The following is a 56,035-nucleotide window of genomic DNA, read 5'->3' as shown; positions in this document are numbered from 1 at the left end:
GCGTTCGTCATCCACAAAGATAAAGCGTGCATTGATTTCCAGAGGCTTTGCGCGACCTTCGTTCAGTCTTACGGTCGCCTCTTCAACAGCATTGAGGAGAACAAGCGGGCTCCCGGCTCGTGTGTCGTTTCCATCGGAATATGCGCCGCCTCCACTGAATCCATCCACGAGAGTAATATTCAAACGATCTTGTGCTGGGTTGCGAACCACTGTGTCGAAATAGACATCAAGATAGTTCTTGAGGACATCGAGCTTACGCTTGGTATGTTCCTCAATTCGCGGGAGATTGCCATCAGGTCCCCAGATGAAGTTCGTCGCCATCGCGTTCCTAACTCGTCAGCTCTGCCATTATTTCTTTGGGAACAATCTGCCATGGAAAGCCGTTCCACTCAGCTCCCTCTAGAAGCCGTCCGCCAGACTTTGGACGGGCTCCCCCCCACTGCTTGAAAAAGAATGCAACGTCGTATTTTTCACATGCAAGGCGTAATTCTGTTGCCCATGACGGTTCCATCGGCCTCGCCTTTGGTCCACTTTCCCCCCCGACGATTGCCCAGGCTATGCCACTCAGATCCACGTTCCCGATCCTGCCAAGCAATGGCTCAAACGAAATAAATCGCGCTTCTGAGTTGATTTGGCGCAGGTGTTCGATTCGGCTCTTGTGTGCGCTGTCCTCGACGGACACGCCGAGCCAAATGTGCGAAGGGACTTTTTCTCCAGAGTACCTCTTCTTCACGTAGTTTCGCATCAGCGAAGAGCGTTTGGTGAGAACCTGATACACATGCCAATTGGCCCTCTCCATCGCGTCAAAAACGGCGTCGATGTGACTGATCGGAATATCCTTGTGAAATAGATCGCTCATTGAATTGACAAAAATCATACGCGGCTTCTTCCAACGAGCCGGTTGGTCAAGTCGTGACGGCCAGAGACGCAGATCAAATCCTTGTTCGTAAGGATGCCCTTCTATACCACGCCACCGTTCCGCAAATCGTTCCGCATAGCAGTTGTCGCAGCCCGGACCGATTTTTGTACAGCCGGTAACGGGATTCCACGTCGCGTCTGTCCACTCGATTTCAGATTTTTGTGCCATCCTGCTCAATCCTTTTTGACGGCCACTCTACGCTGGTTGGCACAAAGAGGGAACATCCAATCTGGGCACTGCGCGTCATGCCGTATGTGGCAATAGTTAACATCTCGGGCTTTCTACCAACCATTCACGCTCTCCCATCTAGGTTCAGCCAGTACCTCGTATGGCGTCGATCTCCAGTTCGGCTGAGCGCACCTTTCTCGACCAGATCCTGCAGATCGCGGGTTGCGGTTGCGCGTGAAGTTCCTGTGATCTTGAGATAGTTGTCGGCGCTGAGGCCGCCTTTGAAACCGCCAGGGCCTTCCCGAAACATTCGAGCGATGGCCTTGGCCTGGCGTTCGTTCAAGTGGTCTCTGTGACGATCGTAGAAGTGTGCCTTGCTGATGAAGAAGCCGACGCGGTCGAGTGTGACCTGTTGGGCTTTCAAGACAACTTCCGCGAACCAGACGAGCCAATCGGTCACGTCGAGCGTTTTTTGATGCTGCTCGAGCTGGTCGTAGTATGCCTTGCGCTCCTTCTCGATGGTGAAGGCGAGCGAGATGAGGGTCGGCTGGCCAATGTTCTGCGCCAGCGACTTTTCAGCGAGGGCGCGACCCAGGCGGCCGTTGCCGTCTTCGAATGGGTGGATGCTCTCGAAATAGAGGTGGCTTAGCCCTGCGCGCGTCAGCGCTGGAAGCGGCTCTGCTCCCCCCGGCCCGGTCTTGTTGAACCAATCCGCGTATCGCTCCATCTCAGGCATGACCCGCTCCGAGGGCGGCGCTTCGAAATGGATCGTCGGCCGGTCAAGGCGGCCGGAAACGATTTGCATCGCCTCGGCATGTTGTCGGTAGGCCCCGATGATTTCCAACCGACGGTCATGGGACAGTAGCATCCGATGCCAGCGGTACAGTGTCTCATGGGTCAGCGGCTCTGCAAAATTGGAATAGACGTCGACCATCATTTCCGCGACGCCCTGTTCGCGCGGTTTGGCAGGGTAGCTGTCCGGATCGAGGCCCAGATGGCGGCGCAGCGAAGACTGGACACTGAGCCGGTCGAGGATTTCACCCTCGATGGCGCTCGTCTGCATCGCTTCCTCGCTGAGAAGTTCGATGCGGAGTTGCTCGCGCTCCGGCTGGCTGACATGATGGACCGCGCCGAGGATTTCTCCGGACGACAGCAGAAACTTCTGCTCGAACGCCTCCAGAGCGGAGGCGTCATACCGGAAATCCGGCCAATCGGGCAGCGTCCAGTTCCAAGCCATGAGTTATAGACATCCTTTCTATAACTCATATCTAGATCACCTCTGAGGCATAGAAGTCAACTCTATCGCTCAAAGGACCTGCGGGATGGTATGACCCACAAACCGACGCGAGGCCTTGAGCTAGGCCTTTTCAAGGTGCGTCAGATCTTGCTGACGCGGTCTGGGGGTCTTCGGATCGACAGGGTTTTGTTCCGGCGCTTGAATGAATGGTTCATAGAGAACGTCCGCCATGGCGCCGTCGAACCAGGCAGGCTGCACGTCACCATTGTTCCATTGGTAAAGGTAGCCAACCAGATTTTCAGATGTCTTGCAGAGGATGCGCATGATCGGTTCGCCAGTCAGGCGGGGCTTCGTATTCATAATGCGTTCCTCCTAAATGGACCTCGTAACTCGTCACCACTGAGGTCTGAAATTCCTGTTAGCTGGTGTTAGGACTAGGTTTCTGCAACTGCAAGATGAACTGTTCTATGTGGGCAGAAATCCACCGGTGAAATGCAAGTTGTCTTTTCAGATAGGTATCTTACGGCGCGTTCGGTTCATGCGGCGATGCAGCACGAATGGCAATTTCTTCAAGGATCGCATCGATCTCGCCCCATATGCGTGGTTCCACCTGGCCGCGGATCAGAGCCCATTTACTCAAGACGTCGAGGGGGTCGTGGTCCCGTAGGAGGACACCCAGGCTGGCCGCATCTACTGCCAGAGATGTACGGGCCTGCCACTGCGTGTTTCGAGTGCGTCGCTCCTCCGCGACTGGGGCGAAGACCGGCGACAGTTGCCAGCCTTTGACTGCACGGCGCAGGGCGGCACGCACCACATGTGCTGGCTCAACACCACAAGTCTCCAGCGCTGCTTCCTGTCGTTCGAGTGCGTTGACCCTGATGTCGATCTTCCGGGTCGGGTTCAAAGCTCGCGCCGATACGGGAGCTCTCAGGCTGGTATGCAGGGCAGAGCTTTCCGCGGTGACTTGGTGCGGCGCCATGGCACCTTCCGGCGTACGCTCTGACTCGTGCCGATCAGCGTCAACGTCAGCGGCTGGGGTGCCTGTATTTGTTGCTGTGACCTGTGCCTCATCTTCCTTCCCGGGAATCTCGCGGTCACCCTGTCGCAGGGTGGCGGCATAGGCTGGGTCGGGCCTAGTGATGGTCGGGATCTTCTTGCGCAATCGACTGTCCTCACGCAGCAAGAATGTTGTTGAGGATGTCCGTCGCCTCCTCGAGCGCCTCGACGACATGACGTACATGTGGACGCATCAGAGGGTTTGGATCAGATTGCTTTTCCAGCGCCAAGGCGTGGAGAAGCCCCTTCTGGTCCATCTCCTTGTAAGTGTTTCGTCGCATCATGACGGTCTCAATCACCGGAAAACGGGTGAGCGCTTCTTCAATCAGGGCGGCGTCAGCACGGGTTGTTTTCGGGTCGACCATGTTGAGGACGACGTGGTGGCGCGGAAGGCTGGAGGGGTCGTCAACACGGGATTTCAGCTTCTCAAACCAATCAGCCGTCTGCGCGCCGACATCGAAATCAGACGTCGACAGCATGACGGGCGTCACAATGTGGTCCGCAAGCACCGCAATGCCGTCTGACCATTCGGCACCGACCCCTGCGGTATCGATGAAGATGAAGTCTGCTGTGCCTGCCATGTAGACCTGATCGATCTGATCCTCGACACCCGCCACGCTTTCGACGGTGGCCGAGCAGAGAAGCGGCGAACTCAACCCACCGGCTTGCGCCCGAGCATGCCAGGCCCCGAGTACTCTCGTGCTGTCCGTGTCGATCAACATCACTCTGCGTCCGGCGGCGATCGCGGCGCTGATCAAGGCGCGCGAAAGCGTCGTTTTTCCACTGCCCCCTTTCCGGGCCATCGCTGCGATCACCACAAGATTTTCGTTCGGCATTCTGATCCTCCGCAAAAATAGTGAATCGCAACAATAATGCTAAAGTGGCGCTAAACGCATGAGGCGGAGGGGTCAAGCAGAAGTCGGGATGCGACCCGCGTTTGGCATGCAGCGGGCGGCGTTGTGCGATGACCCTGCGACGTCTGCCGTGGCGCCTTCAGCATTCGTCGCGAGGCACCACACACCCTCCAAATGTCGGGATGCACTTGGCGATGTGCTGCGGACGGAATGCAGTTGACGGATAGCGCGCTCCAGACGACGGGAGGCAGTCTCGCGTATGGCGTTCTGCGGGTGACGCGAGACGGTTAGCACGTGGCAAAACCCGTCTTGCAGGGTGCAAGAGACGGGGCGCAAAAGACGCGATGCGCAATGCAGAGACCGCATCGCGTGGTGCAATGAGCGCAAAGCGCGATCCATTTGACAAAGGACGGAAAATCGCCCCTGTAGGGCGATTTTCTACATTGAGTACAAGCCCTTATGGCCGACTCCACTTGCGTTGGGAGTCGGCGGGCTTGTACGAAGTTGGCAAGAAATAGGAACGTTAACTTCAAAATGCCCCGCCGTCGCAGACTGTCAGAGATCGAGCGCTCGACCATCGCCCAGGACCGCCGGAACGGCGTCTCCGCGGCGTCGTTGGCCGCGCGCTACGATGTCAGCCTGAAGACGATCTACAATGTGGTGAACCACTGGGGTGAGCGTCAGACAGCGAACGGCAGCCGATCGCGGGTTGTGGGGATCCGGGTCTCGGACGACGACCTGCGCCGGTTCGACGCGGCGCTGTCGCGGCGCGGGATTGCGCACCGCTCGGATGCCATGCGCCGCCTGATGCTGGCGGCCGAAGGTGTCTTCATGCCCGACGACGAGTTGTGCGACGAGCTGCGCAGCCTCGGCGCCGCGCTCAACCGGGTTGGCAACAACGTGAACCAGATCGCGCGACGTCTGAACGAGGCCAAGGTGCGGGGCGAGAGACTGTCCTACCCGGCCTCAAGTCACCGTGACGTCCGCGCCCTTGCGGGTCTGGTCTTCGATCTGGCCGACCAGGTCCAGGAAATGTCGCGTGCGCGTCGCAGCGTGCTGGACCTTGAGATCAGCTCAGCCCTGGCGGGCCTCGCCGGGAGGGATGAGAATGGCGCGGAGTGACCCGGTCCGTGGCATCGACTCGGCGCTCTTTGACCGCGGCTGGAGCCGAGTTTCGGGATCCTGGCAGGGGCTTTCCAAGGGCGCGCAGATGGTGCGGGCCGCGCGCGGTTATTCGCCAGCGATCTTCAAGGCCATCTCGAAAGGGGGCTGCCACACCGGGGCGCAGCTAAGGGCGCAGCTCACATATCTCACGACAAAGTCGACCCATATCCTCGACAGCCGCGGCACCCATGACGGGAAGAAGCAGCTCTCGGAAGCCGAGATCAACCGAGTGGCGCGGCGGTTCGAGAACCAGTGGAACGAGCGCTACAGCCCCAAGCTTGGCCATACGTCGCATCTGCTGATGGCATTCCCGGTTGGGACCAGGGGTGAAGAGGTGCGCGATATCACCCAGGCGGTCTGCGAGAAGTTCTTTCAAGGTGAGGGGTCGCAATTCGACTATATTGCTGCAATACACCAAGATCGCGCGCATCCACATGCGCATATCGTTCTGAACCGCCGCAGCAAGGATGGCGAAATGTTCTTTCTCGGGAAGGATCATCACTTCAACTACGACGCCTTTCGCGAGGCGATGGTCGAGGCGGCCCAAGTTCATGGGATCCGCCTTGAAGCGACGCGTCGTCTGGATCGTGGCGTCACGACCTACCGCGCCGAGATCGATGAAATCTATAAGGCCCGCGACGAGGGCCGTCCCCCTATCGAGCGCCAGAGAACCGGCGCTGACCTGGCGGCCGCTCTGGAAACCGTCAGGCACAATGCGTTGATCTACCGCGGGCTGGCGGCGGAGGCGTCACGTTCGAATTTCGAAGACGTGGCCGAGGCGCTCGAGAGGGCCAGCACCATCCTTGCCAGTGGCGGTCAGATTCAATCTGACGGAGCCATCTACATGTCCCAAGACCAAGCAGCGTTCGACACGTTGATCACCGAGTTTTCTCAGAACATTCGCCAGATCGAGGCGGCGATCGACAGAGCGCCGGCGGCCGAGAGGCCGGTGATCGAGCGCAAGCTGACCGACGTTCTGGCCTCGGTCGCGCATTTGAACCCGCTCGGGGATCGCTCCGCCGCCCTGATCGATGCCCCGTCCCGGGACGGCATCTATGCAAGGCCGAACTTAAGTGAAGATCACCTCGCGCGTCTTGACGATGGAGAGGTGGCACCAAAGCTGGCCGAGGCGTTGCAAGGCACAGGCATCGATGCCGAGGCTGTGGCCGCGCGCCTGCGGGAAGGGGCAGGCAATGCCGCATTGGAACGCCAGTGGCTGGCACAGGACCTACAAGCGATTGCCAAAGCAAGCGACCTCGATCTGGAGAAATCTGCGGACCGGGGAGACGCGCTCGACCGGCTGGAAGCCGTGCATGTTCGGTTGGGCGATGTTCTGACCGATGTACGCGTCCTGCGCGCGCCAACCGAGGTCGACGAGGTGGATGACGCTGAGGCAGCGCTTGGTGAGCGGTTGACGACACCTGGGAGTGATCTCGCGCAAGACGGGTCCGACATTTTTGCCCCATCGGAGCGGCAGGCGTTCAGGGCGCTGGTGGCGCAGTTCCGCCGGACGGATTTCGATCATCCGTTCTCCGACGACCCGTCGGTGCGGCGGGTAGGCGCCGTGGAGGTGGAAGAGGCCCGCGCCGCGTTCGATGCCTACGCGCAGAAATCGCCGCAACATGCCGAACTGGCGTCGATGGCCTGGGACCAGATGACTGACAGCCAAAAGCCGCCGCAATACGCGGTATCGGAACAGGACCGCACGCTTCATGCTGGCGACATGGACCTCGCGTTGCGGGATCCTTCGGATCATCTCGGTCCGATCACCGAAGAGCTCCGCACCCTCGCCCGCTATCGCACGGAGATGCCGGATGATGAATTCGGGCAGGCCGTCCAGGACGAAATCAACCACCTTCGTTCGCTCGGCGCGTCGCGTGCCTATATCAGCGAGCGCAGTTTCGAGATCGAGGACAAGGCGCGAGAAGACTACGCCGAGCGCCGCTATCTGGAAGAGACCGCGCCAACAGTCATGGCCTTTGTGCGAAACAACGACATCGAGGGCCCGCTCTCCGAGTCAGTGCAGCAGGACATCGTCCGGCAGGTCAACGAACGTCTAAGCCCCGACGCAATCGACGCGCTGCGGGCTGGCAACGCAGAAGTCCTCGACCAGTTCACCGAGGATCCGCTGCGCCAGCTGGAGCTCGGCAGGACCTATCTCCAGAGCAGCGAGGTCACTGCGCACGGCCCGGCGATGGAGCGCGTTCTCGATGCATTGGCCGAAGAGCAGATCGAGGCGCAGCGCGCGCGCCACGCCGCGGCCCATGGCGAGAAGGGGATCACCCATGGATAAAGGCAAGATCGCCCTTGGTGTGCTGAGCCTCGTGCTGGTCGGCCTCGCCATGGGCTATGTCGTGGCGACCGGGTTCGTCATGTTCCGCTATGGGCTTTCGCCCACGCGCTTCGACGTCACCCTACTTGCCCGCGAATATCGGGGTCTGTCTCAGTCTGCGCCGAAGGACTTCCTCTGGGTGAACCTCATCCTTGGCGGCTTCGGCCTGACATCGCTGATGCTGAGCGTCACGCTTCTGGGGGATGCATTGACTCGCTTCGGGACGACGCATTGGCAGACCCGTAGCGAGATCAAGAGGAACGGTTTCTTTGCCAAGCCCGGCGGCGGCTTCCTTCTGGGCAAGCTTGGCTCCCCGAAATCCAGGCGCCCGTTCCTTGTCTCAAAAACCTTCCCCCACGCGCTGATCGTGGCGCCTACAGGCCGCGGCAAGGGCGTGGGCTTCGTGATCCCGAACCTTCTGACCTACAAGGGCTCGGCTGTGGTGCTCGACGTGAAAGGTGAGAACTTCCGCGAGACCTCGCGCTTCCGCGCCAGCATGGGGGACAAGGTTTTCCGCTTCGCGCCGACCGACTGGGACCGACCGACACATCGCTATAATCCGCTGGCGCGCATTGCTGCCATGACCAACCCCGACCGGCAGCAGATGGAGCTGAAACTCACCGCGAAGCTCTTCCTGCAAACCGACAACGAAAAGCTGAGCGGGCTTTTGGCCGGGGGTATCGACCTCTTCGTGGCGGCCGGCCTTCTGGCCTTCGAGCGGGGCGTGCCGACCATCGGCGAGATCTATCGCATCACAGCCTCTGGGGGCGACAAGCAGAAGGAATACCTGAAGCGTTCACAGGAGGTGAAGAACAAGTCGGCCAAACTGATCTTCGAGCGTATGGCGTCGACCAACAACGACACGCTCACTTCCTACCTCTCCCTCCTAATGACATCGGGTCTCGACACTTGGGACAACCGCGCGATCGACGCGGCCACCGCGACCTCTGACTTCTCCTTCCGGGATATCCGCCGCCGCCCACATGCGATCTATCTTGTGGTCGAATCCGAGATGATCCGACCGCTTGCCCCGCTGATCCGCCTCTTCTTTTCGGACCTGATTGCCTCGTTGCAAGCACAGGAACCCGCTGATGACGAGCCCTGGCCGGTGATGATCATGCTCGACGAGTTTGACCGGCTCGGAAAAATGCCAATCGTCGCCGAAAGCATAAAGACGCTGCGCTCCTTCGGCGGCAACCTCGCCATCGTGACCCAGACGATCCCGGCGCTGGACGAGATCTATGGTGAAAACACCCGCAGGTCGCTGCAGGGCGGCGCCGGCGTGAAGCTCTACCTCACCCCGTCCGAGCAGAAGACCATCGAGGAATTGAGTCAGGCTGTCGGCAAGACCACCAAGCGTGTGGTGACCCGCTCCCGTGCTGTTGGACGCAATCCATTCGAAGGGCGCAGCGTCTCGGAGAGGACAGAAGATACCCCGCTCCTGACCGAGGATGAGGCCCGACGCATGGACCTCGACGAGGTCATCCTCGTGATCGACGCGCAGATGCCGATCCGGGCAAGAAGGGTGAAGTATTTCGAGGACCCGGTGTTGAAGGTTCTGCACGCCGGTCAATCGGGAAGCTTCCCATATCCGGACGAGGAAGGCCTTCGGCGGGACCGACAGATGTCCGAGACTCGCGAGACGGTCGAGAAGCTGAAGCAAGAACTAATGGATGTGCGGGCGGCTGCAGGCGCAAATGGTTCTGGGGTAGCGACCTCACCGGCAACGGCGGAGATGCCCGTATCGAATACGCAGAGTTCCACGCCTTCGTGGCCAAATCGTGCGCGGGGTCGAGCAGCTCGCGCGGGAGCTAGTGGAGGTGGGCCAGTGCCGTTGTCATTTGATCCAGCGGGGCTGGGGCTTAAGGAGCCAGACAGGGCTGTGCTGACTGGGGCTGTTCAAACGACGAGGGCGATACTCGCGGAGTACAAATGATCGAACGTCCCTCTGCGGACATTCTGGGTCGTTTCATGCTGGATGGCAGCAATTCCCTAAGCCGCCGTTCAGGCGGTGCTGCAGCAAAGCACCTGCAACTCGATCACAGACGATGTCAGGCCTAGTGCTCTTCGCCCTCGTCGAGCTATAACCTGCGATCCGAAACGCCGCATGAAGTCTGGCTCCTTCTTTATTTGGGGACGGCGGGTGATGATCACCGAGCAATGAAAGTCTTGGGCTCATTTGTCACCGGCTAGGCTTTGTTGAACGGCACCTTCCCTTGTAGACCTCGCAAAAGTTGTGCCTGATGGCAGTGTACTCGATAATGGGAGGTGCGAGCTTGTTCATCCAACGTGCGGTTATCAGAAACTACCGCTGCCTTAAGCAGGCAAATGTCACCTTCAATAACGAACTGAACGTCATTGTTGGAAACAACGAGAGTGGAAAATCCACCCTCCTTGAAGCGATTCACCTAGCGCTTACTGGTCAACTCAATGGCCGACCCCTACAGATCGAGCTTCATCCCTATCTGTTCAATCTCGATCACGTTCTTGAGTACATCGAAGCGCTAAATAACGGTCAAACTCCAGAACCGCCATCGATCCTCATCGAGGTGTACCTCGCCGACGATCCAGCTCTTACAAAGCTCAAAGGCAAAAACAATACTCTTGGAATCGATCTTCCTGGCGTATCACTCCTAATCGAACTCAATCCTGCGCATGCAGAGGACTTTGCTCTGTACGTCTCCGATCCGTCCGAAATTCGAACGATCCCAATGGAGTATTACTGGATAAAGTGGAGGGATTTCGCCGAGAACGACATTCTAAACTCGCGCTCCATTCCACTTCACGCGAGCCTGATCGATGCCAGCACGATTAAGAACAATGCGGGAGCCAGCCGCTACGTCATCAACATCGTGAAGGAGAGCCTTACCTCGAAGGAGAAGGTGGACCTTGCTCTGAGTTATCGGCTCATGAAGGACCGTTTTCTTGAAGAGCCTAAGGTCAAAACGATTAACGACACGCTCGCGTCGAAGAAGGGAAATATCAGCGACAAGGTTATCTCTGTTTCGCTCGACACGTCAGCTCGGGCGAACTGGGAGGCAGGAATCATGCCTCACCTGGACGACATACCCTTGCCACTCGTCGGGAAAGGCGAGCAGAATTCGGTCAAGATCAAGCTTGCGATGGAGACGTCGGCAAAATCCCACATCATCTTGATTGAAGAAGCTGAAAATCACCTCTCCTACGCCAGTCTCAATGAGCTAATTGGCCACATCGCGACGAATGCCGGCTCGCGGCAGATATTCATCACGACGCATAGCAGCTTCGTTCTTAACAAGCTTGGTGTGGAGTCCGTCCTCCTGTTCCTCCGTGGCGAGGGTGCGCACCTGACCGACCTGAAGGATAAGACTACGCAGGACTATTTTATGAAGCTGCCGGGGCACGACACGCTACGGCTCATCCTCGCAAAGCGGTCAATTCTCGTGGAGGGGCCTTCAGACGAGTTGATTGTCCAACGAGCCTACCAGATCAAGCACGGCAAGATGCCATTAGAGGATGGGGTTGATGTGATTGCCGTAAATTCGCTTGCCTTCAAGCGCTTCCTCGAAATCGCGGTCCTCCTTAAAAAGACTGTCGATGTCGTGACCGATAACGATGCTGATGTCGCGGCACTCGAAAAAAAATATGCCGACTACCTGAACTCCGATATCGTCAAGATCCAATACGATAAAGACGAGCAGGCCCATACGCTTGAGCCACAGCTCTTGAAGAAGAACGGCCTGGCAAAGATCAATGACGTCCTCGGCAAGGCCTTCGTAGATGAAGCATCTGCTATCGAGCACATGGTCAAAAACAAGGCTGAGACCGGCCTGAAATTCTTCGAAACGAAAGTAGAGTGGTCGCCTCCGGACTATATCGCCCGTGCCCTCCGCTAATCGCATCGTAATATCCGCCGCCGGAGGCGGAAAGACCACGCGAGTCGTCGATCAGGCGTTGGCGTGGGAGCAAGGGCGGGGAGCAACGGCCCTGATCACCTATACTCGCAACAATGTCCGAGAAATTCACCTCAAGGCATACTCACGCGTACGCATCATTCCGTCCCATGTAGAGGTCATCTCTTGGTACACATTTCTGCTTCGGGAGCTTGCCCGCCCCTATCGTTCAGCCATGCATTCGAGTAGGATTGACGGCATTCATTGGGTTGAAGGGAGGTCTGTTCCTTACATTCCCGAAGCGCGGACCCGCAGTCATTACTTCCTCGATGGCTCCCAGATTTATTCGGACAAGATCGCAAAGTTCGTTTGTCAATGTGACCGGAAAACGGGTGGCGCGATCATGCGACGACTTAAGCAACGCTTCAGCCATATCATCATCGATGAAATACAAGACATGGCGGGGTACGACCTCGACCTCTTGGAGTTGATGCTAAACGCGGGCGTCTCGGTCACCTTTGTTGGTGACCATAGGCAGGCCACCTTTTCCACGAACAACGCTTCGAAAAATAAAGCGTTTGCGGGTCCGGCCATCATCAATAAGTTCGAGCTATGGAAGAAACAGGGGCTCGTTGAGATCGAGTACGAAACCCACACATACCGCTGCAACCAAGCCATTGCGGACCTGGGCGACGGCTTTTTCCCGAACGAGCCGAAGACGGTTTCGCGCAATGATACGGTGACGGGACACGATGGAGTGTTTCTCGTAGGTAGCGCAGATGTTGGTGAATACGTGAACTGTTTCGCGCCACAGGTGCTCCGATATTCAGCTGCGACCAAGTGTGATCCACACGAAGCTATGAATTTCGGCGAGTCAAAGGGCCTGACCTTTGAGCGCGTCCTAATCTACCCGCACGGGTCGGCTCGCAAATGGCTCGCGTCGGGCGACATCAGTCATGTCGCGAAATCCGCGGCGAAAATGTACGTGGCCGCCACACGAGCGCGATACAGCGTGGCTTTCGTCTACGACGGAAAAATCTGCAATGTCGCTGCAACTAAATGGATGTCCGAATGAACCAAGCTTCTAGCAGGTAAGAATGATCGAAAAGTCTGCGACCAGTTTTGTTCTCAATCACGATCGCCTTGCATCGGCGAGCGACGATTACGAAGCGGGACCGACCTTTAATGCATGTCTGAATGCGCATGGTATGTATGAAACCATGCGGTTTGTGCTGCGCCTAAGTCCTCGAAATCATGAACTTATGGAGACGATAGAGTCGAACGAATTTGAAACATGCGCCGTCCCAGCTGATGTAGTTCAGGCTTACTCGACCTACATCCACGAGACCATTCACTGGTGGCAACATGTCGGATCGACATCGGGTCTGCTGTTCAGCCTCAGCTACCTGGCTCAATGCCACTCAAGCATGGGTGAGCTCAAGGAGGTGCTCGCCACAATCGGTGCCAAAAAGCCCCTGAAAGGCTATACTGATCAGATCCTTCTGAATGAGGGGAACTCCGCGCAGGCGAAGCTCGCGCAGGCCAATACGGCCGTGAACAACGCTCTCGACGTCGAGTACTACAAGTTCTACGCCTATGAGCCCCGCAAACACGTCCACTGGATGATCAAGGAAAACCACTTTGAGTCAGTTGGGCACTGCTATTTTATCGTCTACGGTCAGCTCGTGGGGATGATTGCTGATGCGATCGACCCGGAGCTCAAAATCCTGCCCAATACCTCAGAATGGGATGCCGCGGAGCAGCGTCTGAATGCTGCTCAGCATGAAGGGTTTTACTGGGGCTCGCCGGTGCGGCTGCCTGCAACAGGCTTGCGCGCGATCTATGAGGGGCAAGCAAGATTCATCCAGCTCCAATTCCTGCACAACGCGCAGCAGGAACCGCTCTCATGCACCGAGCTGCGCGACATGGGATATTTCTCGGGGATCTACGTCGAAGCATTCGAGCGCTTCCTCGAACTTGCAGAAGCGGAATGGCCGGAGCATATGGATGACCCGTTGATAGGGCTGTTCCTGCTTGTGTGCGACCTGTCGATAAATCCTACGCGTGGGTTGCCCTTGGAGGTGACGAGTTTCGAGGATCTGATTCTCGACGTAGATGTTGGCGTCCGCTTCACGAGGCTTTGCGTTAGCGTGAAGGAGCTGCCACACCTCAAGCGGTCCATCACAAAATACTCCAAGGAGGAGTACATCACCGTATCCGAGGAGCTGACAAAATATGTGGGCTACGATCACCCCATGGAGGGGCTGAGTGCAGTCATTAATTGGCTTGTGAAGGCTCCGGGCCTACACAAGCTTATGGAGGAGTATCGCACGTTCGAGTTTGAACCTATGAATCTTCCGATCAGAGTTTTCCTCTCACACTTCGTTGCACTATGCCAAGATAAGATCGAGCGCCCCGAGTTCTTCTGCTGGCCTGGCGCCTATATGGCGGGGGACAAGAACAAGAAGGACGTGCGAGAAGTATGGCTGCGCCATCTGTCGCTATTCAGCGATCGGGGGGACAAGGAAGGTGTCTATCCGAGGAAATGGCCGTACCGTACGGATAAGGCAGTCATGGATACCTTTCAGCGCTTCTACGGCACGATGGCTCTCTATGATCTGACTAGGCAATGGCTCCTCAAAGACGGTCCGTTTCTCTGCGATTTCCGTTGGTTGTACGAGAACTACGATCAGACGCAAGCGGAGGCGTGGGGTAATGAAACATTTAAGAAGGTCTATGGGGTTACTCTAGACGACTTTGAAATCGTCCGATGATCAGTGCTGAACCTAGTCGTTTCTGGAGGAGTTTCAGATGACCACGTCACCAGTTGTTCTGTGAGTGCCACGCTGCACTGCCTCCAGTCGGCTTCCCGCTCTTCTCGACGCCGATGTCCACACGACTTGCAAAAAACACTTGCCTCTTCACTGCCCTAGCCGCTTTGCCCTTTCTGCCATTCGGACCACTTGCGCGCTGGCCGTGACCGCAGCACTCCGCACGACTGCGGGGCTCTGCGATACGCCTCGTCCAATAGCCTCGCCAGTTGTCAACGCACCGATCCGCGACCTCCCTTTGACGCCGGCCGTGTTTAAGAGCCCGCGCATAATTCCTGTCGATCCAGCGACAACGGCGGGCGCGGCCGCCACCATCAGGTTCCCGGAGATCCCCCGCACAATCAGGGGCGTTGCCGCGACGAAGCCCTTGGCCAAGAAAACCATGACGAAGAACGGCACGAGCGATCCGATGTTGGTTGCCGAATTCGGATCACCGAGCTGCGCGAGAAGCGAATTCGCCATGCCGACCACGGTCGAGAACATGGCTGCGATGACGATGGGGTAGAAGGCATAGCTGACCGTCGTCGATACCCACCTATGGAAGAAATCCTTCGTCGCGTCGAAGAGCGACAGTGCGATCATGATCGGAGCAAGGCCGAGCATGAGGGTCAGCATCATCTTGGCGAATATGAGGACGATGCCGGTCATGAAGCCAAGGAGGCTCAAAAGAATAAGCCCGATGCCGCCTAGGATCGCGCCTGTCATCCAGTTCAGGTTGCTGCCGATGGCATTCAGGTACTGGCTGAATTTTTCGATCAGGATGTCGAATTCGCCGGCAAAGTGTGTGGCTCCGGCTCCTCCGCCGCCAACCGAAGACACCAGTGCGCCAGCGACGTAGTCCAAGCCTCCAATGACGGCGTTTGCTACTGCATTGAAGTTTGCCCAGTTGAAGGCGAACAGACCGATAAGGGTCAGCTTGATCAGGTACCAGAAGAAGCTGGCCCCATCCATGCTGCGGAACTGGAATGCCATGTTGATGCAGACGCCGATTAGCGAAAGCGTGACCATCAGTAGGACGATCGTGCCGGTATTGCTTGCCACGGCCCCGAACTGGGACTCAGCCGCATCGACAAGGAACGCGTCTGCCGTTCCGACCATCCAGCTGACGACGCCCATTACCAGTTGCCTTGAGCTTCGCAGATTGTACGCACTCTCGGCTCGAGTTGCTTCCTTATTTCAATCCAGGTGCGGCGAAACGCCGAATGCTCGGCTTGGCTAAGGACTGCATACCTTTCATGATATTCGCCATCGGAGCTATCCCAAGCAGGAAAGCGGGTTTCACAGCCGCAATCGCCAGATTCTGCAATCTCCTCCCAGGCCCGAATTTCGTACAACTCCATCAAAGCTGCTGCCTTATAGGCTTCACGCGGATTTATTTCGTCCATCCAAGTCGGGCGCGACGGACGATCGTTGCAGATCCGGTACTGTTGAGGCGACATATCGACTGTGAGATCGTTTGAGACCTGAGGCGAAGTCTGCGCCACAAGGGGGCCCGCCAAGGCGGCAAGCATGACTGCAAGAATTGGTCTTCGCATCTGGGGGGTTCCTTTTTTACTCAGCGGCAACGGAGGGGCTCTTGTTGCCTCTGCCGTCGACCGTGTCGAGGTTCAAATCTGTGGTTTGCCCCGGCAGGAAGAACTCGGTGATTCCGCGCGCGCCTTCATGGCGGCCGGCCTGAATGATCACGTCGATCGAGCCCTCGATATAATCGATCATGTCGGCATAGGTCATCGGCACATCGGTTTTCAGGGCGGCGATGGCGAGGCGGCGAACAGCAAGTTGTGGGGTCTCGGCATGCAGTGTGGTCAGCGATCCACCGTGGCCGGTGTTGATTGCCTCGAGAAACGTCATCGCTTCGCGCCCGCGGACTTCGCCTAGGACGATCCGGTCGGGTCGCATGCGAAGCGTTGAGGCCAAGAGCACATCGGCACTGCGGGCATCCGTGTCCCGGTCAGCGATCAACGTCACTACATTGGGCTGCTCGGGGCGCAGCTCGGCCGCCTCCTCGATGGTGATGATCCGCTCTTCGGGCGGGATCAGCGAAAGGATCTTGCGCGCCGCGACCGTCTTGCCGGTCGATGTGCCGCCCGAGACGATCATGTTGAGCTTGTTCTCGACGCAGAAGTGCAGGGCGGCGTTGATGTCGCCGGATGTCACCACATCGCGCAGCGCGGCGTTACGTTCGCGGCGCAGGCCTTCGAGGCTGCGCTCCTTGCCATAGAGAAACCCGAGCTTGATCGCCTCGAGCGGCAGGGAGGAGAAGAATCGCAGCGATATGGAGAACCCGCCTTCTACTGCCGGCGGCTGGATCACCTGCGCGCGGATTGGCCGGTCGCGATAGAGGATCGAGACCGAGACGATGGGCTTCTTGGTGCTGAGTGTGGTCGAGGCGGCGGAGGCGATTTGATTGCCGAGGTCCTTGATCTCGGTCCGGGTCAGCGGGCTGCCCAGTGCACGCATGAAGTGATCGCCCTGAAACTCTCCCCAGACTTGTCCGTCAGGATTGATGCAGATTTCGATCGTGTCGTCGCGCAGGACTTTGGGGCCGAAACGGTCGAGCGACGCTTCCAGATAACTTGCAGCCATGTCAGAAAATCTCGAGGTCACGATCAACCATGACCGTGATCCGTGTACCCTGATCGACATGTATCACTGGCCGGATCGCCAGATAGTCCTGCATCACGCTTTGCGTACTATCGCGCAGGTCGGTGCCGACATCACTCGCAACATCGGCCGCCGCCTCGCTGTCGATTTGACCCGCTGCAGCCGCAGGCAGGGCGCCGATCAAGGAGATCAGCGCGGCGGAACCGAAGCGTTGCGCGAAACGGGTGTCGACAAACCCGGTGGTGCCAGTACGGCCGAGTTCGTCTCCACCGAAGGCGCTGATCTGCACGGTCTGATTATCGGGCAGGATGATCCGGTCCCATGCCACCATGACGCGCGATTGGGCGAGTGCGACATCGGAGCGGTAGCGCCCGATCAGCCGCGCGCCGCGCGGGATCAGGATACGCGTTCCATCGAAAGAATGGACGTCTTCCGAGACGATGGCGCGGATCGCGCCGGGCAGTGTGCTGTCGAGGGCCGTCTCTGTCACAGCCTGAATCATGGTGCCCTGAACAACCGTGTTCGATGGGTTCGCGATCACTTCGGCACGTGTCACCTGTGCAGGTTGCGCGCCCGAACGAACAAAGGCTTCATCTGCATTCAGTCGCGCGGCTTCCAGCGTATTCTCCCTATCCGCACCCGCGCCCATCCCGGAGAAGGCGATCATAGGAGACGCGATACGCTCTGCGCGGGCCTCGGCTTCGGCTGCGCGCCGCCTTTCTAGTTCGGCCAACCGCAATTCTTCTTCACTTGGTCCCAATGAGGTCGGCTCTGGTGGTGCAAGCCGTGCAAGTTCCAAGTCCATGCGGAGCTGATCCAATTCGCGATCCCGCTCGGTCAGTTGCCGCTCGAGGGCCCGCTGAGCCTCGGCGGATGCTTCCTGTAAGGTGGCAATTTGCGCCGTCAGGTCCGCAATAGCCTGCTCCGCCCCGCTATCCGCGGCCTCGGCCGGTCTTGCGCGCAGTTCCTCGAGTTCCGCTCTCAATGTCGCAAGACTTTCTATCAGCGCTAGTTCTGACTCGCTCGGACCTGTGTCCGCAGGCGGGGCTTGGCTGGGCTCCGGGGCAGAAATCGGCGCCAGATCTCCGAATCCGGGGCCGGTGCTCTGGAACTCTTCCGGCGCGGCGGTCGCCATTGGTGCTTCTGCCGACGGCTGTAGGGCAGCCCACGCCAGACCACCTGCTGCCGCGATGCCGACGACTCCAAGGATCGCCGCAAGCGGCGCAGGCCGCTTGTTTGCCTTCGCTTTGCCTGTCGAACCTTCGAGAGCCGCGAGGCGCGCGGCGAGGTCTTCCGTACCTTCGGTCATGATGTGGCCTGCCCTGCGTCCTGGACGCAAACCACATCTTCGCCAAGGCGAAGGACCCATTGTCGGTTGACGCCAGATACGCGGATAACGCCGTCACTTGAGGTGTGGCTGTTCACCGCGCGTTCCCTTCCGTTCGAATATCGGAAGATGGCGGGCACCGGCGCGTTCCGTGCAAACCGGAAATACGTGAAGGTACCATCATCCCAGATGGCCGTCGGCGTGAACTCTTCTCGGGCACTGACCGCATAGTTCGCGTTCGGCGCATCGGCCGCAACCGCCCTGGTGGGTTGCACGCGGTTTTCAGGGTAGCGGAACTGCACGACATAATGCGGCGTCTCCCGGGCTTCGACGACATGGAAGTAGTAGGAGCGGCGGTTGGTGTAGACGGTGATGTTGGTGGCGACGCCAGATGCTGTCGGCTTGATGGCGAAGGCACGGCCACCCGGGACACCGTCGAATTGAAACCCGACCGTATCGCCGGCGATGATCGAGCGGATGGTTTCACCTTCACCGAATTCGACTGTGGTGACACGGGTCAGAGTCGTGACGACACGGTAAACCTGGCCTTCAGTCCAGGTCGCCACGCGCACGCGATTGTCGTGAGAGCCTGGGCGGGGCGTGGTTTCGGCCATGGCTGTCGTTCCCGCGAGCGCGAGAATGCTGGCGGCCAACAGCGTAGAGATTGCAGTGCGAGTCATTCAGAACGGTCCGATCGGATGGCATATTGAGTGACGGTGAAACCGAAAGGGTTTTGCCAGACATCGTCGAGGGAGCGGGTCCGTTCCGGCTGAAATTCAAACATCAACGTGGCAGTGAACGATCCATCCTGTACCCCCTGCGGGCTTGTCAGGCGCTTTCTGAGCCGCACCTGGGCGCGGTTGTCACCGATCAGCGTGATCGAGGCGATCTCAACGGCCATCTCGGCCGCAGCCCCGTAACGCGTCGGCGGATAGCTCTCCTGCCCCGATGTCCACATCGCGCGCATGCTGGCCTCGGCCGACCCGGAAGACTGTGCCAGGACGCGGCGGACACGAAGATCATTGTCGAGCTGGTTGTAAGTCTCGCGGTCGAGAAGGTAGCGGTAGATTTGTGCTTCGATCACGGCTGGCCGTTCGGCAAGGGACACGGTTTCAACCGTGGCATTGGGGAGCGCCACCCCGGTCGCGGGATCGTAGGGGACAACCACGGGAGGCGGCGTCTCGACCATCAGCGCGACAGCCGCAGCCGTCAAACAACCAAATACGCCGAAGCCTGCCCCGGAAAGGCCGATCATCCGCCAAAGCTGTTCCCGGCGCAGGGCACCGTAGACAAGTTCCTCTTCCACGAGTTCGCGCGCAGTCATCACCCCTGCCCCACTCATGGCTCAAGAACCGGCAAGGTGAAGTCCATGTAGCGGCGTTCTTCGGCAAGGGTGGCGGCATCAACCACGCCTGCATTGCCTGCGCCGAGGGTTTGGATCGCTTCCAACTCCCACATCCGGGTCATGGCGATGGCGAGTTCGGCCGTGACGCGCGTGTTATGATCCATCGAGGCTTTGAGATCCTCCATGTCCGGGATCATCTCGACAAGACGTTCCACTCGTTCGAGAGACTGTTCCGCCTCTGCGTGGCTGTTCTGCGCCGCCGCCGACATCACAGCACCTGTGGTTGCCCGGGTGGCCACGCCTTCAGCTCCCGGATTGCCGCTGGTGGCGATTTCGCGGAGAGAATCTTCGTCGAACCCTGCACTTGCCAGCGCCTGTTCCATCTGCGTGCGCATGGGCCCGGCATTGGGCCCGATAAGCGCGCTCCAATCGCCCGCCTGGATGCCTCGGATCAGGCCGGGGATGTCTTCGAAGTTGGCCTGAAGCAAGGTGTCGAGGTCCCCGCCCATGGCAAGCCCGAGGATGCTGCGCGGCCCGGTGAGCGAGGCATACATCTCGTTCAGCTGATCGAGCTGGCTTTGCAGCATGTTCAGTTGCTCCAACGCATTGTCCAGAAGATCGGTCTGGATCCCGAAATCCTGCAGCATCTGCTGAAGCTGGCGGATTTCCTGGGCAATGTTCTGGGTGTCCACCGTGGGCACACCCTGTGCCCCGGCAGGTCCGGTGACATTGAGGGCAAGTGCGAGAGCGATGCTACCGGCGAAAAGGGAACGGGGCAGGCGCAGGTTCAACGCAAATCCTCCTGACTAAAATCCATGTATTGCCGCTCGGCAGCTTGCGCTGCCGCCAAGGCGATCTGCTCGGCGCTGAGTGGCTCGGTTCGGGCGGCCTTAATCCGGGTCCGGATTGCAACCAGCCGGGCCAGTTCGGCCCGGGCATAGGTGTTGAGAGCGATGGCCTCGTGGAGATCCTCGGTCTCACCAATGCGGGTGATGATGTCCTGCACCCGCAGGGCGGCGGCACGGACCGAGACCAGCGAATAGTCGCCATAGACCCCTGCGCCGTGGGCCGAGAGGCTGAAACTCGCGTTGGCGAGGAGCACAGGGTCGATGGTGCCGAGCGCATCGATGCCGCCTACGGCCGCGAGGTAGCTGTTGTACTGCTGCGGGATCACCACGACATAGTGCTGGGTTTCCGCGAAGGGCGGCACACCGCCATAATCCTGCACATTGCCCGGCCCGGCGTTATAGGCGGCGAGCGCATGGATAATGTTGCCATCGAACATGTTCAGCATTTGTGCGAGGTATCGCGCACCGCCGGTGACCTGCAGATAGGGATCGTCGTAATAGGCCGGGTAGATCCCGAGATCGCCCGCGGTACCGGGCATGATCTGGGTAAGTCCGAAGGCCCCCACGGGTGAGCGTGCCCCAATCTGGAAACGGCTTTCCTGCCAGATCAGCGCCTGCAGAAGGCAGCGCCATTGCACGAGCGAAAGGCCCGCGCGGCCGACTCCGGGCAGACTATGGGTGTCGCGTGCTGCGCGGATGATCAGCTCCTCGATCCCTTCCCGGGCATCGCCAAACATCCGCGCCGCCGCTGGATTGGTGTCCTCGGGCGCATAGAGGCTGGCGGCGGCGCTCTCGACGTCATCAACCGCCCCCTGCCCCGCCTCAAGTCCGGCGACGGTACCAGCCACATCGCCCGAGCCGAGGGACATGGCATCCATCAGCCCTTCGAGGGAGGCGAGTTGCTGGCGCTCGATTTCGGCCAGTTCCTCCTCGCGGCTTAGCCGGTCCTGCTGCAGTGCCAGGTCCCGATCGGTCTGCTCAAGGATGGCCTGCCGCTCTGCGAAGAGGCGCAGATCGAAGGTCGGCACGCCTTGGGCGACCGCTGGCCCCAGTGTGGGACCTGCCAGTGCAAAGCCGATCATCGAGAGAGGAAGCCAGGTCCGCATTGGCTCAGCCGCCCGCCCCCAAGAGGACGAAATCGCAGGCCGTGTCGCGGCGCGTAACCTCCGCCCCCATGGTCGAGATCGTGGCTGTCGCGGTTGCACCTCGTGCGGGCGCATCGCGGAAGTTGAAGCAGTTGGCTTGCGCGGGATTGTGCTGCGCGCAAGCTGTCAGGGTCAGGCCAAGGCCAAGCAGCACAACGCTGCGGGTGATGGTACGGGTCATGTCACTCTCCAGAAATCAGGGCGGTCACGGTAGTCGGGGCCGACAAGGGCCTCGCCCTTCTCCATGCCGCCGAGGATGGTCACGAGGGGGCCGAGCGCGCTCAGATCGGCATCGATCACGACCGAGCCACGGTCGTCGCGCACGAGCGCGAGCCGCGAGGCGGAGCCGACGCCCAGAAGTACATCGAGTTCCTTGTCGCTGAGGCCGAGCATCGCGTAATCCGCGGCCGAGGCACGGATGTTGGGCAAAAGAACTTGCGTCGGCACGGCTTCCACGATGGTCTTGCCGGTCCGCGTGCGCTCGAGCTGGCTGGCATATTGGGTCATCATCACGACGACGGCGTTCTGCTTGCGCGCTGTCACCAGCCAGTTCGAAAGCCGCTCCGCGAAATACGCGTTGTCGAGCGCCTTCCAGGCCTCATCAATGACAATGATAGTGGGCTTGCGGTCCTCGATCACGCGCTCGACGCGACGGAAGAGATACGACAAGACCGCCATGCGTTCCCGCTCGCTCTCGGAATCGAGGATGCCGGTCAGATCAAAGCCTGCGACGTCAGCGTCGGTGCTGCCCCCGATTTGGAACGTGTCGTCTGTGTTCGCCCCAAAGATCCAGCCGTAGCGGCCCTCAGCCGTCCATTCCTGCATCCGCTCAAACAGATCGCCATCGTCATCGGTCGAGACGAGGAGCGAGGCAAAGTCCGACCAGTTTCGCAGCCCTGAGTTCCCCGCAGTGGCATTCTGGCGCACGACCTCCTGCAGGCGGTTGGTCTGTACTGGGGTCAACGGCCGATCGCGGCGCTCGAGGAGGCTTGCAAGCCAGTCGGCAAGCCAGGCCTGACCGCGCGCATCGATCTCGGTCTGGAGTGGGTTCAGACCCGTGGGTCGCCCTGCCCGCACCGTCGAATAGCTGCCGCCAAGCGCGCGGACCGCCATTTCCATGCCGGCGCGGTAGTCGAACACGAAAAGCCGCGCGCCTGCGCGCCGGGCCATGGTCATGAGGAAAGCCGCCAGCACGGATTTGCCTGAGCCGGGACGGCCGAGGATCAGGGTGTGGCCACCTGTGGGCTCGCGATCCGGTGCGCCCTGTTCGTGGAAGTTGAAGCGGAAGCCGCTGCGCTCTGGCGTCGGGAAAAGCGTGATCGGCACGCCCCAGGGCACTTCCCGGCCAGTCTTGCCGAGCGGCGTGCGGTGGAAGGTCGCGAGATCGGCGAAGTTGTGGTTCGTGATCGCGGCCTTGCGGCTGCGCGCCCCGGTATTCCCTGGATGCTGCGCCATGAAATGTGCCCGCGCGCCGAAAGCTTCTGATATCAGGTTGATGCCAGAGGTGGCGGAGATGTTGCGGATCTCGGCCGCGATATCGTCAAGGGCAGCTTGGCTGCGCGCATAGACCGCCACCGTCATATGGTGCTCGCCGAAGATCAGGCGTTTCGATTCCAGATCGTCCTGTGCGAGTTCGAGTTCCTGCGCGAGGCTGACGGCCCCGTCATTGGCCGCCTGCATCAGGCGCAACTGCCGCTTGATCCGGCCTGCCATGATGTTTGCGTTGATCGGCACGAAAGAATGCGTGACCACCATGTCGACGGGCAGGTTCAGCTCGTCGAGCATCAGGCTGTCCGTCTTGGCGGGATAGTTCTTCACCGCGAAGATCGCGCCGAGCTTGTCGCCCACAGCGCCGTCGGAGAGCGCGATGGTCGTGCCGCGGAAGGTGACGCGGGTATTGGCGACATCCTCGGCTATCACACCGAGGCGCGACCGCGGGAAGAGCGGGTGCTCCTCACCGGTGTTCAGAGATCCGAGGAAGCCCAGAAGTTCGCCACTGCTGGCCGCAAGCAGGCGGGGCTTCAGCTCATCGAAAGACGACAGGAGAAACCCAACGACCTCGTCGAGCTTGCGCAAGCGCCGCGTTGTGTCCGCCGCATGCCGGGCACGGGGCGCGCCCAAGCCGAAGGGCAAACGGCTGCCGGTCTCGGGACGTTTCAGCACGGTCAGGGTCAGCGTCTTGTCGCGCAGGCCTGCCCGACCCAGATGCGCATGCCAGCGTTGGTCCACGGCGGCCGCGAAACCCTCACCCGGGATGGGCAGCAGCGTCACATCGACCGCTTTCGAGACCTTGTGCAGGTAGAAGGAAAACTCCGTTCCGACCTGCGCGACGATGCCTGCGAGAAGCCCGCCGATCCGGTCGAGATGGGCATCCTCGCTCGTGGTGCTGTTCACCCCTTCAAGCCGGATGCATTGCATCAACTCGTTGCCGCGCGTCCGGATCGTCCGGTCGGTCACAAGGCTCACATAGGGCAGCATGGACGAGAGCCGTTTTTCGCCCTTGACCCATGCGGGTAGCGCAGTCAGCGGATCGAGGGCGTCGGCCACGTCATCGGCAAATCCATCACGGGGCATAGCTGTCGCCTCCGTGCAGTTTGCGGTTCATCGTGGGCGGGGTTTCCTGCAAGGTGATCACCAGGACATCGAGAAAGTTCGGATCCCAGTCCGCAGCCTTCCAGAGCGCAGGCCAGGCCAGCCCCGCGAAGACGACCACCACCCAGCTTTGCACCCAGAGGAACAGGAGCGTTGAGCCGAAGAGCCAGACCATGGCGTACATGATCGGCAAGCCCATCAGCTTGGGCGGCCTCAGAAGGCCGATGAACACGCGGGACTGGTCAGACATCAGTTTTGCTCAGGTCGTCCAGATGGCGGCGACGATGGTGGGCGCTGCGGCGATGCCCGCGATCGCGACCACGACCCAGAGCGCCTGACGAAAGTCGAGGATGCCAAAGAGCCAGGAAAGGAACACCCCGATCAGTGCGAGCGTGCCAATCACGATCCCCAAGGGACCGGTGATCGCATCGACAATTCCTTGAAGCAGGGTCTGCACCGGCGAGAGGTCGATGCTCTGTGCAAGCGCTGGACCCGCCAGCACGATAAGGGCCATCGCGCCGAGCGCGACGATCGAAGGTCTCGATGTCATGAAAGATCTCCTCTGAGCCGCTCAAACACGGCAGTCACACGGGCCACATGCCCTTGGGTTTCTCGAAAAGGGGGGATGCCGCCGTGGCGTGTGACCGCCTCAGGGCCAGCGTTGTACGCCGCAAGGGCCAGAGAGCCCTCGCCGAACTGGTCGAACATCATCAGCAGGTAGCGGGCTGATCCGTCGAGGTTTTGCGCAATGTCATGTGGGTCCACGCCGAGGTCGCGGGCGGTATCTGGCATAAGCTGGCCAAGGCCTATGGCACCGACAGGGCTGCGTGCAGCCGGATTGTATGCGCTCTCGACTTCGATATTGGCCCGGTAAAGGAGCGCCCAATCAGTGACTGAAAGCCCTGCGCGACGCAGCGCACCATGCCCGGCATACCGCAGAGCCGTGGTCTCGATCGCGTGGAGGATTTCTGGGGTGGCGCGGGCGGCGGATCGAGCCGGGGTCGCTGGCTCGCTCGTTGCGTCAGGAACGCGAGGTTTTGCGAAGAGAAAAAGACGCCCGTTTGCCTCTTGAGAAGAGGAAATCAATTGGCCGTCTGGGCCAACCGAAAAGATGAAACCGTCGGCCAGGGCCGGGGGCGCGGAACAAACGCCTGTACCCAAAGCAACGACGAGCGCAGTCGCGCGGTCAGCTGCCTTTGACCGGAGGCGCGGCGTGGCGTTCGCGGCCACCTTCTTCAAGTGGGATGCTAGCGGTCGTACAGCCCATGTCGGCCAGGAAACTGACAAGGCCAACGATGGTTTTGAAGTCGCGGAGCTTGAGGACGCTTCGGCTGGTGACGAGCATCTTATCGTCACGCCCATCAGTGGCGACGGCGCGGATGACCCACGAGCCGTACCAGCTGTTATGGCGCTTCTCTGCTCTCTCCTTGCAGACCACCTCAATGAGGTAGCCCTCGGCGAGCAAGCCGCGCAGTCCGTCTTCTGTAACCACATTCGGGGCTTCTTCTATCATGGCCTTCCCTTGGGTCCTTGTTCTGCCTGGGTGCAGTATCAGGCCCACGGGGTCGCAACACCGTGAGCGATACAAAACAACATTAATGATAGCAAGACAATAATAACGTGTTGACGAAGTTCGCCTTGCTCCGATAACGGTGATAGCCGACAGAATGATAATCTTAAAGGCGGCAAAGGAGTTTTGCCCTGCGGTTGTTTATTGCGCGCAACGCACCGTTGCTGTTCGCGTTCCTGCTTGGAAGCATGCCGATAGCCGCGGCAGCAGATTGCGTACCTCCCGAACGACCGTTCTTGCCTCAGTCGCGAGAAGACATTCGTGCCTATGCCGATCTGCTGCGTTCTGATTTCGAGGACTACATTGCCGACATTCAGGAATACTTCCGCTGTCTTGATGCCGAGCGCCAACGGGCGTTTCAGGAGGCGCGCGAGGTCAGTGAAGACTATGGAAAACTGATCGAGCTATTGGACTGAGCAACCGCATGGGCTTAACCGCCGTCGAGATCCTCGTAGTAGACGAGTGCGGGCATGTTGCGGCGCTGATGCACGATGCGCAGGATGACTGCCGCGCCATCCGCCGCATCGAGCCGCTTGTAGAAGATCACGTGTCGCTGGCAATTGACGGACCGCATCCCCGGGACAAAGAGACTCCTGTCCCGGCCCGCGTCGGGATCCCCAGTGATCCGCTCGAAGGCGGTGACCAACTGGCGGTAATAGACGAGCCATTGGTCCCTGCCCCATGTTTCGACGGTGTAGGTGCGTATCTCTTCAAGGTCGGACTTGGCCTGTCCGGAAAGCCGAATCGTCATTCGGGTCAGCGATCAAACGCATCCGGTTCGAAGGCTTGGGCATCGAACTCGGCGAAATCCCCATTCTCGGCCAGGGTGGCTGCCATCTCGAGATCGGCCTTGAGGGCATAGAACTGCCGCGCGCCATCCTTCTCCATCAGCATCCTTACGCCGGCGCGCACGACTTCGCTCAGATTGGCGTAGGCGCCGGACTCGATCTGCGCCTGCACATATTTCTGCATCGGTTCGGTCAGGTGGACGTTTGGCATCAGACTCTCCTATCCATGCTCAATCGTATCAGATACTGCCATAAGTCTTCAAGCGCATGTTCGATCCCAACATAGGCCACAACACAGGATCGTTGCTCCACCCGCCCTTCCGTTCCCGGATTCCAGCCGGAGAACCGGGCTCGACAGTTTTCCGACACTGCCCTTCCCGGGACCATGGGCGCTGCGACACGCCGTTTGACGGGCTCATGCGGTCTGTTCTTCCGTGACCGGTTTCGTGGCCGTATTGGAACGCCATATTTTCTTTTTGTAACAGTTGTTTGTTTGGCAATGGACGTGAAAGGAGGCCGCAATTTTGGCCGCTTCCAGGACGCCTCAAGAGCTCAAACCGTCATCAGATCTTGGAAGCCGTCACGCGACACAAGCGAACAATCGCAAGTCGCCATCAATCAAATCGCCTTGCTATCGGTAATGTTGTTTCGTATCGCTGCACCATTATAGATGGAGTCGGCATCATGAAGCACGTGATCCACGGCGTGGCAACAGCCACGGCAATAAGCATATCCGGACTAATGGCCTCGTCAGGTCCGGCTCAGGCCTATCAAGTGGACTGTGCGATCCTCCTGTGCCTTGCGGGCGGCTGGCCTGCCTCCGCGCCCTGCGCCCATGCCAGAGCGGTCTTTATTCGGCGGATCACGCCATGGCCGATCGAGCCGCCCCTACAAATCTGGCGGTGTCCGATGGGTGTGTCGTTCAACGAACCAAGTCCGTTGTCGCCTATGGAACGCCTTTATGACATCACGTTTCGCGATCCGCCCGAACCGCAGGTATCGACTCCGATACCCCTTGTTCGCGTCCAGGCGGATGAACAAGCCGACATCGACATCTCAGGCGACGCCTTTGATTTCGTGCGCAGCATTCGCGTCTATCACATTCAGTACCGCCAGCATGAAAACCGAGATGGCGACTGCAATCGCACCGATTCCACGCGATTGGGGTCCTACGGAGTGCAGGGCGACTACCGATGGACAAGATCCAACGTGGGCCAAGTGCCGGCTGCATCTGGCCTGAGCATCCCGAATGGATGCGGCAGCTACTTCTACCGCTCCGTCTTCGTCGACTGGCGTGATCACGCCGGGAACTATGGTTCTGAAGAAGTTCGCTACTGACAAAATCTGCACGCGGTCTTGCCGCGCGCGTCATCACAACCCCGCACGAAAGGCTGTGCAAAGCCCCCAAAAAGGAGACGACGCCAGACCGTGAAGCCTGACGCCGTGCTAGAAAACTCCGTGAACAAGAGTTTCCTAGCGCACCGCCAAAACACCTGCAACCAGCAAAGTTGTTTTGCTGGCAAGAATGTTGTTGTCTCACGACATGGCGTCGGATCTCCAAGGAGACCTCGACCATGGAACCTACGACCGGCCTGATCCTGCGACGGATCACGCAGACAAATCTCTCTGTTGCAGCGCACAAGCTTGCCACCCTCATCCTCGATGCCATCGCCTGGAAGGATGGCTACAACGGTTTGTCGCGCGGAACGGCAGCCTTCACCCTCTCTGCCCTGGCAGAGAGGATGGGTGTCTCACGACAATATCTTTCGGTTCTTTTGAGCGAACTTGAGACGTCGGAGTTGCAGCTCGAGCGGGCGAAGCCGAATGGCAAGTTCGCGCCCTGGATCTTTCGGTTTTCCGCCTTCGACGAGGAGAGTGAAACCCATGATCTCGTGTCAGGTGAAGGTGACACATCACTATCTAGAGATAATAATAACAAAACTATCTTCGCAGGACTGATCGACATCACAGCGAGTTCGAATGTTTTTCAGACCAGTTGGGCAGAGCTCATCAAAGCAGCGAAGGCCACGTTGCCCTGCTGGAACGTCGACACCCAGGTCATTTGGGACCGCTTCCTCGCCTTCAATCGGTCCCGAGGCAACGGCAGGGTGCCGGCCGGCTTCCTGCTTGGCTTCATGCGCCGATGGCGGAATTCGTCGGGGACTCGGCCTCGTCCCGAGGTGAAACCATCGCAGAAGCGGGTAGCAGACCCCAAAGAGCGCGAATTGCCGAGACAGATGCAAGCCGCCCCGACTGCGAACCGCCAGTTCCACGCGTCCGACCTGTGTCGTTTGATCGGTCACGCTGCCTACGAAGCGCGCGTACTGGATGTAATCCGCAAGTTTGGGTGCCAGAGGTTTTCAGCAACCTTGGCGGTGCACGGACGAGCGGTGTTAGCAGGGGAAATTTCCAGGTAGGTTCGCTTGCCAAGCTTTGGAGCCGAGAAACACGGCGCGATTCAATTCAATATCCGATAGTTAAGTTTATGTTAATTTACCCTCCAGATCCCTTCTTCCTGAGCCACTCGCGATTCAGAAAGAAGTTTCTGTAAATGAGCCACAACATTCCTTTCGGCGGCCATTGCAATATGCGGGTCAGATTTCTTGTAGACTGAAGCGGCGATATTCTGGACTGTATCGGAAGTATTTAGGAGATGCTTGAGGATCTGGGTCTCGCGGCGCATCCGGTTGGCAAGTAACCGTTCGATGTAAGGGCGCGGATCCTGGAGTACGGGCCCGTGACCCGGCAGGCAGATCCTATCGTCGCGATCAATAAGCCGTTGAAGCTGGTCGCAGTAATCACGCATGTTGCCGTCAGGGGGGCTGACGATCGAACTGTTCCAACTCATCACGTGGTCGCCCGTGAATAACACTCCATCCAGCCTCGCAAAGCAGAGGTGATCGCTCGCGTGACCGGGTGTGTGAAGGACAGTAAGACCGGCAATCCTTTGCCCGTCTTCCAAAAACCCGTCGGGTTGAAATGCATCGTCTGGAAAGGCACGCGAAACATAAACGGGCAGACCTGTCCGTTCGCGCAATCCCGGCACGGCACCGAAATGATCGGAATGGTGGTGTGACACTAGAATTCCGGCCGGGTTGCCTCCCAGATTCTCGACAATTGCTTCGAAATGTGCACTGTCTTCTGCTGGACCCGGATCGAGAATGAACCGACCGTCAGGTGTATCAATGATGTAGCTGTTCGTCCCGTGATAGGTCATCTTCCCGGGATTGCTCGCAACGATCCTCAGGATTCCCTCGGCCACCTGTTCTGCACGCGCGCGACACGGTTCCGGCTCTGTGTGAAACATGCTGCGTTTTGTCATTGAATACGACCACTTTCTGACAGTGAAAAGTCTGGGACTTGCAAAGCCGCCTTTTGCTTTGCATAGCTTTGGAAGCCTCGGGCTGGCGTCCAGCGCCGGTCAGAACCGGCGCTGGAACAAGGCAACAAAGCCCAGCAGTCAAGCGTGACCCCGATTATGGAAACCTGTATACAGCACTACAGCAATTGCTGCCTTCGTCAGGTCTCCAAGCAGGAACGGGTAAAGCCCGGCGTTCAGCAATTTTTCGCCATAGCCGACAAAGCCACCCAACCAGAATAGCCCTGCGCAATACATAAGTATCGAACCGGAGAGGACCGCTACAGATGCTCTGATTGAAGGCGGAAGCCCTGCCAGCTTTTGAACCATCCATCCTGCAGCCGCCGCCGCGAGCGCAAACCCAATCAAGAATCCGCCAGTGGGACCCGCAAAATAGGCCAGACCCGCCGGTGCGGGAGGCGTGCCAGCGAAAACCGGCAGGCCAAACAGACCTTCCAGAAGGTACGCAGCGACAACTAGACTACTGCGCACCGGCCCCAGGAAAAGGCCGAGACCCAAGACCACCAGGGTTTGTGTTGACATCGGTACCGGGTAGAACGGCACCGCGATTTTGGCGGATAGTGTCAGAAGTATTGTGCCGATGAGTATTATTGAGATCTCTCGGGTCAGTCTTGCGACCGGTTGGCGTTGAGTGGCTTCCAAATTCATCTGTTTCGTCCTTGTTTCTGTAGATCGTTGATTTGCTGGATAGGGAAGCTCACATGCGCTTGGCGACTTCTTCCAGCATGACCTCGCTCGCACCGCCGCCGATGGCCTGAACACGGGCGTCGCGCGACATGCGTTCAACCGGGGTTTCGCGCATATAGCCCATGCCGCCGTGAAACTGGACGCAGTCGTAGAGCACGCTGTTTACCAGTTCGCCGCAATAGGCCTTGACCATCGAGACCTCTTGCACGCAATCGTGGCCCGCCGCGTCCAGACCTGCGGCATGATAGACCAGCTGCCGTCCCGCCGCGATCCTCGTCTGGCAGTCTGCCAGCCGCTGGCGCACCACCTGCTTGTCCCATAGGACACCGCACGAGGCGCCCTGGGATCGTCGGACTCCCGGAGCTTCGCGACGATCCACTCCGGTTTTGTTTTTTCTGGGCCATTCCGCTATCCTCAAATTGGCTCGAAATCCTATTTTAGGGAGGATCGTTGTGTCAGGCGGTCGCCGCTAGGCCGTCCGACTGTGCGTCCCGTTTCGGTGGCCGTATCCGGAACAGAAGCGCATAGAGCACCGGAACCGCGACGAGCGTCAGGACCGAAGCAAAGGCGAGGCCGCCCATGATCGTCACCGCCATCGAGGCAAAAAACGCATCGGGCAGAAGCGGAATCATGCCAAAGATCGTCGTGCCGGCGGCGAGCACCACAGGGCGAAGACGGCTGACTGAGCCGTCGATCACCGCCTTGTAATCCGGCACACCCTGTGCACGTAGAAAGTCGATCTCTTCGATGAGAACGATTGCGTTCTTCATCAACATTCCCGAAAGCGACAGGAAGCCGAGCAGGGCCGTAAATGTGAAGGGCAGACCGGTGAACAGCAACCCCAGGACCATGCCCGTCACGGACATTGGCACCACGAGCCACAGGATCAGCGGTTGGCGGACTTTGTTGAACATCAAAATCGAAATCGTCAACATGACCAGGAAGCCCAGGGGAAGCTGCTTGCCAAGCGACTCCTGAGCCATCTGCGCACTTTCGAATTCGCCGCCCCATTCCATTGCATAACCGTCGGGAAGCGGGATGGATTCGATCTCGGTGCGGACGCTTCGGAATGCCTCATCCGCGGTGAGATCGCTGCGGGCACCGCCGAGGGCGGCGATTGTCCGCTCTCGGTCGCGCCTGTGAATGAGTGCCTCGACAAGACGGGGATCGAACCTTTCGACAAGGTTGGCCATGGGTACATAGGACCCTGCCCAATCGGACCACACCGATAGGTCACGAAGGCGGTCAACTCCGTCGCGTTCGCTCTCGGGAAGCCGGAGATGGATCGGAATCAACACGTCGTCCTCGCGTAGGTCGCCAACGCGCAGTCCGGACGTTCCATAGCGGATGGTATCCGCGATCGCTCCGCGCGTTGCGCCAGCCAGCCGCATTCGTGCCTCATCGACGATGGGTTCGACGAGGATCTCACGCTGCCGCCAATTGGTGCGCGGATTGGTGATGGTTCCTGCCTCCTCGTAAATCCTCATCGCATCATCCGCGAGCTGGCGCAGGATGACCGGATCGGGTCCCGAAAAACGAACTGCAACATCGGCACCGGAGGGCGGTCCGAACACGATATCTTCGACACGGATCAGAGCGTGGGGGAATTCGGCGGGCAAGTCCTGGTTAAGTCTGCTCGCGATCGTCGCGATCGTTGCGGCGTCCGCAACCCGGACGATGAGTTGGCCATAGCTGGCATCCGCCTGCTCGGGGTTGTATGTCAGCATGAATCGGCTTGCCCCGCGCCCGACGAGGGCCGTTACCCCGGTTACGGCATCCTCATCCATGAGAATCCGCTCGAGCCGCTGCATCTCTTCGTCGGTCGTGTTGATATCGGTTCCCTGCGGCATCTGGAACTCAACGTAGAAAATCGGCGTGTTCGAGGCGGGGAAGAAGGCCTGCTTGACCTGTCCGAAAGCCATAACGGACCAAACGGTGATGCCAATGATCGTCAGAACAACCGGAATGCGGACGCGCAGCGCCATCCACAAAATCCCGCGATATGTCGCGTAGAACACGCCCTTGTAGGGATTATCCGAAATGTTTTTGGGGGCCTTGAGCAGCAGCTTGCCGAGATACGGCGTCACCGTGACTGCCAGGACCCAGCTTGTTAGCAGCGAGATGGCGATCACCGCGAAAAGCGAAAACAGAAACTCGCCCGTGGCGTCAGGCGACAGCCCGATACCGGAAAACGCCATGATCCCGATAACGGTCGCCCCCAGCAAGGGGATTGACGTGGCGCTTTCGGTCTCGGCAGCAGCGTCTTCCGCGCTTTTTCCTCGCGCCATGCCGATCACCATCCCTTCTGTGATGACGATGGCGTTGTCGACCAGCATCCCCATCGCGATGATCAGGGCGCCCAGGCTGATCCGCTCCATCTGTATCCCGAACACTGACATGAAGAACAGTGTGGAGAAAACGGTGAGCCCGAGGGTCGAGCCCACCACGAGGCCTGCGCGCCAACCCATGGTCAGCATCAGCGCACCGACCACGATCGCGACCGACTGTCCGAGGCTGACGAGAAAGCTTGAAACGGATTCGTCCACCACGACATGCTGCTCGTAGATCGGTATGATCTCGACACCTTCAGAAAGCCCCAACTTGAGCCGTTGAAGCCGTGCTGAAACCGCCTGACCGACTTCGACCACGTTTTGGTCCGTCAACGCGGAAACGCCAAAGGTAAATGCCGCCGTGCCGTTCTGCCGGATGATCTGGCTAGGCTGTTCGGCCGCCTCGCGGGTCACGCTGGCGATGTCGCTGACAGCGATCTGGCCGACATTTCCGGCCGTGCCCAGCCGCAGCTCCTCTATCCCTTCGGGGCTAATATAGCCCGGCGGAACCGATAGGCCGATCCGGGCAGGGCCCTCGGTGATCTCGCCGTTGGTGAACACCTGGTTTTCGTCTGCGAGAATGCCCAGGATCTGGGTCGGCGGAAGGCCCAGCATCTCGAGGCGTGCAGACGGGATCGAGATGGTGATTACCTCTTCGGAGAGGCCCTGAACCTCGACCTTGGCGACGCCATCGACAGTGACCAGTCCGAGCCGGAGCGTCGTGGCCAAATCCCTCTGCTCCGATGGGCTCAGACCTTCGGTCGTTACCGCATAGAACATGCCATAGACGTCGCCGAAATCGTCATTGATGATGGGCGGTCGCGCTCCTGCGGGAAGGTCCCCCTCCACGTCGCTGATGCGGCGGCGCATTTCGTCCCAAACCTGCGGGATCTCGTCCGGGCCATAGGTCATCTCGATCTCGACGGTGATCTGCGCCATGCCCGGCATCGACTTCGATTCCACCCGGTCGAGCTGCTTCATTTGCTGCAGCGCATTTTCGACGACGTCGGCGACCTCCTCTTCAACCTCCAGAGCCGTGGCGCCGGGATACGGCACGAAGATGAGCGCCGTTTTGAGCGTGAAGCTCGGGTCTTCAAGTCGACCGACCGTGTTCAGCCCCCAATAGCCGCCGAGGAGACAAAAGATGATGGTGAGCCAGACCGCCACAGGACGCTCGATGCTCGCTCGTGAGATGCTGAGTGCCATGGTTCTATTCTTGTCCTGTCAAAAAGAACGGGATCAGAGCCCCGAAACTGTCACGGTCTGATTGTCCCTGAGCCGCCACCAGCCGCCGGAAACAACCAATTCGTTGCCCTTCAGGCCATCCAGAACGACAATCTCATTGTTGATCGGAAGACCCAAACGGACCGCCCTGCGCGCGACCTGGCCGGACGTTTCTTCGTAGATCCAGATGGACGGTTCGGTTCGGCTCGTCGTATCCACCGCCGAAACCGGAACGATCACGGATTGCGGGCGATCTGCTTCTGCGGCAATGGAGATGCGCACATCCGCAGTCATCCCGGGCAGAAGACGCGGGTCGATATCACCCGTGATCGCAAATTCCACGTCGTAGGTCTGCGCCGTCCGGTCGGCATCGGTCGCAAACGAGCGAAGCACCAGAGGCGCGGTGTAACCCGGAACAGCCGGAAAAGTTGCAACGATCTCGAAGGCATCGGGTGCCGACCGCGCAATGGCCGCAAGTTCCTCTGGCAGGGAGATCACGAGCCGCATCTCGCTGACATCCTGTAGACGCGCGACAGGCGCGGCCGACGTGACGTTGACATATTCTTCAACGAAGGTGCGCGCCACAATCGCGTCGAATGGCGCGACGATTTTCGTTTGGGACAGGCGCCGCTCTGCCTCGCGGAGCGCGACTTCTGCCTGGACGAACTGCGCGCGGGCCGTGTCGAGGCGCGCGTCGGACGCCACGCCACGATCGGCGAGGTCCGAGGCGCGCGCGAGTTCGGAATTCGCCAGGTCGTAGGACGCCTGAGCCCGGTCGACGGCGAGTTCGAAATCGATTTGGTCGAGCTCCGCGATCACCTCGCCCTCGCGAATCGTGTCGCCGGGCTCAACCTCAAGGCGAATGATCTGCCCGGGTATCTGAAACGCAAGGTCCACCGTTCGAGCAGGTTCGACGCGGCCTGCAACGCTGCGAGACTGACTTACGACGCGATTGAGCGCACGGGTCACTTCGACCGTGACTGGTCGCTCCACGTTCGCTGCAGGCCTTGTATCGACTTCTGCCTCCAGGGTGTCCGTCGCGGTCTGGGCCAGCACATCGGTCAGGAACGGCGAAACAAACGGGACGGCAACGGCCGACACGGCCGCTACCGCAATAACAAAAACGATCCGCTTCAAACTTCGTGTCTCTCTATTCGAGTTCATTAATCATGGCCCTCAATTGCTCGATGACGCGTCCCCTGAGATCCGCGCCACCGTCGGGAAGGCCCAGAAGTTTCTGGAACCGAAGTCCCTGGATCGCTAGGACGACAACCATAGCACCCGGAGTGTCTTGTGTGTCGGACAGGATACGCTCAAGGTCGCCGGTCAGTTCAGCCCGTAGCGGATCGAGCAGCCGCGGATCTGACGCGGCAGCCGCGAGAATCGCCATCGAGAGGTCGTCATCGACGGCTCTGGCTTGCACGATTGCTTCCAGGTGCCCACGCAGGGTGCGGGATCTGCGATCTTCCGGGACTGATGCCAGGCGTTCGTGATGTTCTGCGAGCATCTCATCAAGCAGCCCGGCAAGAAGCGCTCTCTTGGTCGGAAAATTGTATAAGACCCCGCCTTTACTGAGATCGGCCTCACGCGCGACGGCGTCGATCGTAATCTTTCCCGCGCCCTCTCTGTGCGCAATTGCCCGCGCAGCGCCGAGGATCCTTGGTGACGCATTCTTTGCCTGCATTTTGGATTGTATGGTCATTATTCACTGTCCATTCGGCAATTTTATTGAGAGATTTGGAGCACTGCCCCGTTGTCGGAAAGCAAGGTCAGTTCAGAGCTCTACTCTATGTCCGCTCCCGTAGAGTCGCAGGAATGCAGTGACTGCATCGGCCGCATGCTTGTCCCGCTCGACTGTTCTTTGCACGGCCAGCAGGCGTGGCATCAACAGTCCAGAAACGCAAAGATGTATGAAGTGATCCGCAACACGCGGGGGGTTGTCGATCTCAAGCGCGCCTTCCCGGGAAAGGCGTTCCAGAACTTTACTGATGAGTTCGCGTGCCCGTTTCGGTCCGGCACGAAAATACACCTCCCCGACCTCGGGAAGCATCTCGGTGGCACCGATACACGTCCGCAGAAGGCGGATGTAGGTTTCGTCCAGAACGAGATCGATCATGCGCAGGGCAAGTTTTTCCAACTGGGCGCGCGGCTCGGGACCTGCGGACAAGGGTCGGAGGATCTCTTCCGCAAGCCGACCGCATTCGGATTCCACGACGCTCAGAAACAGCTGCTCCTTGGTCGGGAAATACGAATACATTGTTGCCTTCGACACTTTCCCTTCGGCGGCAATGGCATCGACGGTGGCGCCTTCATAACCGCACCGGAAGAAGACCTCCCGCGCGCCGAACAAAACCTCGGCCATTTTTCTCTCGCGCATCTCGCTCTTCCTGTCCTGTGCAGCATTGCGGGATTTCAAACTTGACTGTACCGTCTAGTCGGTACAGTAAATTGATTTTTATGTGGCGGCAAGCCGCAAACCTGGGCGGATCGTTCGGAGTGAGTGCCGCCTGTCAGGCATACCCAACGCGGCTTTCAATTCGTCATGAGCTTCGGGCCGTGCTCCGTTCGCGGTGCTTTCTGGCGCGGGATTATTCCGCGAACAGGACGGACGTCATCATTCCGCCGAGCGTGCCGTCCCGTCGAAAGCACCCTCCGCCTCCCAGCGGCGTGCAATGGATCCAAGGGTGTCCAGCACACCGCGCAGCTCCGCGCCGCGTTCAGTCAGCCCGTATGTGACAGCGGGCGGGATGGTCATGGCCTGCTCGCGCCAGACCACGCCGGCATGTTCCAGCATTCTCAGCCTCTCAGTCAGGACCCGGGTGGAAATTCCAGGCACCAGCCGTTTGGTCGCGCCGAAACGCTGTGGACCCTGTTCGGACAGAACCCAAAGGATATAAATCGTCCAAGGTCCCGTGATGACACGCAGCAGCGCCTCCATCGGGCAGGAAGCTGGTTGGACGCTTTTCATTGTGGATAGCCCTCGCAGCCCACGAAAGTAAGTTACTTTTAAGTGCCTACTTTAACTGATGAAGCAAGGCACCTAATGATACTATATGGAAAACGGCAGCCTAACAACCCGCCGAAAACCGGGAGAGCGGCAGTGAGTGACAACGTGGCAAAATATGTCTACTGGATCGCGACCGGCCTTGTGGCATTGGTCTATCTGGGTGCGGCGGCCTTCTACATCTCATCCCACGACATGGTCGCGGGCATGTATCGCGAGGTGTTGGGCTATCCCACATACATCATCTGGCCACTCGCAATTTTGAAGATCGTCGGTGCCGTTGTGATCCTCTGGCGCCCTTCGGCGGTGCTGGCAGATTGGGCCTATGCGGCAATGTTCTGGCATCTGGTGCTCGCCTTCGGGGCCCATGTGGGCGCAGGCGATCCGGGTTGGTCGCCGGCTCTGGCGACCTGGGTACTCCTGATCGTCTCGTGGCTGACCGCCAATCGCGTGCGTGCGGTCAAGTCGGCCTATGCACCGGCAGTTCCGGCAGCGCCAATCTGATCTGCTGCGGAGTTGCCACGGGGGTGCCCATAGCCTCGGACTTGGGTTTAAAAGGACGACAACATGACTGAAAAGCAGCCGACATTGTTTGTTCCCCATGGGGGTGGCCCCTGTTTCTTCATGGACTGGAACCCGCCTGACGCCTGGGATCGGCACCGCAAATTCCTTGAGGACTTGCCTGCGAGCCTGCCGGCAAGGCCCAAGGCGCTCCTCGTGATCTCGGGCCATTGGGAAGAGCGGGTCTTTACCTTGCAGACCAACCCCGCCCCGCCTCTGCTGTTCGACTATCAGGGATTTCCGCAGCATACCTATCAGCTAACCTGGCCCGCGCCGGGCGAGCCCGCGCTGGCGACCCGCGTACGCGCACTTTTAGAAGACGCGGGATTCCAAACCGGGGCCGATGCTGCGCGTGGCTTCGATCACGGGGTATTCGTTCCACTAAAGGTGGCTTTTCCTGAGGCCGACATCCCCACCGTCCAATTGAGCCTGCGCGACGATCTCGACCCCGAGGCGCATCTTGCCGTCGGTCGCGCGTTGGCGCCCTTGCGCGACGAAGGGGTGCTGATCATCGGATCCGGCAATACCTATCATAACATGGGCAAGATGATGCGGGCGATGAGGGGCGGACCGGACGGCCCGGTGAACGGCGGAGACTTTGACCGATGGCTCACGAGTGCGGTGACCCATGAAGACCCCGCAGTGCGCCATGCCATGCTGGCCGAGTGGGATCAGGCGCCCGGCGCACGCGATGCCAATCCGCGCGAGGAACATCTGATCCCGTTGCACGTCGTGGCCGGGGCTGCGCTTGCGGATCGGGGGGAGAAGACCCTCGAGGATCACGTGTTGGGCGCGGTCGAAAGCGCGTTCAGATTTGGATAGGACCAACCATGAGCTTCGAACTTCCCCCGCGGCAGGGCCCGCGCCCCGACACCACCGATTGCGCCCCGCATGAGCAGGTGTCGCAGAACTCCTCGGCAGAGATCCACGCATTTTTCAAGGAGAAGGCCTTCGCCCTGCCCTTCGTCGAGCGCTGCCGGTCGGGCATCTCGGTGCCCGGCGCCGAAGCACTGGTCTTGCCGGTGGCGCATGCCTGCGGCCCGCGTGAAGCCTTCATGATCGGACGCGAATTTGCCCATGTGCATCCCTCCTATGACGGTTCGTCGCACATGATGCTGCCGCTGGCGGCGGTCGATGAACTCATCGCCAAGGGATGGGGCGAACCGCACCCGATGGCGTCGGCCGGACACATCCCGGCAAATGCCGTCATGGCCTTTGCGCCGCGCGATGGGTCAGAGGTCGACGTCATGATCAAAATCCTGACAACGAGCTGGGACTTCGCCCGCGGCAAGCTGGCCAACCCCGCGCAGGTTCACATCCACGGCTGACTCTCTCTCAAAGAACAGGAATACGCCCATGGCAAGCTTTCAGAACGGACCATTTATCGTCACAGGCGCCTCCGGCCAGCTTGGACGCCAGGTAATCGATCAACTGATCGAGGCGGGCGCCGGTCCGATCATCGCGGTCACGCGCAACGCCGACAAACTCGCCGAGTTCAGGGACAAGGGGGTGGATGTTCGCCAAGGCGATTTCAACGCGCCCGAAACACTGGGTCCGGCCATCGCGGGCGGCAAGCGGATCCTGATCATCTCCACCGACGATCTGGAGCCGGGCAAACGGCTCGCGGCTCATTCCAATGCGATCACCGCCGCACGCGAGGCGGGTATCGACCACATCGTCTATACCTCGCTTGCCAGCCCGGTACCCGAAAGCCCCATCACTTTCAGCAAGGATCATCAGAACACCGAGAAGCTGATCGAGCAAAGCGGCGCCAGCTACACGATCCTTCGCAACAACCTTTACACGGATCTGTTGCTTATGAGCGGACCGCAGGCGATCGACATGGGGCAGCTCTTTGCCGCGGCAGGGGACGGACGGGCGAGTTACGTCACGCGCGCCGACTGCGCCCGCGCCGCCGCTGCCGCGCTGATGAATGCGACCGACCGCGAGGTCCTGGACATCACCGGGCCCGAATCCACCGGCCAGGCCGATATCGCGGCGCTTTTGTCGGACATCGCCGGCAAGGACATCCCCTACGTTCCGATGCCGGCCGAAGACATGGTGCAGGCGATGATCGCAAATGGCCTGCCCGAGTTCATGGCGCGTGTTTTCGTCTCTTTCGACCAGGCAATCGCCGAAGGCTACCTTGATGTGGCCAGCGACGATCTCAAGACGCTCACCGGCAAGTCCGGACAGTCGGTTACCGATTTCCTGACCGAAAACCGGGCGGTGCTTCTTCGGGCGCCGCAGTAACTATAGAGGCGGACAAAATCATGAAACTCTACAACGCGAATTTCTCGCCCAATGCGCTGCGTGTGCGGGCGGTGGCACACGAACTGGGCGTGGACCTCGAAATCGTCCAGGTCGACATCCGGGCCGGGGACAACCGCGCGGCGGAATTTCTCGCTCGCAATCCCAATGCAAAGGTGCCCGTTTTGGAGGACGGGAATTTCGTGCTTTGGGAATCCCGGGCAATTTGTGCCTATCTGGCGGGGCTTCGGCCCGAGGCGGGCCTCTATCCTGAGGGCCGCAAGGCGCGGTCCCTCGTCGATCAATGGACCTGGTGGCAAGCGATCCACCTTGGCCCGGCGATGCAGAAATTGTCCTTTGAGCTGTTTCTCAAAGAGAAATTCGGCATGGGCGATCCCGATCCGACTGTGGTCGAAGCGGAACGAAAAGCCACAGATCAGTTCCTTGCCGTTCTGGAAACCGGACTCGACGGCAAGGACTGGATCGCAGGCGCACTCAGCCTTGCCGACTTCTATCTTGCGACCACCTTCATGTATCGCGATCAAGCGGGGATTTTACTGGACCAGTACCCAGGAGTTGCGAGTTGGATCGACCGGCTAGAAGCGCGTGACAGCTGGCAAGAGGCTGTGGCACCCCTAAGGGCGCTTTTCCGCTGACGTCGTGATCCAGGGGGTAACATACCCCTGACGAGTGCCGAGGTTGACGATACGGTCGGCCGTTGTCATCGCTTTGATCTGATCGTGGGTCAGAAAGTCAACTGACCCAGCCTCCCGATCAGGTCATCCAGTTCGCGGATCATCCGCTCACCTGACAGTGAGCGATCCACCACAGTGGCCGCCAAGGCTTCGCGCGTGCAGTCATCCACGATGCACAACACACGGAACCTTTGGCCATTAGCAAAGGCATCGGACACGAAGTCCAACGACCAACGCTGATTGGCGCGATCCGGCACTAGGATGGGCCTGCGCGTACCCAGTGCGCGTTTGCGTGATCACCTGCGGCGCACGGCCAGCCCTTCCTCGCGATAGAGACGGAAAAGCTTCTAATGGTTCACTTCAAAACCCTCTCTGGCCAAAAGGATGCCCTAACTACGATATCCGAACCGGCGACGTTTATTCGCCAGTTCCCGCAGCCATTGGCGCAGGGCGTGGTCGCTCCGATCCTGATTCCGATATGACTGGGAGTTCCATAAGTCCTTGATCCAGGCCTGTGGGTCACAAAATCTGTTGTCGCTTCATGCAGTTCTTTACGAAAAATATCTGCGGTACCAGATGTTGGTTCTTACATACCGTGGGCAAGAAGCCGTGGAAGAACATCGAAAAAGGCCTAGTCCACATGCTTGCGGCCTTCTGACGTTCTGCGAACTTGGCTGGCATGACCCCGGGTCCGACGCGGATAGCGGACTTAACTCTTGCTGCGGGTCTTAGGCGCGCCGCTTTCGCCCGAGAAGTATTCGTCCCAGGTGCGCCCGAGTCATGCGCACTCTTGGCCAAGAGCCAACTTAACATATGCGTGCTTATGCGTGTTCTGGATCACCTTCAGGTCGCTGCTTGCCACATCCGAAACCGCCCCTGCCCGGTCACTTCCCGGATGAGGCCTCGCGCTTCCATCCATGCGAGGTTGCGCTGAACCGCTGCCCGACTGGCACCGGTCAAGGTTTGGGCCATAGGAGCGGAAACGAGGGGCCATTCGGTCAGGGCCGCAAGCAAGTTTGGCGAGGTTTTACCCGAGAGCGCGGCCGTCTCAGCTTCCGCCCGCGTTGACCATGCTTCGAGATCGTCGAGATGTCGCATCGCGGTCAGGCAACCAGTTTCCATCTCATCCAGCCAGCGGGCCAATCTTTCAGCTGGACGGCCGGACGCACGTAAGCCCCCTGCCCCGCCCATGGCCAGCGGCGCAAAGATGGCTCCATTGCCGTCGCTGGCCGCGATCCTGCCAGCAGTCACAGCGGCCTCAATCCGGTCTCCATATCGGCCGAGGCCAGCCAGACTCCAGAGCTGAAACCCCATGCAAGCGCGCGTGATCGGGTGGAGGTCAACCGCGGCTGTCATCACGTCCAGCCAGCTCCCTACACGCTCGTCAAAGCGCTCGGCATTGTCCTCGAATTTCTCAGGATCACGCCGATCCAGGAAGGCCGCCAAATCTACCATTGGCTCCGGACCACCTGTCAGGCGTCGCACGGCCCATCCGGCACGGGCCAGTGCTTCCGAGTCATCCTGCACTCCAGACAAACGCATGGATAACCAAAGCGCCAGCCGATCGGGGCTCACACGATCTCCTGCGAACCAGCTAAGATCCGCCGCCTCGATAAGAGCGAGCCGATGCCGCCAGCCTTCCGGACCGCGCAGCAGCCGGTCATCCAGAGCTCCAAGGCGTCCAGCCAGTCTTGCCAGTCGCGCAGCGTGAACCCCCTCTGCCCTTGCCCAGTGTCGCGTTGCCCTTAAATCGGTTCTGCCTCAATTTGTGTGGCGCAACTATCCTGAGCTTGGAACATTCGGGAGGGATAGTCGTGATTTCAAAAAAGCACTGGTCGCCCGGGAGCGACGTTTCGGTTCAAGGCGTTAAGCGACGTGATTCCGGCGGGTGGCTTGTATCCGGTGTTTTGGCACCGAGAGGCATCTGCCCAGATTGTGGTTTGCATTCTCGGCGTCGTCACGGGTGGCGGCAAAGGCGGCTACAGGATTTACCTGCACTTGGCGACAAGGTAACAATCGCACTCTGGGTCTGCAGGTGGCGATGTCGCGCTTCCACGTGCCCGCGGCGGACTTTTTCGGACTACACCTCGTCAATTGCGCGTCCATTTGCACGTCGAACTTCGCGTGCTGATGACATTGTAGTTCATCTGGGGCACGCCACGGGTGGACGGCCTGCCGAGCGGCTCTTGCGCCGTTTAGGCGTCGGTGTCAGCAATGACACGGTGCTGCGACACCTCAAGAAGTGTGCGGAAAGCGTCGCCCCGCCGCCAACGGTCATTGGCATCGACGATTGGAGCTGGCGCAAGTCGCAGACTTACGGAACCATCATCGTCGATCTCGAGCGGCAGACCGTAATTGATATTCTTCCGGATCGGAGCGTTGAAAGCTGTGCGAGCTGGCTGCGGCAGCACCCTGAGATTGAAGTCATCAGTCGGGATCGTTGTGGCGGATATGCGAAGGCCGCACGTCAGGGTGCACCGCAAGCCCTGCAGGTCGCAGACCGTTTCCATCTCGTCCAGAACCTGCGCCAGGCCATTGAAGAGCAGATGAATATGCATGGCCGCGCCACCGGGCGGGCGCTATTGTCAGATGCCGAAAACATCAGCACGGCCAATCATCTACTGCGATCGCGTCTTGCTCATCGGAAATCACGTGAGGAAATTTTCCGAAACATCCATGCGCTTCGTGATCAAGGGCTGTCTTGTAGCGAAATTGGACGTCGGACCGGCTTCCCGCGTCGTAGTGTGGCGAAGTGGTTGAGCTCCGACTCGCCACCAGACCGCCGCCGAGCTGCATTGAAGCCCACGTCGCCGTGGTATTTTGAGAGCATACTGGCCGATCTCTGGAAACAGGGTATCCGGTCCGGCCAGGAATTATTGGTCGAAATTCAACGCCATGGCTATGAGGGCAGCTTGTCTCATTTGCAACGTCTGCTGGCCGGATGGCGAAGGGATGAACAAACCGTTCTAGCAGGCCCGACCGACACGCCGCTGCCCCTGGCGCCTGTGCGGGACCCGCAAACCGGTCACGCCATTTCGCCGGTTGTCGCAGCGGCGCTCTGTATCAAGCCGCGACGCAAATTGACCGCAGACCAGGCCCAAAAGGTAGATGCATTGAAGGCCGGATCGCCAAGCTTTGCCACGATGCGGAGCCTTGCCATGCGGTTTCAGGGCATTTTGCGCGGCGACCAGTCCGCCCCGCTGGACGCATGGATCGACCTGGCCATTGAGACTGGCATCCCACCAATCATGCGCTTTGCCCGCACGCTGCACCGCGACATCGAGGCCGTGCGCAATGCCATCGAACTTCCGTGGAGCAACGGTCAGGCTGAGGGCCAAGTCAATCGCCTGAAGACCCTCAAGCGCGCCATGTACGGTCGCGCCGGACCAGAACTCCTCAGAGCCCGAATGCTGCCACTGCGCCACACAGATTGAGGCAGAACCATTAAATATGAGATTTTGTCTTTAATTCGGGAGTGGGCAAAACTTGGGGGTGTCTGTGTATGTTGGTGGTTCATTGAGGAGGGAACTACCATGGACGTGCGGATTATTGTCGAGACGACTTTCGAGAACGGAACCACAAAGAGGCATCGTCTCGGCCGTCTATTCCGCCCGTTTCGGCGCACGCAGCCTGAGGGGTTCGGGTTGTTGCTCGAAGATGCGAAGACCATCCTGGGGCAATTGCAGAATGCGATCCTGCGCGACCAGATCGAGGAAATTTCCGAAGCCAGCAGGATCTGTCCGGACTGCGACGGGGTCCGGGCCATACATGATTATCGGTCGCGGGTGCTCGACACGCTCTTCGGCAGGTTCGAGGTCAAAGCGCCGCGCATTCGCCGATGCGCCTGCAATGCAAAATCCGATGTTGTCTTGGGCGGATCGCTTTCGCCTATCGCTCACTTTTTTCCGGATCGATCGACCCCGGAACTGCGACGCCTTCAAGCCGAACTTGGGGCGCGTCATTCCTTCCGGGAAGCGGCGCGTATCCTGGAAACCTTTCTGCCTTGCGCGAAGCAGGTGAATACATCGGTGCGCAATCGACTGGGCAAAGTTGCCCGGGAAATCTGCGACAGCGAGCAGACTGGGTCGTTGGTTCCTTCAGCCGCCGAAGAGGCGCCTGCGCTGACGGTTTTCCTGGACGGTGCGCATATCCGATGCAGGCCGGAATATCAGAAGCGACACCTCGATGTTGTGGTCGGTAAAATTGAAGGCCACGATAGGTGCCGTCGCTTCGGCTTGGTGCAACAGGCGGTCCTGTCACCCGCCAGTCAGCTTCGCCAGGACTTGAGGGCTCTCGGTTGGGATCACGAACAAACCGTCACGGTAATTTCGGACGGGGAACCAGCCCTGCCAAACCTCGTCCGCAATGCCGTCGGTGGAAAGGTTCGCCACATCCTCGACTGGTGGCATATCTCGATGCGCATTCAGCATGTCGAGAACGCGGTAAAAGGCCTGCTGCAGAGCAGGGGTTTCTCCGGCATTCCAGTGCTGTTCAAACGTCCGGCCGAAACGCTGCGATGGTACCTTTGGCATGGAAAAATTCTTACGGCCACGACCAGTCTGCAATGGTTGATCGTCGATTGCACGCGGCTGAATACAGATGATCGCATGGCGGCTGAAGCAGCCCGACGCGTGCAAGCCCGGTGCCGGGACCTCTATTCCTACCTTGCGAACAACATGGACAGCCTAACCGACTATGGTCGGCGGTACCGCACGGGTCGTCCGATTTCTTCGTCCCGGGCTGAGGGCTGCGTGGACGACATCGGCAACACCCGCATGGGAAAGCGACGCCGCATGAGATGGTCACCCAAGGGGGCCCACCGGGTGGCCGTTGTCCGCGCCGCGGTACTCGACGGTCGACTGACCGGCGCTTACCAGAGAGCAGCCGCATAACCCCCAAGTTTTGCCCACTCCCCATTGATTTTATGGGACAAATTCAGGCCCGATTCTGATTAATTAGGGTGCAGTGACACCTCGATCGGCGAGAAGATCCTCGACAACTGCAGTACTGAGTGCGAAGCGATGGTGGACCCAGACGGCATATGCGACGATCTCGCGCGGAAAACGGTAGCCTTTCAGGCGCGGCATGGAGGATGGTAAATTCATACCCAACGCCTAACCAAGCAACGCACTGCAAACAAGTTGGCAATCCCGACCCATGACGGCATCCGGGGTAATGTGTCGATGCTGTCAGCGGCGTATGTCATGCCACAAGACGAGTCTCACGCGGCGCTTTCGTCCACAATATGATGTAAAAACCGCCCCGCTATATGGCTCTCAATCATGTCCAATAAGTTTGCCTTATCGGACATTACGAGATACGCTGAAAACCAGTTTAATTTCATCACTGGATTCACGGGAAAATGGCCTCAGAGGACGAGAAATCGACATCAAACTCTGGTGCGTTTAGTATCGCTCAGGACGACGAGAGAGATCAAGAAAAAAGCGACGCTATCTCCCTACCCGCCCACATCGCGGGCTCAGGCAGCCTCGATCGGCTGGTGGATACCGCGCGCGACTATGCGCGCGCCGCGGCCTCGGACAATACATTGAAGGCATATGCAAAGGACTGGGCACATTTTGCACGCTGGTGCCGGTTGAAAGGTGCGGAGCCGCTGCCTCCTTCATCTGAAATGATCGGACTCTACCTTGCGGACCTGGCGTCTGGAGCGGGCCCCTCGCCTGCCCTATCAGTTTCGACGATTGAGCGCCGCCTGTCGGGTCTCGCCTGGAATTTTACGCAACGCGGCTTTGCCCTCGATCGCAAGAACCGCCACATCGCCACCGTGCTCGCCGGGATCAAGCGCAAACACGCGCGACCGCCAGTACAGAAGGAAGCGATCCTGGCCGAGGACATCCTCGCGATGGTGACAACCCTTCCTTTCGACCTGCGCGGGTTGCGGGATCGGACGATCCTGCTGATCGGCTACGCCGGCGGTCTGCGCCGTTCCGAAATCGTTAGCCTCGATGTGCACAAGGACGACACGCCGGACTCTGGCGGTTGGATCGAGATCTTCGACAATGGCGCCCTTCTCACCCTGAATGCCAAGACTGGCTGGCGTGAGGTCGAGATTGGCCGCGGGTCCAAGGATCAAACCTGTCCCGTGCATGCGCTTGAGCAATGGTTGCACTTCGCAAAGATCGACTTCGGTCCAGTCTTCGTCGGCACCTCGCGGGATGGCAAACGCGCATTGGAAACGAGACTGAACGACAAGCATGTCGCCCGGCTGATCAAGCGCACGGTCTTGGACGCGGGCATCCGGTCGAATCTGCCCGAGAAAGACCGCCTCGGTCTGTTCTCTGGCCACAGCCTGCGCGCCGGCCTCGCCAGTTCGGCAGAGGTCGACGAGCGCTATGTCCAGAAGCAGCTTGGCCATGCAAGCGCCGAAATGACCCGCCGTTACCAGCGCCGCCGAGACAGGTTCCGCGTGAACCTGACCAAGGCAGCCGGGTTGTGACGTGGATCAGGAGTCTTCGGGCTTCAAAGCTGAAAGTGAGGCAATATGGCGAGGGAGATCGCTGCGGGAATGGAGGATGTCCACGATGATGACCTCGTCCGATCGATCCAGAAAGACCAGGAAATGCTCCCCTGCCCTTACGAATCGCAGGTCTTCGACATGATCAACGAGAACTGCCAACTCCGGCTATGGGCCTGGCCGTTCAGAATACTTTCACAGCAGTTGAGCAATTCCGCCTCGTAGAGCTCTGCTTGGCGCAGCCCAAAATTTTCGATCGTCCATCTGGCGACTTCAGTGAGGCTGGCTTCCGCACGACGGGTCAGCCGGAAGGATCGGCTCATGATCGCGTGCGCGCAGTCGCAAAGGCCCTCCGGATCGCATCTTTGCCGCTGCCCTCCGCAAGATCACCCGCCTTGGCCTGCGTCAGACCTTCCAGGAGACCCTTCCGGATCCCGGCCAGCTGTGCTTCTTCCTGCTCGAGCAGCCTCAGGCCAGCGCGCAAGGCTTCACTCACATTCTGATAGCGCCCGGACGCCACCAGTGCTTGAACCAGATGGTCCTGAGTTTCGGTCAGGACAACGTTGCGTGTCACCATGAGTCAAGTCTCCTATATTGGCAATATATGCCAATACTGAGTTCTGGTCAATGGAAGCTGACCTTGGGCGACGCACAGCCATCACACGACCTCTCCTCTCGTCGCTCTCAATCGGTCGTTTATTAGCGATAGATAGAACTGCAAAAAGACTGTTTTGATGCCCCTGATCGGTTATGCCCGCGTATCGACCGAAGATCAGACCCCCCTGCCCCAGTCGCAGGCCCTGAAATCCGCAGGCTGCGCCGAAATCCATGAAGAACAGGCCTCGGGCGGCAATCGTGCGCGGCCGGTGCTTGCGCGGGTGTTGGAGCGCATCGGCAAGGGCGACACGCTGGTGGTCGTGCGGATTGACCGCCTCGCGCGATCCCTGTCGCATCTGCTGGAGGTGATCGAGCGGCTGGAGGCCAAGGGTGCGTTCTTTCGTTCCATTCAGGACCCGATCGACACCGGGTCCCCGCAAGGCAAGTTCACGCTGCAGGTTCTGGGCGCCGCGGCCGAGTTCGAGCGGGCGCTGATCCGGGAACGTACCAAGGCGGGGCTGGCGAGCGCCCGTACCAAGGGCCGGGTCGGCGGGAACCCTGGACTGCGGGCCAAAGACCCTGCTGCTCTTCGCAAAGTGCGGCTGGCGCGACAAGACGGCTACATGGAGCGTCTGAACGAGACGGCACAAGATTGGGTGCCCCATGTGCGCCGGTTGCGACCCGACTTGGCCTGGGAAGACGTGGTGCGCATCATCAACGGCCCATTGCCCGAGGCGCGTCGCTGGACGCAAAGCCGCCTGTTGCGTGCCGTGAAGGCCTACGTGCGCGACGGCTTCCTGTCTGAGGCCGTTCTTGGCCGTGCCGGGCGACGCGAGACCAACGACCGCCTGCCGGCAGTCGTCGCCGCCATCAAGGGAGCAGACCCTGATATCACGCTACAGGCGATCTGCGCCCGGTTAGAAGCGATGCGCGAACGCACGCCGCGCGGGCGAAATGGCTGGCAGCCTTCATCCGTCAAGATACTGTTGGAGCGCGCTGTGAAGCTGGGGATGCTGTAGTCAATAAATTATAGATGTTCGTCGAGCCACAGACGACATCATGTTTCCAGAATCATCCCCGCCTAAGCCACGAAATCTCGGATTTCTCAACAAAGAAGGGGGGTTACGGTGTCGCCGGGTCATTTTTTTGGTGCAGGGCGTATCGTGGTTAGCAATCATTTTATATATTACTATCAATGCCTTAATTCCTATTTATGCGCGAACAGAGGGTTGTTGCTGTGGATAACTTATACACCACATCTAGATTCTTCTTGCCGGATGCGCGCGTTCATGGCATTTCCATTCTGACGGCGAAACGCGTCAGGCGTACTTTTGATCGTCAGAATGAGAAAGAGCCTTCGAAAAGGCCACGAGAGGCGGCAGAACATGGATGATCGTAACGCTGGATATGCGCAAGGTATAGGCTCATCTGATATTGGAGCCTTCGCGGACAACCTAGCCGAGTCGCTCGATCGGCAGATGAAAATCGCGTTCGAGCCCGAAGAGCGCAAGTCTTTGAGACGTTTTAGTTCGACTGAGGTCGCGAGTGTGCTCCGCGTCAGCACATCAAACCTGCGCAATCGACATAAAGACGGGAGCTTCCCCGACGTTCACACCGATAATCGCGGCCATAGGTTTTACAGCGCCGAGGAAGTAGATACTCTGCGCGAAATCCTCGGTCGCACCGGAAAGAACGCGGACGCCTATCGTCCCGGGCGGCGGGAGGGTGATCGCCTCCAAGTGATTTCGGTGGTCAACTTTAAGGGTGGGTCGTCCAAGACGACGGCGACAATTCACCTAGCGCAACGTTATGCTTTGCGTGGCTATCGAGTGCTCGTACTTGATCTGGACCCGCAGGCCAGCCTGACTACTTTCTTTGGCTTCCGACCTGAACTGGAGTTCGCGGACGGCGGCACCATTTACGACGCTTTGCGGTATGAAGATCAGGTTCCGCTCTCAGAGGTCATTCAGAAGACCTACTTTCACAAGCTCGACATGGTCCCGGCTGGGTTGATGCTTTCCGAGTACGAAACCGAGACAGCAAATGCACTTGCCCGCAGGGCCCAACCGATCTTCGCAGAACGCTTGGCTTTGGCATTGGAAGAGGTCGATGCCGACTACGACATCGTTCTGATCGATTGCCCCCCTCAATTGGGCTTTTTGACATTGACGGCACTGTCTGCATCGACGGGCCTTCTTGTCACGGTCGTCCCGGGTATGCTCGACATTGCTTCAATGAGCCAATTCCTCAAGCTGGCATCCGAGACAATAAAAGCTGTCGAAGAGGCCATTGCGAGACGCGTCACATGGGACTTCGTCAAGTTCCTAGTCACACGATATGAGCCGTCCGACGGTCCTCAGACACAGATGGCCGGATACCTTCGATCCATTCTAGCAGGGCAAGTCATGACGGAACCGATGCTGAAATCCACCGCGATCTCCGACGCCGGCATGACACAACAGACCATTTACGAGGTTGATCCGAACCAGCTCATCCGAAAGACGCTCGATCGTGCGCTGACGAGCATAAACAGCGTCGCTGATGAGCTGGAGCAAACAATTCAGATGGCATGGGGGCGTCGCTGATGGCTCGCAACATCTTTAACCAGCCTCCGAAAGAGGATTCCGAAGTCACGGCTTCACCCCCTGCCCCGGCAAAATCTTCCAGACTTCCAGGATCCGTCGGCGGGTTGCGTGACTCCTTGCGCGAGATCACAGCCAATTCGATTCGCGACATTGATCCTGACCGGATTGACATAGACGGCTTGCGAGACCGTCTCGTGCTTGAAGACGACAGTATAAATGAGCTTGCCGAAAGTATTCGAAAGCATGGTCAGCAAGTGCCTATCATGGTCCGCCCTTCGGACCAGCCAGACAGGTATCGTGTCGTTTACGGTCGCCGCCGACTCGCTGCCATCCGAAAGGTTGGAGGGACAGTCAAAGCGATTGTGCGAACGTTGGACGACGACGCGTCCCTGATCGCGCAAGGCCAAGAGAACAATCTCCGACTGGACCCCTCTTTCATCGAGAAGGCTCTATTTATCAAAGAGATGCAGGAAGCAGGATACAAGCCAGGTGTCATTCAGGACGCTTTGGGCCTTACACGCCAAGGCGTCTCAAATCATCGCGTGGTGATCGAGCAATTGCCAGACGAACTAATCCGCCTCATTGGGCCGGCACATGGCATCGGTCGGCGCCAATGGGGGGATCTGGCCGCGCTGTCTAAGAAAGCTCCCTTGATGGACATCGCAAGGGAGACGCTCTCCTTGGTGAAAAACGATACGCCAAGCCCTGAGAAGTTTCAGGCCGTCTTCGATTCGGCCTCCAGCAAGGCGCGTGGTGTCGCTAAGCGAAAGACCCCAAGTCAATCCAGTGTGGTCAGAGATGAAAGCGGCGCTCCGCTTGCCATGCTTGCCATCGATGGTCGATCCGTCGCCATCAAGATCACGCGGAAAGATAACCCAGAATTCGGCCAATGGGTCGAAGAGAACGCCGAGGCAATGCTTCGCCAGCTCTTCGACCAATGGCGGAATGAGAGAGGCTCGGGGTCCTGACCCCGGCTACAACGAGAAACACGAGCAGAGGAGAGAGACGAAGGCCAATAAGAAAAGAGCCCCCCAAGGTTTCCCCCGGAGAGCCCTCATCATCAGTTTTGCACCTATGATGTAGCAATCTCCAACAATGCGGTCAAGAGTCACCGATTCGGTGGACATCTTTTTATTGCCTTTTCACGCACCAACTTGCGGGAAGAGATGGGGAAGTTGTGGGCAAAACAGCCCTCGTTCATAGAAACATGACATTCACAAAACTGTCCATCAAACGCAGCGAGGCTTACCAAGCCATCGGTGAAGCAACATCTAAGACTGAAACTGACGTCTGGGTCATCTTCAGGGCTCTCAGAGACTCACACACCCAGTTTGGGCTTCGGCCAAACCACATGCAAACACTCCAAGCCATGCTCAGCTTTCTAAAGCCAGGCCAGGGTGAAACAGTGTTTGCCTCCAACTTTGAGATCTGCCGCCGTGTCGGAGGTATTGATGAACGAACTCTTCGCAGACACATTGATCGCTTTCTCGAACTCGGCTTCATGACACGCCACGACAGCCCAAACCGCAAACGGTATCGTGTTCGATCCTCAGACGGCCAATGCATCAGCTACGGGCTGTCTCTCTCTCCTTTGATCGAACGTGCGAACGAGCTCATGGCTATGGCTCAAGAGGTAGAAAATAGACGCCGTGACTGTATCTTTGTTCGCAAACAAATCCTCACAAGACTTGCCCAACTAGAAGAGTTTTGGCCTGAAAGCACTTTTCCATCAGAGGTCAGGAAAACTCTTAGAAGGAAGTTGTCTCTGGCTGAGTATCACGCATTGCTCACTAAGGCAGAGGCTGAATGTGATCTGATGTCCACCGCGGTGGACGCACCCAAAGCAACCTATTTGTCCGCCAATGACGGACAAGTTGACCGGCATCATTCTAAGTCAATAAAAGAAGATAAAGATTTAGAAAGAGCGGAAAAACCGGAAGTCAGGACTTTGACCTCAATATGCAATCAGGCAACGGCATTCGCTACGAACACGCTTAGAACATGGGAAGACGTAGAACATCATGCGCAGACGTTGGCACCAATGATGGGAATACACGCCTCGACTTTCGAAAAAGCTAAGAAAGCCATCGGTGGTCAAAAAGCATCCAGCGCGATCTTCATTATGCTTCAACTCGGCAATCGCATTCGAAACTTTGGAGCGTATTTCCACAGCATTACACTTGGCAGACGCGTACATCAGTTCAACCCATCTCTCTTACTCGAAAGACTAGCAAACTCAGAAAGGGCACACGCATGATGTCCACCGCGGTGGACATTCTCCAATCGCTTAGAGGAAGAGAGTGGCTGTGAAGGGTTTGACGGGAAGTGAGATCGGGAGAGTGGCTTCCGACGCCCGTCGTGGAGAAGAACTGATGGCAAAAGTAACCCAGAAAATCATCCTGTCCCCTTCCCGGGATATCCCCTTTGACAAGCTCGTGCTGAGCCAGTCCAATGTGCGACGCATCAAGGCTGGCGTATCCGTTGATGAGTTGGCCGAGGACATCGCCCGCCGCGGCCTACTGCAGAGCTTGAGCGTGCGGCCTGCCCTGGCGGATGACGGTACCGAGACTGGCAGGTACGAGATCCCGGCCGGTGGTCGGCGCTTCCAGGCACTGTCGCTGCTGGTTAAGCAGAAGCGTTTGAACAAGAGTACGCCTATTCCCTGCATCGTGCGGGACGCGGGCTCTGACATCCTCGCCGAGGATGACTCTCTTGCGGAAAACATGCAGCGTGTTTCTCTGCACCCCCTAGACCAGTTCCGTGCCTTCGTGGCGCTGCGCGAAAAGGGCCAGGGCAATGAGGAAATTGCGGCTGCCTTCTTCGTCACGCCGCAGATCGTGAAACAGCGGTTAAAACTCGCCTCCGTCGCCCCTGCCCTGCTCGAGGCCTATGCCGAGGATGGCATGACGCTGGAACAGCTGATGGCCTTCACTGTGAACCCAGATCAAGACCGTCAGGTTCAGGTCTGGGATGTGATCAATTCTTCCTGGAACAAGGAGCCCTTCCAGATCCGACGCATGCTCACCGAGACCTCGGTCCGGGCGTCGGATCGTCGTGCGGTATTTGTTGGTGTCGACGCCTATGAAGCTGCTGGCGGCACGATGCTGCATGACCTCTTCCAAGGCGACGACGGCGGCTGGCTTGAAGACCCTGCGCTGCTCGATCGCCTAGTGACGGACAAGTTGCAGGCCAAAGCTGAGACGATCGCTGTCGAGGGCTGGAAGTGGATCGAGGTGTCGCTTGATCTCCCCTATGGCTACAGCCATGCGCTGCGGCGATTGGCCGGTGATCCTGCGCCGATGACGGATGACGAGGGCGCGGCCCATGCCAAGCTGCTGGCCGAGTATCGGGCGCTGGAAGAGGAATACGCTGGCCAGGATGAATTCCCCGAAGAGATCGACACTCGTCTCGGCGAACTCGAGCAGGCGATGGAGAAACTTGAGATCCGGCCGCTGATCTTCGATCAAACAGAAGTCGTGCGGGCAGGGGCTTTCGTCACGCTCGACCGTTACGGTGAACTCGCTGTCTACCGGGGCTATGTGCGTCCTGAGGATGAGCTGCGGATCGAGACCGCGGTCCAAGACGGGATCGATCCAGCGGCAGCGGGGCAGGGGGATGAGCTGACTACCACGGATGGCAATGGCAGTGATGCTCATGGTATTGTCGGGACCATCATCACGTCGGGTGGTCAGCCCTTTGAGGTTGGTCTGGCGGATGACGAGGATGATGGCACGTTGAAGCCATTACCCGAGCGGTTGGTCATGGAACTGACAGCGCACCGGACCTTGGCGCTGCGGGAGGCCGTCGGGCGCTCTCCTGACGTCGCGCTGACGCTGCTGCTTATGAGGCTGGTCACCGACACGTTCCAATCTACGGGTGCGTCGGGAGGCTGCTTGGAGGCTTCGGTTCGCCAAGTCTATATGTCCGCGCAGGCTGCCGATCTGAAGGACAGCTCAGTAGCGCAGGCTGTGGACGAGCGTCACGCCGCCTGGGAAGCAGAACTGCCGCTTGGCGACGATGCGGCCCTCTGGGACTATCTGACGAACCTTGATCAGGCGAGCCGCCTGTCGCTGTTGGCCCATTGCCTCAGCTTCGGGATCAATGCGCTGCATGAGAAGGTGAATCCCTATGGTGCGGGTATCTCGGCTAATGGTCTGACCCGGCGCATGGTGCAGGCGGATATCGTGGCACAGGCAGTCGATCTCGACATGGTCGAGGCGGGCTGGGAGCCGACGGTGGACACCTATCTGAACCGCGTGCCCAAGGCCCGCATCATCGAGGCCGTGCGCGAGGCCAAAGGGGAAGGGACCGCTCAGCTCCTTGATCATCTCAAAAAGGGCGAGATGGCGACCGAAGCCGAGCGACTGCTGAAGGGCAGTGGTTGGTTGCCCGAGGTCCTGCGCCGCGGCGATCTGGTGGTACTGGACGGCGAGGACAGTGTGGAAGGGCAGGGGGCGGATACGGCTGATAGCGTCAGTGACTCTGACCTTCCTGCTTTCCTGACAGACGATCTGCCTGCCGATAGCGCGTCGATGCTCGCTGCTGAGTGAGATCAACCAGCCGGGGGCGGGTACTCCCGCCCCTGATCACCATATAAATTAACTATATCAATAGGATGAGTGCGATTTCTCGCATTCGGGAAGAGGAATCATGTCTGCAACAACGATCATCGACACAGCACCCCTCGGGGCGCTCATTCGTTACACCGACGGCAGCCCCAAGCCTCCCTCACGCTTCACCAAGAAGCTGGCGGCCTGGGAACGCTCGAACGGAATGGGGCGCCTTGTAAAGAAGGAACCACCGCGCCCCTATCCGACGTGGACAGCTCCAGCGACGTTTACGCTCCACGAAGGCAACTTCGCCTCTGACGGGGTTATCCTCGTCACCATCATGCGCAGTCACTCGGCTGACAGCACCTTGGTCTTTGAGGTGGCAGAGAAACCGAGAGCCGGGCAGGTGCGCGTCTTGCTGGATTTCGGCGGCAACACGGAACTGCTGCATTTGGCCGAGTCGGTCACGGTGGCCGAACTCTGGATCGCCAAGGAGGGCTATCGCAACGCGCGGCTGGAGATTGTCGGCGAGGACGACAGCGATAGGGCAGGGGGCACGGAGATCGCTGCCTGAGCCCACATAAAACCAGAGGGGCCTACCGAAGGGTGGGTTTCTCACCCATCACAACCCTGTCCTTTGAATTCGCGGGACACCAAGGATCCATCCCCAGGAAGGAGGTCTTCAACCAAGAGCTTGGCCGGAAGGCGGGCGGGGTGCCAAGCATCAGCGGTACAACCGGCTCCAGTCGTCAGGGGACCATCCCCCGCTCGCCATTCCCTTCCTTGCCCCGAATCCCGTCTTCGAGATCAACCCGCGAGGGGTCGGACTACGGGCAAGCCCGTGCCGCCGGTCGGATTCGGACGAGCCGAACGCACCCGGTGATGTCAGCCAGTCTTCGGGCCTTCGAGGTCCTGTCGCGCGGGGGATGGTCCCCCGCCTCCAAGACAGGAGCCAAACAGATGTCCCGTAAAGATGCACACGCCTTCGCCGCCTCCCTCGCCGCCACGCTCATGGTCTCGATCGTCGTCTTCCAGGCAGGGGATGG

Annotated in this window: 56 protein-coding genes and 3 pseudogenes (1 of these 59 cut by a window edge); 24 read left to right on the top strand and 35 right to left on the bottom strand. The window is 59.2% G+C overall.

All coding sequences use genetic code 11. From position 1 onward, the window contains the following. The 6 genes from ACOYQJ_RS17280 to ACOYQJ_RS17255 form a co-directional block, all read right to left on the bottom strand. A protein-coding gene (locus ACOYQJ_RS17280) for a three-Cys-motif partner protein TcmP (RefSeq protein WP_422907267.1) crosses the window boundary here: on the bottom strand, positions 1-321 show its 5' portion. The gene continues 930 nt to the left of window position 1, outside the view; 321 of the gene's 1,251 nt are visible here — the first part of the coding sequence; it begins with the start codon at positions 319-321; the stop codon falls past the left edge of the window. Between the two features lie 7 nt (positions 322-328). After that, positions 329-1,087 (bottom strand): DUF5131 family protein, encoded by a 759-nt coding sequence (locus tag ACOYQJ_RS17275; protein WP_095590964.1) that lies wholly within the window; start codon positions 1,085-1,087, stop codon positions 329-331. 124 nt (positions 1,088-1,211) lie between these two features. Then, positions 1,212-2,324: a Fic family protein gene (locus ACOYQJ_RS17270; RefSeq protein ID WP_422907266.1), complete on the bottom strand. Its 1,113-nt coding sequence runs from the start codon at positions 2,322-2,324 to the stop codon at positions 1,212-1,214. Between the two features lie 120 nt (positions 2,325-2,444). Next, entirely contained in the window at positions 2,445-2,684 is a 240-nt protein-coding gene (locus ACOYQJ_RS17265; protein ID WP_422907265.1) for a hypothetical protein, read from the bottom strand. Positions 2,685-2,844: 160 nt separating this feature from the next. Then, positions 2,845-3,486, bottom strand: a complete 642-nt coding sequence (locus tag ACOYQJ_RS17260) for a hypothetical protein (protein WP_422907264.1) — start codon at positions 3,484-3,486, stop codon at positions 2,845-2,847. 10 nt (positions 3,487-3,496) lie between these two features. Then, positions 3,497-4,183: a nucleotide-binding protein gene (locus tag ACOYQJ_RS17255; protein WP_422907301.1), complete on the bottom strand. Its 687-nt coding sequence runs from the start codon at positions 4,181-4,183 to the stop codon at positions 3,497-3,499. Between the two features lie 585 nt (positions 4,184-4,768). Between ACOYQJ_RS17255 and mobC the strand changes: the two genes are divergently transcribed. The 6 genes from mobC (at position 4,769) to ACOYQJ_RS17225 (ending at position 14,376) form a co-directional block, all read left to right on the top strand. Further along, positions 4,769-5,356 (top strand): plasmid mobilization relaxosome protein MobC, encoded by a 588-nt coding sequence (gene mobC / locus ACOYQJ_RS17250; protein ID WP_422907263.1) that lies wholly within the window; start codon positions 4,769-4,771, stop codon positions 5,354-5,356. Then, on the top strand, positions 5,343-7,691 hold the full coding sequence (locus tag ACOYQJ_RS17245) for a relaxase/mobilization nuclease domain-containing protein (protein WP_422907262.1): 2,349 nt from the start codon (positions 5,343-5,345) through the stop codon (positions 7,689-7,691). The genes mobC and ACOYQJ_RS17245 overlap by 14 nt, the downstream gene beginning before the upstream one ends. Further along, positions 7,684-9,666, top strand: a complete 1,983-nt coding sequence (locus ACOYQJ_RS17240) for a type IV secretory system conjugative DNA transfer family protein (protein ID WP_422907261.1) — start codon at positions 7,684-7,686, stop codon at positions 9,664-9,666. Before ACOYQJ_RS17245 ends, ACOYQJ_RS17240 begins: the two co-directional genes overlap by 8 nt. Before the next feature lie 340 nt (positions 9,667-10,006). Then, a complete protein-coding gene (locus ACOYQJ_RS17235) occupies positions 10,007-11,605 on the top strand; it encodes an ATP-dependent nuclease (RefSeq protein WP_422907260.1) in 1,599 nt (532 codons plus the stop codon). Further along, positions 11,592-12,677: a UvrD-helicase domain-containing protein gene (locus ACOYQJ_RS17230; RefSeq protein ID WP_422907259.1), complete on the top strand. Its 1,086-nt coding sequence runs from the start codon at positions 11,592-11,594 to the stop codon at positions 12,675-12,677. Before ACOYQJ_RS17235 ends, ACOYQJ_RS17230 begins: the two co-directional genes overlap by 14 nt. Before the next feature lie 22 nt (positions 12,678-12,699). After that, the gene (locus ACOYQJ_RS17225) at positions 12,700-14,376 is read left to right on the top strand and encodes a hypothetical protein (protein WP_422907258.1); all 1,677 of its coding nucleotides are present in this window, start codon (positions 12,700-12,702) and stop codon (positions 14,374-14,376) included. A 147-nt stretch (positions 14,377-14,523) separates the two neighbouring features. Here ACOYQJ_RS17225 and ACOYQJ_RS17220 read toward each other — a convergent pair whose 3' ends face one another. From ACOYQJ_RS17220 to ACOYQJ_RS17155, 14 genes are read right to left on the bottom strand one after another with little or no spacing between them, the layout of a single operon-like run. Next, positions 14,524-15,549, bottom strand: coding sequence for a TrbL/VirB6 family protein (locus tag ACOYQJ_RS17220; protein WP_422907257.1), 1,026 nt, complete (start codon positions 15,547-15,549; stop codon positions 14,524-14,526). Further along, positions 15,549-15,968: a hypothetical protein gene (locus tag ACOYQJ_RS17215; protein WP_422907256.1), complete on the bottom strand. Its 420-nt coding sequence runs from the start codon at positions 15,966-15,968 to the stop codon at positions 15,549-15,551. The genes ACOYQJ_RS17220 and ACOYQJ_RS17215 overlap by 1 nt, the downstream gene beginning before the upstream one ends. A gap of 16 nt (positions 15,969-15,984) precedes the next feature. Then, positions 15,985-17,019, bottom strand: coding sequence for an ATPase, T2SS/T4P/T4SS family (locus ACOYQJ_RS17210; RefSeq protein ID WP_422907255.1), 1,035 nt, complete (start codon positions 17,017-17,019; stop codon positions 15,985-15,987). 1 nt (position 17,020) lies between these two features. After that, a complete protein-coding gene (locus ACOYQJ_RS17205; protein WP_088652762.1) occupies positions 17,021-18,346 on the bottom strand; it encodes a TraB/TrbI/VirB10 family type IV secretion system protein in 1,326 nt (441 codons plus the stop codon). Then, positions 18,343-19,044, bottom strand: coding sequence for a TrbG/VirB9 family P-type conjugative transfer protein (locus ACOYQJ_RS17200; RefSeq protein ID WP_411958729.1), 702 nt, complete (start codon positions 19,042-19,044; stop codon positions 18,343-18,345). The genes ACOYQJ_RS17205 and ACOYQJ_RS17200 overlap by 4 nt, the downstream gene beginning before the upstream one ends. Then, a complete protein-coding gene (locus ACOYQJ_RS17195; RefSeq protein ID WP_128910817.1) occupies positions 19,041-19,688 on the bottom strand; it encodes a VirB8 family type IV secretion system protein in 648 nt (215 codons plus the stop codon). Before ACOYQJ_RS17195 ends, ACOYQJ_RS17200 begins: the two co-directional genes overlap by 4 nt. Before the next feature lie 14 nt (positions 19,689-19,702). Next, positions 19,703-20,500 carry a type IV secretion system protein gene (locus ACOYQJ_RS17190; RefSeq protein ID WP_422907254.1) on the bottom strand — a complete coding sequence of 266 codons (798 nt, stop codon included), beginning with the start codon at positions 20,498-20,500 and terminating at the stop codon, positions 19,703-19,705. Beyond that, positions 20,497-21,663, bottom strand: a complete 1,167-nt coding sequence (locus ACOYQJ_RS17185) for a lytic transglycosylase domain-containing protein (protein WP_128910819.1) — start codon at positions 21,661-21,663, stop codon at positions 20,497-20,499. Before ACOYQJ_RS17185 ends, ACOYQJ_RS17190 begins: the two co-directional genes overlap by 4 nt. Before the next feature lie 4 nt (positions 21,664-21,667). Then, the gene (locus ACOYQJ_RS17180; RefSeq protein WP_128910820.1) at positions 21,668-21,883 is read right to left on the bottom strand and encodes a hypothetical protein; all 216 of its coding nucleotides are present in this window, start codon (positions 21,881-21,883) and stop codon (positions 21,668-21,670) included. Then, positions 21,880-24,276, bottom strand: a complete 2,397-nt coding sequence (locus tag ACOYQJ_RS17175) for a VirB4 family type IV secretion/conjugal transfer ATPase (protein ID WP_422907253.1) — start codon at positions 24,274-24,276, stop codon at positions 21,880-21,882. Before ACOYQJ_RS17175 ends, ACOYQJ_RS17180 begins: the two co-directional genes overlap by 4 nt. After that, on the bottom strand, positions 24,266-24,544 hold the full coding sequence (locus ACOYQJ_RS17170) for a VirB3 family type IV secretion system protein (RefSeq protein ID WP_422907252.1): 279 nt from the start codon (positions 24,542-24,544) through the stop codon (positions 24,266-24,268). The genes ACOYQJ_RS17175 and ACOYQJ_RS17170 overlap by 11 nt, the downstream gene beginning before the upstream one ends. A gap of 9 nt (positions 24,545-24,553) precedes the next feature. Further along, positions 24,554-24,844 carry a TrbC/VirB2 family protein gene (locus ACOYQJ_RS17165; protein ID WP_054540759.1) on the bottom strand — a complete coding sequence of 97 codons (291 nt, stop codon included), beginning with the start codon at positions 24,842-24,844 and terminating at the stop codon, positions 24,554-24,556. After that, on the bottom strand, positions 24,841-25,524 hold the full coding sequence (locus tag ACOYQJ_RS17160; protein ID WP_422907300.1) for a lytic transglycosylase domain-containing protein: 684 nt from the start codon (positions 25,522-25,524) through the stop codon (positions 24,841-24,843). Before ACOYQJ_RS17160 ends, ACOYQJ_RS17165 begins: the two co-directional genes overlap by 4 nt. After that, positions 25,481-25,807 (bottom strand): hypothetical protein, encoded by a 327-nt coding sequence (locus tag ACOYQJ_RS17155; protein ID WP_010138156.1) that lies wholly within the window; start codon positions 25,805-25,807, stop codon positions 25,481-25,483. Before ACOYQJ_RS17155 ends, ACOYQJ_RS17160 begins: the two co-directional genes overlap by 44 nt. 245 nt (positions 25,808-26,052) lie before the next feature. Here ACOYQJ_RS17155 and ACOYQJ_RS17150 point away from each other — a divergent pair, with 245 nt between their 5' ends. Further along, positions 26,053-26,280 (top strand): hypothetical protein, encoded by a 228-nt coding sequence (locus ACOYQJ_RS17150; protein ID WP_057821041.1) that lies wholly within the window; start codon positions 26,053-26,055, stop codon positions 26,278-26,280. Between the two features lie 14 nt (positions 26,281-26,294). On the opposite strand, the gene ACOYQJ_RS17145 is transcribed toward ACOYQJ_RS17150, so the two are convergent. Both ACOYQJ_RS17145 and ACOYQJ_RS17140 read right to left on the bottom strand, forming a co-directional pair. After that, the gene (locus tag ACOYQJ_RS17145; RefSeq protein ID WP_017468227.1) at positions 26,295-26,615 is read right to left on the bottom strand and encodes a type II toxin-antitoxin system RelE/ParE family toxin; all 321 of its coding nucleotides are present in this window, start codon (positions 26,613-26,615) and stop codon (positions 26,295-26,297) included. Positions 26,616-26,620: 5 nt separating this feature from the next. Then, positions 26,621-26,863, bottom strand: coding sequence for a type II toxin-antitoxin system ParD family antitoxin (locus tag ACOYQJ_RS17140; RefSeq protein WP_008336111.1), 243 nt, complete (start codon positions 26,861-26,863; stop codon positions 26,621-26,623). A gap of 473 nt (positions 26,864-27,336) precedes the next feature. Between ACOYQJ_RS17140 and ACOYQJ_RS17135 the strand changes: the two genes are divergently transcribed. Further along, entirely contained in the window at positions 27,337-27,990 is a 654-nt protein-coding gene (locus tag ACOYQJ_RS17135) for a hypothetical protein (RefSeq protein WP_074940749.1), read from the top strand. A gap of 236 nt (positions 27,991-28,226) precedes the next feature. After that, a complete protein-coding gene (locus tag ACOYQJ_RS17130; protein ID WP_422907251.1) occupies positions 28,227-29,069 on the top strand; it encodes a hypothetical protein in 843 nt (280 codons plus the stop codon). Positions 29,070-29,140: 71 nt separating this feature from the next. Here the strand turns inward: ACOYQJ_RS17130 and ACOYQJ_RS17125 are convergent, their stop codons facing one another. From ACOYQJ_RS17125 to ACOYQJ_RS17090, 8 genes are all read right to left on the bottom strand, one after another. Then, positions 29,141-29,974, bottom strand: coding sequence for an MBL fold metallo-hydrolase (locus ACOYQJ_RS17125; RefSeq protein WP_240672155.1), 834 nt, complete (start codon positions 29,972-29,974; stop codon positions 29,141-29,143). 138 nt (positions 29,975-30,112) lie between these two features. Next, complete coding sequence (locus ACOYQJ_RS17120; protein ID WP_074838768.1) at positions 30,113-30,679, bottom strand: biotin transporter BioY; 567 nt, start codon at positions 30,677-30,679, stop codon at positions 30,113-30,115. A gap of 49 nt (positions 30,680-30,728) precedes the next feature. Continuing rightward, positions 30,729-31,097: an acyl-CoA dehydrogenase family protein gene (locus ACOYQJ_RS17115; RefSeq protein ID WP_074838771.1), complete on the bottom strand. Its 369-nt coding sequence runs from the start codon at positions 31,095-31,097 to the stop codon at positions 30,729-30,731. 76 nt (positions 31,098-31,173) lie between these two features. Continuing rightward, positions 31,174-34,254 carry an efflux RND transporter permease subunit gene (locus ACOYQJ_RS17110; protein WP_422907250.1) on the bottom strand — a complete coding sequence of 1,027 codons (3,081 nt, stop codon included), beginning with the start codon at positions 34,252-34,254 and terminating at the stop codon, positions 31,174-31,176. 33 nt (positions 34,255-34,287) lie between these two features. Next, positions 34,288-35,409 carry an efflux RND transporter periplasmic adaptor subunit gene (locus tag ACOYQJ_RS17105; RefSeq protein ID WP_229724297.1) on the bottom strand — a complete coding sequence of 374 codons (1,122 nt, stop codon included), beginning with the start codon at positions 35,407-35,409 and terminating at the stop codon, positions 34,288-34,290. A gap of 13 nt (positions 35,410-35,422) precedes the next feature. After that, entirely contained in the window at positions 35,423-35,974 is a 552-nt protein-coding gene (locus tag ACOYQJ_RS17100) for a TetR/AcrR family transcriptional regulator (RefSeq protein ID WP_224769550.1), read from the bottom strand. Between the two features lie 72 nt (positions 35,975-36,046). Further along, a complete protein-coding gene (locus ACOYQJ_RS17095; protein WP_036540318.1) occupies positions 36,047-36,649 on the bottom strand; it encodes a TetR/AcrR family transcriptional regulator in 603 nt (200 codons plus the stop codon). A gap of 237 nt (positions 36,650-36,886) precedes the next feature. Then, the gene (locus ACOYQJ_RS17090; protein ID WP_224556225.1) at positions 36,887-37,240 is read right to left on the bottom strand and encodes a winged helix-turn-helix transcriptional regulator; all 354 of its coding nucleotides are present in this window, start codon (positions 37,238-37,240) and stop codon (positions 36,887-36,889) included. 132 nt (positions 37,241-37,372) lie between these two features. On the opposite strand from ACOYQJ_RS17090, the gene ACOYQJ_RS17085 reads away from it, so the two are divergent. From ACOYQJ_RS17085 to ACOYQJ_RS17065, 5 genes are all read left to right on the top strand, one after another. Further along, positions 37,373-37,780, top strand: coding sequence for a DoxX family protein (locus tag ACOYQJ_RS17085; RefSeq protein ID WP_157802081.1), 408 nt, complete (start codon positions 37,373-37,375; stop codon positions 37,778-37,780). Between the two features lie 63 nt (positions 37,781-37,843). After that, on the top strand, positions 37,844-38,659 hold the full coding sequence (locus tag ACOYQJ_RS17080) for a DODA-type extradiol aromatic ring-opening family dioxygenase (RefSeq protein ID WP_037931959.1): 816 nt from the start codon (positions 37,844-37,846) through the stop codon (positions 38,657-38,659). Positions 38,660-38,667: 8 nt separating this feature from the next. After that, entirely contained in the window at positions 38,668-39,165 is a 498-nt protein-coding gene (locus ACOYQJ_RS17075; protein ID WP_037931962.1) for a luciferase domain-containing protein, read from the top strand. 28 nt (positions 39,166-39,193) lie between these two features. Beyond that, positions 39,194-40,090, top strand: a complete 897-nt coding sequence (locus ACOYQJ_RS17070) for an SDR family oxidoreductase (RefSeq protein ID WP_037931965.1) — start codon at positions 39,194-39,196, stop codon at positions 40,088-40,090. Positions 40,091-40,110: 20 nt separating this feature from the next. Further along, positions 40,111-40,743, top strand: coding sequence for a glutathione S-transferase family protein (locus ACOYQJ_RS17065; RefSeq protein ID WP_027238702.1), 633 nt, complete (start codon positions 40,111-40,113; stop codon positions 40,741-40,743). A gap of 101 nt (positions 40,744-40,844) precedes the next feature. On the opposite strand, the pseudogene ACOYQJ_RS17060 reads toward ACOYQJ_RS17065, so the two are convergent. Beyond that, a pseudogene (locus tag ACOYQJ_RS17060) lies at positions 40,845-41,258 on the bottom strand (transposase family protein); the annotation flags it as partial. A 25-nt stretch (positions 41,259-41,283) separates the two neighbouring features. On the opposite strand from ACOYQJ_RS17060, the gene ACOYQJ_RS17055 reads away from it, so the two are divergent. After that, complete coding sequence (locus ACOYQJ_RS17055; protein ID WP_369824838.1) at positions 41,284-41,514, top strand: hypothetical protein; 231 nt, start codon at positions 41,284-41,286, stop codon at positions 41,512-41,514. Between the two features lie 111 nt (positions 41,515-41,625). On the opposite strand, the pseudogene ACOYQJ_RS17050 reads toward ACOYQJ_RS17055, so the two are convergent. Beyond that, a pseudogene (locus ACOYQJ_RS17050) lies at positions 41,626-42,513 on the bottom strand (hypothetical protein); the annotation flags it as partial. An 83-nt stretch (positions 42,514-42,596) separates the two neighbouring features. On the opposite strand from ACOYQJ_RS17050, the gene ACOYQJ_RS17045 reads away from it, so the two are divergent. Continuing rightward, positions 42,597-44,216, top strand: coding sequence for an ISL3 family transposase (locus ACOYQJ_RS17045; RefSeq protein ID WP_420824325.1), 1,620 nt, complete (start codon positions 42,597-42,599; stop codon positions 44,214-44,216). Positions 44,217-44,315: 99 nt separating this feature from the next. Then, positions 44,316-45,674, top strand: a complete 1,359-nt coding sequence (locus ACOYQJ_RS17040) for an ISKra4 family transposase (protein ID WP_422907249.1) — start codon at positions 44,316-44,318, stop codon at positions 45,672-45,674. A 75-nt stretch (positions 45,675-45,749) separates the two neighbouring features. Here the strand turns inward: ACOYQJ_RS17040 and ACOYQJ_RS17035 are convergent. Then, a pseudogene (locus ACOYQJ_RS17035) lies at positions 45,750-45,887 on the bottom strand (IS6 family transposase); the annotation flags it as partial. Between the two features lie 257 nt (positions 45,888-46,144). Here ACOYQJ_RS17035 and ACOYQJ_RS17030 point away from each other — a divergent pair. After that, complete coding sequence (locus ACOYQJ_RS17030; RefSeq protein WP_422907248.1) at positions 46,145-47,239, top strand: tyrosine-type recombinase/integrase; 1,095 nt, start codon at positions 46,145-46,147, stop codon at positions 47,237-47,239. Between the two features lie 137 nt (positions 47,240-47,376). On the opposite strand, the gene ACOYQJ_RS17025 is transcribed toward ACOYQJ_RS17030, so the two are convergent. Together ACOYQJ_RS17025 and ACOYQJ_RS17020 are read right to left on the bottom strand one after the other, a co-directional pair. Continuing rightward, positions 47,377-47,580 carry a type II toxin-antitoxin system RelE/ParE family toxin gene (locus tag ACOYQJ_RS17025; RefSeq protein WP_422907247.1) on the bottom strand — a complete coding sequence of 68 codons (204 nt, stop codon included), beginning with the start codon at positions 47,578-47,580 and terminating at the stop codon, positions 47,377-47,379. Continuing rightward, complete coding sequence (locus ACOYQJ_RS17020; RefSeq protein WP_422907246.1) at positions 47,577-47,834, bottom strand: type II toxin-antitoxin system ParD family antitoxin; 258 nt, start codon at positions 47,832-47,834, stop codon at positions 47,577-47,579. Before ACOYQJ_RS17020 ends, ACOYQJ_RS17025 begins: the two co-directional genes overlap by 4 nt. A 157-nt stretch (positions 47,835-47,991) precedes the next feature. On the opposite strand from ACOYQJ_RS17020, the gene ACOYQJ_RS17015 reads away from it, so the two are divergent. From ACOYQJ_RS17015 to ACOYQJ_RS16990, 6 genes are all read left to right on the top strand, one after another. Then, positions 47,992-48,873 (top strand): recombinase family protein, encoded by an 882-nt coding sequence (locus ACOYQJ_RS17015; protein ID WP_422907245.1) that lies wholly within the window; start codon positions 47,992-47,994, stop codon positions 48,871-48,873. Positions 48,874-49,239: 366 nt separating this feature from the next. Beyond that, the gene (gene repA, locus ACOYQJ_RS17010; protein ID WP_301070029.1) at positions 49,240-50,439 is read left to right on the top strand and encodes a plasmid partitioning protein RepA; all 1,200 of its coding nucleotides are present in this window, start codon (positions 49,240-49,242) and stop codon (positions 50,437-50,439) included. Next, positions 50,439-51,407 carry a plasmid partitioning protein RepB gene (gene repB, locus ACOYQJ_RS17005; RefSeq protein ID WP_301070030.1) on the top strand — a complete coding sequence of 323 codons (969 nt, stop codon included), beginning with the start codon at positions 50,439-50,441 and terminating at the stop codon, positions 51,405-51,407. The genes repA and repB overlap by 1 nt, the downstream gene beginning before the upstream one ends. A gap of 209 nt (positions 51,408-51,616) precedes the next feature. After that, a complete protein-coding gene (gene repC, locus ACOYQJ_RS17000; RefSeq protein WP_422907244.1) occupies positions 51,617-52,696 on the top strand; it encodes a plasmid replication protein RepC in 1,080 nt (359 codons plus the stop codon). A 115-nt stretch (positions 52,697-52,811) separates the two neighbouring features. Continuing rightward, on the top strand, positions 52,812-54,989 hold the full coding sequence (locus ACOYQJ_RS16995; protein WP_301070032.1) for a ParB/RepB/Spo0J family partition protein: 2,178 nt from the start codon (positions 52,812-52,814) through the stop codon (positions 54,987-54,989). A gap of 100 nt (positions 54,990-55,089) precedes the next feature. Then, a complete protein-coding gene (locus ACOYQJ_RS16990) occupies positions 55,090-55,563 on the top strand; it encodes a UCP036055 family protein (RefSeq protein ID WP_301070033.1) in 474 nt (157 codons plus the stop codon). The last annotated feature ends 472 nt before the right edge of the window (positions 55,564-56,035 follow it).

The organism is Pacificoceanicola algae (assembly GCF_049341065.1).
Lineage (GTDB): Bacteria > Pseudomonadota > Alphaproteobacteria > Rhodobacterales > Rhodobacteraceae > Pacificoceanicola.
The sequence above is the reverse complement of the archived record's forward strand: the minus strand, read 5'-3'. Positions and strand labels throughout refer to the sequence as shown.

Excerpts from the sequence above, each read along its gene's own strand:
- ACOYQJ_RS17255 (WP_422907301.1), bottom strand. The coding sequence starts at position 4,183 with ATGGCCCGGAAAGGGGGCAGTGGAAAAACGACGCTTTCGCGCGCCTTG.
- ACOYQJ_RS17065 (WP_027238702.1), top strand. The coding sequence starts at position 40,111 with ATGAAACTCTACAACGCGAATTTCTCGCCCAATGCGCTGCGTGTGCGG.
- repB (WP_301070030.1), top strand. The coding sequence starts at position 50,439 with ATGGCTCGCAACATCTTTAACCAGCCTCCGAAAGAGGATTCCGAAGTC.
- ACOYQJ_RS17210 (WP_422907255.1), bottom strand. The coding sequence starts at position 17,019 with ATGGCTGCAAGTTATCTGGAAGCGTCGCTCGACCGTTTCGGCCCCAAA.
- ACOYQJ_RS17180 (WP_128910820.1), bottom strand. The coding sequence starts at position 21,883 with ATGACCCGTACCATCACCCGCAGCGTTGTGCTGCTTGGCCTTGGCCTG.
- ACOYQJ_RS17130 (WP_422907251.1), top strand. The coding sequence starts at position 28,227 with ATGGAACCTACGACCGGCCTGATCCTGCGACGGATCACGCAGACAAAT.
- ACOYQJ_RS16995 (WP_301070032.1), top strand. The coding sequence starts at position 52,812 with ATGGCAAAAGTAACCCAGAAAATCATCCTGTCCCCTTCCCGGGATATC.
- ACOYQJ_RS17145 (WP_017468227.1), bottom strand. The coding sequence starts at position 26,615 with ATGACGATTCGGCTTTCCGGACAGGCCAAGTCCGACCTTGAAGAGATA.
- ACOYQJ_RS17135 (WP_074940749.1), top strand. The coding sequence starts at position 27,337 with ATGAAGCACGTGATCCACGGCGTGGCAACAGCCACGGCAATAAGCATA.
- ACOYQJ_RS17095 (WP_036540318.1), bottom strand. The coding sequence starts at position 36,649 with ATGCGCGAGAGAAAAATGGCCGAGGTTTTGTTCGGCGCGCGGGAGGTC.
- ACOYQJ_RS17070 (WP_037931965.1), top strand. The coding sequence starts at position 39,194 with ATGGCAAGCTTTCAGAACGGACCATTTATCGTCACAGGCGCCTCCGGC.
- ACOYQJ_RS17265 (WP_422907265.1), bottom strand. The coding sequence starts at position 2,684 with ATGAATACGAAGCCCCGCCTGACTGGCGAACCGATCATGCGCATCCTC.
- ACOYQJ_RS17020 (WP_422907246.1), bottom strand. The coding sequence starts at position 47,834 with ATGGTGACACGCAACGTTGTCCTGACCGAAACTCAGGACCATCTGGTT.
- ACOYQJ_RS17140 (WP_008336111.1), bottom strand. The coding sequence starts at position 26,863 with ATGCCAAACGTCCACCTGACCGAACCGATGCAGAAATATGTGCAGGCG.
- ACOYQJ_RS17200 (WP_411958729.1), bottom strand. The coding sequence starts at position 19,044 with ATGACTCGCACTGCAATCTCTACGCTGTTGGCCGCCAGCATTCTCGCG.
- ACOYQJ_RS17175 (WP_422907253.1), bottom strand. The coding sequence starts at position 24,276 with ATGCCCCGTGATGGATTTGCCGATGACGTGGCCGACGCCCTCGATCCG.
- ACOYQJ_RS17090 (WP_224556225.1), bottom strand. The coding sequence starts at position 37,240 with ATGAAAAGCGTCCAACCAGCTTCCTGCCCGATGGAGGCGCTGCTGCGT.
- ACOYQJ_RS17220 (WP_422907257.1), bottom strand. The coding sequence starts at position 15,549 with ATGGGCGTCGTCAGCTGGATGGTCGGAACGGCAGACGCGTTCCTTGTC.
- ACOYQJ_RS17150 (WP_057821041.1), top strand. The coding sequence starts at position 26,053 with ATGCCGATAGCCGCGGCAGCAGATTGCGTACCTCCCGAACGACCGTTC.
- ACOYQJ_RS17225 (WP_422907258.1), top strand. The coding sequence starts at position 12,700 with ATGATCGAAAAGTCTGCGACCAGTTTTGTTCTCAATCACGATCGCCTT.
- ACOYQJ_RS17215 (WP_422907256.1), bottom strand. The coding sequence starts at position 15,968 with ATGCGAAGACCAATTCTTGCAGTCATGCTTGCCGCCTTGGCGGGCCCC.
- ACOYQJ_RS17185 (WP_128910819.1), bottom strand. The coding sequence starts at position 21,663 with ATGCGGACCTGGCTTCCTCTCTCGATGATCGGCTTTGCACTGGCAGGT.
- ACOYQJ_RS17270 (WP_422907266.1), bottom strand. The coding sequence starts at position 2,324 with ATGGCTTGGAACTGGACGCTGCCCGATTGGCCGGATTTCCGGTATGAC.
- ACOYQJ_RS17075 (WP_037931962.1), top strand. The coding sequence starts at position 38,668 with ATGAGCTTCGAACTTCCCCCGCGGCAGGGCCCGCGCCCCGACACCACC.
- ACOYQJ_RS17030 (WP_422907248.1), top strand. The coding sequence starts at position 46,145 with ATGGCCTCAGAGGACGAGAAATCGACATCAAACTCTGGTGCGTTTAGT.
- ACOYQJ_RS17100 (WP_224769550.1), bottom strand. The coding sequence starts at position 35,974 with ATGACCATACAATCCAAAATGCAGGCAAAGAATGCGTCACCAAGGATC.
- ACOYQJ_RS17125 (WP_240672155.1), bottom strand. The coding sequence starts at position 29,974 with ATGACAAAACGCAGCATGTTTCACACAGAGCCGGAACCGTGTCGCGCG.
- mobC (WP_422907263.1), top strand. The coding sequence starts at position 4,769 with ATGCCCCGCCGTCGCAGACTGTCAGAGATCGAGCGCTCGACCATCGCC.
- ACOYQJ_RS17080 (WP_037931959.1), top strand. The coding sequence starts at position 37,844 with ATGACTGAAAAGCAGCCGACATTGTTTGTTCCCCATGGGGGTGGCCCC.
- ACOYQJ_RS17120 (WP_074838768.1), bottom strand. The coding sequence starts at position 30,679 with ATGAATTTGGAAGCCACTCAACGCCAACCGGTCGCAAGACTGACCCGA.
- ACOYQJ_RS17025 (WP_422907247.1), bottom strand. The coding sequence starts at position 47,580 with ATGAGCCGATCCTTCCGGCTGACCCGTCGTGCGGAAGCCAGCCTCACT.
- repA (WP_301070029.1), top strand. The coding sequence starts at position 49,240 with ATGGATGATCGTAACGCTGGATATGCGCAAGGTATAGGCTCATCTGAT.
- ACOYQJ_RS17240 (WP_422907261.1), top strand. The coding sequence starts at position 7,684 with ATGGATAAAGGCAAGATCGCCCTTGGTGTGCTGAGCCTCGTGCTGGTC.
- ACOYQJ_RS17165 (WP_054540759.1), bottom strand. The coding sequence starts at position 24,844 with ATGACATCGAGACCTTCGATCGTCGCGCTCGGCGCGATGGCCCTTATC.
- ACOYQJ_RS17275 (WP_095590964.1), bottom strand. The coding sequence starts at position 1,087 with ATGGCACAAAAATCTGAAATCGAGTGGACAGACGCGACGTGGAATCCC.
- ACOYQJ_RS17155 (WP_010138156.1), bottom strand. The coding sequence starts at position 25,807 with ATGATAGAAGAAGCCCCGAATGTGGTTACAGAAGACGGACTGCGCGGC.
- ACOYQJ_RS16990 (WP_301070033.1), top strand. The coding sequence starts at position 55,090 with ATGTCTGCAACAACGATCATCGACACAGCACCCCTCGGGGCGCTCATT.
- ACOYQJ_RS17170 (WP_422907252.1), bottom strand. The coding sequence starts at position 24,544 with ATGTCTGACCAGTCCCGCGTGTTCATCGGCCTTCTGAGGCCGCCCAAG.
- ACOYQJ_RS17110 (WP_422907250.1), bottom strand. The coding sequence starts at position 34,254 with ATGGCACTCAGCATCTCACGAGCGAGCATCGAGCGTCCTGTGGCGGTC.
- ACOYQJ_RS17040 (WP_422907249.1), top strand. The coding sequence starts at position 44,316 with ATGGACGTGCGGATTATTGTCGAGACGACTTTCGAGAACGGAACCACA.
- ACOYQJ_RS17245 (WP_422907262.1), top strand. The coding sequence starts at position 5,343 with ATGGCGCGGAGTGACCCGGTCCGTGGCATCGACTCGGCGCTCTTTGAC.
- ACOYQJ_RS17015 (WP_422907245.1), top strand. The coding sequence starts at position 47,992 with ATGCCCCTGATCGGTTATGCCCGCGTATCGACCGAAGATCAGACCCCC.
- ACOYQJ_RS17195 (WP_128910817.1), bottom strand. The coding sequence starts at position 19,688 with ATGACTGCGCGCGAACTCGTGGAAGAGGAACTTGTCTACGGTGCCCTG.
- ACOYQJ_RS17205 (WP_088652762.1), bottom strand. The coding sequence starts at position 18,346 with ATGACCGAAGGTACGGAAGACCTCGCCGCGCGCCTCGCGGCTCTCGAA.